The following is a 57,037-nucleotide window of genomic DNA, read 5'->3' as shown; positions in this document are numbered from 1 at the left end:
CGGCTTCGAGGCCGATCCCGTCCGGGCGCAGCGGGCCCGCGCCAATGCCGCTGCGCTGGGGGGCGACCGGCTGGCGGTGGTGGACGGACGGGCGCCCGGGGTGCTTGCCGGTCATCCACTGCCCGATGCCGTCTTCATCGGCGGGGGGCTCTGTGCGGACCTGCTGGAGACGCTGTGGCGGTTGCTGGAGCGGGGCACCCGGATCGTCGCCAATGCGGTGACGCTGGAATCGGAGGCGCTGCTCGCGCAGTGGCACGCCCGGGAGGGCGGCAGCCTGATGCGGGTGGAGCTGGCGGAGGCGGCGCCGCTCGGCTCGAAACGCGGCTGGAAAGCCCATTACCCGATCGTGCAGTGGAGCACCGCGCGATGACCGTCGCCGGCTTCGGGTTCCGTGCCGGGGCGGACCTCGGATCGCTGCGGTCGGCCCTGGACGAAGCCCTCGCCCATGCGCGTACGGAGGTGGGCTTGCCAAACGTTTCGGCGCTCGCCGCCCCGCGCGACAAGGCGGCGCTGCTGGAGGCATTGGCCCGGATGCTGGGCGTGCCCGTACTGTCGATCGAGCCGCCGGCGCTCGAGGCGGCGGCGACCGTCACAATATCCGCTGCCAGCCTCGCCGCCCGCCGCACCGGCAGCGTCGCCGAAGCCGCCGCGCTGGCCGGGGCCGGGCCGGACGCGAGACTGCTCACCACCCGCCACGTCTCGCCCGATCGCATGGCGACGTGCGCCCTGGCCCGAGGAAACCACCCATGACCGTTCATTTCATCGGCGCCGGTCCCGGCGCGCCCGACCTGCTGACCTTGCGCGGCCGCGACCTGATCGCGGCGAGCCCGGTGTGCCTCTACGCCGGATCGCTCGTCCCGACGGCGATCCTCGAACATTGCCCGCCGGGCGCGCGGATCGTCAACACCGCCTCGATGGCGCTCGACGATATCGTGGCCGCCATCGCGCAGGCCCACGCCGCCGGGCAGGACGTCGCGCGGCTGCATTCGGGCGACCTGTCGATCTGGTCGGCGATGGGCGAGCAGGTGCGCCGGTTGCGCGCGCTCGGCATCCCGTTCACGGTGACCCCGGGCGTCCCCGCCTTCGCCGCCGCCGCCGCCGCGCTCGAAGCCGAGCTGACGGTGCCCGCGCTGGCCCAGTCGCTGGTCCTCACCCGCACCCCCGGCCGCGCCAGCGCCATGCCCGAGAAGGAGAGCCTGACCCGCTTCGCCACCACCGGCGCGACCCTGGCCATCCACCTGTCGATCCACAACCTGGCACAAGTGGTGGCCGACCTCGTGCCCGCCTATGGCTGCGATTGCCCGGTCGCCGTCGTGTGGCGGGCGAGCTGGCCCGACGAGCGGGTTGTGCGCGCGACGCTGGCCTCGGTCGAGGCCGCCGTGGATGGCAGCATGGAGCGGACCGCGCTTATCCTCGTCGGCTCCGCGCTGAACGATGGCGTGTCGGGCGAGAGCAGCCTCTACGCCGCCGGATACGACCGCCGCTTCCGCCCGCAATCGGCGCAGTCGCGGTTCGCAGGCGGCAGGGAATGATCGACCTCCACCTGATCGGCATCGGCACCGGCAACCCCGACCACCTGACCCTCGCGGCGATCCGGGCGATGAACGGTGCCGACCTGATCCTCCTGCCGCGCAAGGGCGACCGCAAGTCCGACCTCCTCGACTTGCGCCGGAAGATCTGCGAGACAGTGCTGGCGGGCGCGACGCGAGTGGTTGAATTCGACTTGCCCGAACGCTCCCTGGTGCCGCCCTACATCGAGGCGGTAAACGACTGGCACGCGTCGATAGCATCGGCCTGGGCGGCGCAGATCGCGGCGCACCTGCCCCGCGGCGGCGTGCTTGCCCTGCTGGTATGGGGGGACCCCTCGCTATACGACAGTACGCTGCGAATCGCCCGCCGGCTCTGCGCGGACGGCATGGACCTGAACATCCACGTGGTGCCTGGCATCACCAGCATCCAGGCTCTGACCGCTGCCCATGCCATTGCCCTCAACACACTGGCCGCCCCCGTGACGATCACCACGGGCCGGCGCCTGCGCGAAGAAGGCTGGCCGGGCGGTGCCGAGACGGTGGTGGTCATGCTCGATGGCACATGCGCATTCGAGACCCTGCCACCTGCGGGCGTGACGATCTGGTGGGGCGCTTATCTCGGCATGCCGCACCAGGCGCTCGTGCACGGCCCGTTGGGCGAAGTGGCAGCAACGATCGTCGAACGGCGCGCCGGCTTGCGCCGCCAGCACGGGTGGATCATGGACCTCTACCTGATGCGCCTCGCCGACGCGTTTATCCAAGACGGACCGCAGCCCCCTCGCGCCTGAAGGCATCGGTGCGGATGACTTTCGTGGCGTATTCGCGCGAGAGCACGGTGCTCACCGCGACGAAGCTGGCAGTGCCGGTTTCGCGGCCGAACTCCACCCGCACGTAGCCCTGGTGCATGTTGTCGGTCCAGATGACCTCGGGCATGTGGTCGGCATAGGCCTTGTCGAGCGTGCGCGACATCTCCGGGCCGAAGCCGCTGTCCATGAAGTCGCCCGGCGAGGAGATGCCGGCGGTGCCGAACTCGATGCCGGCCGGACGGCCCTGCGCGTCGGCGAGGTCGTTGGTCCAGAAGCTGTGGCTGTCGCCCGAGAGGAACACGAGGTCGCCGGCCCCGGCCTTGCGCGAGAGGGCGTAGAACTGTTCGCGCGCCCAGGGATAACCGCCCCATGCGTCCGTATAGTCGGGCAGCCCCCAGCGGCCGCGCCATGCCAGCGAGACGTGCGGATCGGCTGCGAGCCTGGCCAGTTCCTCCTTCGACTTGGCCGCGGCGAGCTTGGGGAAGGGGTCGGGCAGCACGCCCAGTTTGGCGAGGTCGGGCACGATGAGGCGGCCGATCACCATCGGACAGCCGATCACTCGCCATGGCTGGCCATCCCTGACCGAGCGGGAGAGCGCGGCCGAGAGGTCGGCTTCCAGTTCGGGGGAGATGAGCGGGCGGTTCGGGGCACCCAGGACGTCGTTGCGGAAGCGTTCGGCCGAAGCATCGTCGACGATTCTGGCGGCATAGTCCATGTAGTCGATCTGCTCGGCGCGCGCGGTGTGGCGCGTTTCGAGCGTGTGCAGCAGGGCAAGGTCGCCGAAGCTGTAGGCGCGCCAGAACTGCATGCGGGTGCGGCCCTTGACGGCGAGCCATTCGGGCTCGCGCACCGGCATCCACTCGTAGTAGGCGCGGATCGAGGCGGCCCGGCGGGTTGCCCAGTCGCCCTCGGTGGCGGGCTGGTGGTTCTGGGCGCCGCCGGTCCAGGGGTTGTTGGCGCTTTCGTGGTCGTCCCAGCAGCCAAGCAGGGTGTGGTGGGCATGCATCGCCTGCGCCCCGGCGTCGGTCTTGTACTGGGCGTGGCGGGTGCGGTAGTCGGCCAGCGTGACGATCTCGTGCGTCGGCGCGTGGGCGCGGCCGATGGTTGCGGCGACGGTTTCGCCCCAGCCGTCCTTGCCGCCGTATTCGTAGATGTAGTCGCCGGTGTGCAGCACGAAGTCGATCGCGGGGTCGCGGGCGATCGCGTCATAGGCGTTGAAGAAGCCGAAGGCATAGTTCGAGCACGAGGCCAGCGCGATGCCGAGCCGGTCGAGGCGTCCTTCCGGCAGAGTGCGTGTGCGGCCCACCGGGGACACTGCCCTGCCCGCACGGAAGCGGTAGTAGAACGTGCCGCCGGCAGGGAGTCCGGTGGCGAGAGCCTTGACCGTGTAGTCGCGGCTCGCGTCGGTGGCGACGGTGCCGGATTTCAGGATCGTGGCGAAGTCGGGGGAAGTGGCCAGTTCCCACTGCACATCGGCGGGCGCGCCGGCGGTGATGCGGGTCCACAGGACGACGCTCGATGCGTCGGGGTCGCCGCTGGCCACGCCGTGGCGGAACACCGGGTTGGCGGCTGCCGCCGCCAGTGCGGAGATCGGCAGTGCCATGACCGCCGCCCCGCCCGCAAGGCCGGCCAGCAGAGCGCGACGGGAAACCTGGGTGGAGCGGATGAGGGGCATGGGCTGGTCCTGTGAATTTGCGGCACGGCTTCGTGCAGCTTCGAGCTTGCGTGAAATGCCTCGTCACCCTGAACGTGTTTCAGGCCCCATCGTGCCGAACACACTGCGATGTGAACTGCAAAGTGGGCCCTGACCACGTTCTGGGTGACGGTTGGGGGAGGTGGGCATTGTCTCCCACCGCTCCCCGTCCGATCAGAAGTCGGCCGTCGCGGTGAAGACCATCGTGCGCGGGGCGCCGATCCAGGCATAGTTGCCCGAAATGCCGCCCAGGTAGTCCTCGTCGGTCAGGTTGGTGACGTTGAGCGAGAACTCCAGCGCCTTGAAACGCTCGCTCAGCGCCTCGCCCCGCACGGCGACGGTGAGGTCGGTCAAGAAGTAGTTCTTCGACACCCACGAGTTGTCGGCGTCGACGAAGCGGTTGCCGGTGTACTTCCCGGTGACGCCCAGCTTGACCGGACCGTAGGTGTATGTGCCCGAGAGCACCCACATGTCCTTGGGGATGCCGGCGACGCGGTTCCCGGCAGTCACGCCCTGCTCGGCGTCGAGTTCGGTATTGCCGGTGCCGCGATAGGTGGCATCGATGTAGGTATAGGCACCGTAGAGGCTGAGGCCCTCGACCGGCCGCACGTTGGCGAGCAGTTCGAAGCCTTCGGAGTCGATGCCGCCGGCGTTGAAGAAGCGGCCGTCGCCTTCGCTGAGATAGTCCGGGCCGGCCGAGGTCGAGGACGGCACGAAGATCACCTGGTTGGAGAACTTGCTCTTGAACCACGTTGCCGAGGCGTTGAAGATCGGCGTGGTGTAGCGCACGCCCGCTTCCCAGTTCTCGGCGGTCTCCGGCTTGATGTCGGCGATGGCGTCGGCGCTGTATTCGAGCAGGGTGTCGCTCAGCGCCTTGAAGTTTTCAGAATAGCCGCCGAACACGTCGAGGCCGTCGAGCGGCTCGACCTTGACGCCGCCCGACCACAGGACCTTCGACTTCGACTTGGTCTTGAGGTTGTCGGTCTCGCCGAACAGGTCCTCGCGGTCGATATGGTTGATGAACTGCTTGCCGCCGATGTTGGCGGTGACGGGGCCGACCTGAAGCTGCTCCTCGACGTACCACTTGAAGGTGGTCTGCGGATACTTGCGGTCGTACTGCGTCCAGTAGGGCTCGGCATCGTAGGCCGGGCCGACGGCGGTGTCGGTGACGTGGTGCCAGTCGCGCCATTCGCGGCGGTTGGTGTCCTCGTACCACAGGCCGCCGCGCAAGGTGCTCTCGACCACGCCGAACTGCTGGTTCCATGCCGCGTCGAACGTGCCGCCGAGACGGTCCTTGCGGTAGTGGGTGTGGCGGTAGGACTGCTGCCAGGTGTAGCTGGCGGCCGTAGTGGGGTCGACCGCCTGGCCGGCGGCGTTGGTGGCGTAGTAGACCGGCGTGCCCGATCCCGCGGGCAGGGTGGCCCACCAGGCGGGCGTGCCCTTGACCGAACCGCCCGCAATCTCGCTCTGGGCGCCGGTGCCGTCCTGGATCACGTCGACGATGTAGGGCGGCGCCCAGTCACCGCGACCGGCCATGTCGTGGTAGTAGACCGAGGCCTTGAGATCGATCGCGTCGGCGATCGTGGTCTCGCCCTTGAGGTAGGCGAAGAAGTTCTTGCGCTTGGTGTTCCAGACCTGGCGATAGTTCTGGTCGGCCGCCGGCACCCCGGTCCACAAGCCGTTGAGGCCGTCCTGATGGGGATGGAGCGCGTACTGTGCGGGCGAGTACATCTGGTCGTAGTTGCTCTCGAACGCTTCGTCGTAGTCGACGTAGCCGGTGAGCTTGACGGGGGTTTCGACGATGAACTTGGCGGCGAAGTTATCGCGGCGGTTGTTCGCCGAGCCTTCCATCCAGTCGGTGGCTTCCTGGTGCGAGTACGAGAACCAGGCCTTGGCGACACCGCCGACGAGGCCGGTATCTACGCGGCCATAGTAGCGTTGTGCCTTGTAGTCACCGACCGAGCCTGACAGGCGCACGTTGAACTCGTCCTTCGGGTCGGAAGTGACGAAGTTGATCGTGCCGCCCAGTGCTTCGTTGGAGCGCGATGCGATGTCGGCGGTGCCCTGGAAGACCTCGACGGTCCCGATGTTCTGGGTATCGATGAAGCGGTTGGCCTTGGAGCCGCCGCCGTAGCCCGAGCCGCCGTTGGGCAGGCCGTCGATGGTGATGCCCACCTGCTGGGTGTCGAGGTTGGTCTGGTAGCCGCGGATCGAATAAGTGGTCGACCAGTCGTCGAAGCCGAAGGCGTCGCCCTCGTTCACCTGCACACCGGGCAGGGTGGCGATCAGATCGAGCACGGAGACGACCGGCGACTTGTCGTCGATCAGCGTCTCGTCGAGCGCGGCATTGTTGTAGGTCGTGCGCTGGCCGGTGACGACGATGGTCTCGGCTTCGGCATCCGCTTCTGCCGCCTCGTCGGCGAAGGCGGGCGTGGCGACGGCGATCGCGGCGAGACTGGCGCCGAGAATGCTGAGATGACGGATCGAATTGATGCGCATGGCTGGATGCCCCTGGCTCGTTCTTGTGCGACGCAGCATCTGGGCGTCTTTCTTGACGCGCTGCAGTCAGTTCGGGGACAATTGAAGGACGGTATGGCGACCATGGCCCGACGGTTACGCGACGAAACCGCTCTCGGAAGCGTCGTCACACTGTCACCGCGGTGGGCCATGGGCGCGCCATGCCAGCCCCCAAGCGCCTCCTTGCCTCGATCCACGACGTTGGCCCCGGTTCGGAGCGGGAAGTCGAAATGCTCGCCGCGACGATCGAGCGGCTGCTGGGCGGGCCGCATTTCGCGATGCTGGTGGTGCCCGACCACTGGGGGCGCCAGCCCTTGCGCGAGGCGCCTGCGTTCCAGGCCAGGCTGCGCGCGTGGTCGGATGCCGGGGTCGAGATGTTCGTCCACGGCTGGTTCCACCGCGACGATGCCGAGCACCGCTGCCTCGCCCGCCTCAAGGCCCGCCACATGACCGCGTCGGAAGGCGAGTTCCTCGGCCTCGGGGAAGCCGAGGCGCTGCGTCGCATGGAGGCGGGCAGGGCACTGGTGGAGGACGTGACCGGGCGCGGGGCGGCAGGCTTCATCGCTCCTGCGTGGCTCTACGGCCCCGGCGCGCGCGCGGCGTTGCGCCGGTCCGGCCTGGCGCTCGCGGAAGACCACTGGCAGGTCTGGAGCGCGGCCTGCGACACGGTGCTGGCGCGCGGGCCGGTCATCACCTGGGCCAGCCGCAGCGCCGCACGCGCAGCCTCGTCGATCGCCTTCGCGGGTATAGCGCGCGCGGTCCTGCCGGTGCTGCCGACGGTGCGGATCGCGGTCCATCCCGCCGATGTTACCAGTCCCGAACTGCTCGCCAGCATCGAGGCCACGCTGGCGCATTTCGCGCGCAGCCATCGCCCCTCGCGTTACGGACACCTGCTCCCCTGACGGCGGCGCACCGTGGCCATTACGGTTCGGAGGCGCTGGCGTGTCGGTGCCGCGACGGTCGGGAGCGCCGTCACAAACCCGAAATCATCCATCCATAGAGCGCCGCCGGTAACGGACACATTCCCGCCCGGCTCCTTGCGACCGGCGGATCGAGACGACTGGCGGTGTCGGACGAACATGAGCGGACCCTTGCGCATTGCCATACCCATCCACAGCCTCGAGCCGGGCGGCGTCGAGCGCGTGGCGCTGGGCCTCGCCGGTTGTTGGCATAATGCCGGCCACGAGGTGACGGTGGTGCTCGGGCGATCCGGCGGCTCGGGCCTGTGTAGCGCGCCGCCGCTCGATTACTGGAGCATCCCGACCCGGCTCTCGACCGCGTCCTGGGAAACGCCCTGGATGGTCCACAGCCTCTACAGCTTTCTCGTCGAGCGCCGCATCGACGTGCTGTTCTGCCCAGGGAACACGTACGCGGTGGTGGCTGCGGCGATGAAGCTGCTGCTGGGCAGCCATGCCCCGCCGATGGTGCTCAAGGTCAGCAATGCGCTGCATCGCCCCGACATGCCGCCGGCGCTCCGGCGCGGCTATGCCACCTGGCTGCGCGCACAAGGGACGGTGTTCGATTCGCTGGTCGCCCTGTCCGAACCGATGCGCCGCGAGATCCGCGAATGCATGCTGGCCGAGGCGCGGCAGGTGCGGGTGATCGCCAATCCGATCCTCACCCGCCAGCGGCTGCGCCGGCTCGCGCGGGTCGAGCGGCGGCCGCCATCGGCTTGGGGCATGGGCTATCTCGCGGCGGGACGGCTGGTGCCGCAGAAGAACTACCCGCTCCTGCTGCGCGCCTTCGCGGCTGCCGCGCGCGCCGAGGATACCCTGACGATCGCCGGCGAGGGTCCAGAACGGGCCCGGTTGGAAGCGCTCGCACAAGCCCTGGGCATCGCCGGCCGGGTGCGGTTCGCCGGCCACGTCGCCAGCATCGACCCGCTGCTGGAAACGGCCGACGCCATGGTCCTGAGTTCCGACTACGAAGGCCTGCCCGGCGTCGTGGTCGAGGCGCTCGCGGCGGGCATGCCCGTGCTTGCCACCGACTGCTGCGTAAGCATGGCCAGCCTCGTAGACCACGAACGCACCGGCCTCGTCGTCCCGACTGGCAGCGTCGAGGCCTTCGCCGACGGGCTGGCCCGCCTGCGCCATTTTCGCGGCCATCCCGATCGCGCCCGCGCGGTCGCCTCGGTCTACGAGGTCGAGGGGGCGGCCGGGCGCTACGTCGACTTGCTGCAGGAAGTCGCCCGGCAGCGCGACCAGGATCGCCGGCATGGCCTGGCGCTCAGCACGCTCGCGCCCTGCCGGTCGCTACGCCGTTCGCTTTAACTGGAGATGTCCTTGACCCGATCCGTTGCCGCAAGCGGCCTCGAGCGGCTGCCGATCCGTCTGACGCCCCAGGACCGGCCGTCGAACCGGGGGCGCAACGCGGTGTTCTCGATCCTCCTGTCGCTTGCGGTGATCGCCGCCATCGTGCACGAGACCAACAGTATCGAGCTGCGCCGCCTGCCGGCGATGATCCCGTCTTCGCCCGCGTTCTGGCCGGTGTTCGTCGCCTCGTACTTCATCACCCCGGCCAGCGAGTGGCTGATCTTCCGCCGCCTCTGGGGCATCCCGGCGACCGGCTTCATCGCGCTGGTCCGCAAGAAGGTCTACAACGAGCTGCTGCTCGGCTACCTAGGCGAGGCTTACTTCTACACCTGGGCCCGCCGTCGCGTGGCCCTCGTCGCAGCGCCGTTCGGGGCGGTCAAGGACGTCGCCATCCTCTCGGCGATGATGGGCAACGCGGTGACCGTCGCGCTGGTGGCGGCGGTGCTGCCGCTGCTGGGGACGACGGCGCTGGGCATCGACGCGCGGATGCTGATGCTGTCGCTCGCGGTGATCCTGGCGATTTCGATCGCCGCCATGGCGCTGCGCCGCCGCGTCTTCAGCCTGTCGCGGCCCGAGCTGTGGATGATCGGGCGCATGCACCTGGCGCGCATCGTGCTCTCGACGCTGCTGTCGGCGGTGCTGTGGCATCTCGTGCTGCCAGACGTCGCGCTGTCGTGGTGGCTATACCTGGCGACGCTGCGCCTGCTGGTCTCGCGGCTGCCGCTGGTGCCCAACAAGGACCTGCTCTTCGCCGGGATCACGGTCGTCGTTCTCGGGCAGGAGCGCGACATCGGCACGCTGATGGCGCTGATGGCGGGCCTGATCCTGGCCACCCACCTGGTGTTGGGGGCGATGGTCGCCCTGAACGATCTGGCCACCAACCTGGAGCGACGCCCGTGATCGCACTCGGTATCGCGCTGCCGATCGCGGCCGCGACGACCCTTGCCTCGACCCCCGACCTCGGCAAGGCGGAAGCGCGCTGCCGCCCGGGAGAAGGCGGACCCGCCTTCACCGTCGACGTGCAGGGCCTCAAAGACAGGACCGGCAACCTCAAGCTCGAAGTCTACCCGGCCGACGACCCGGATTTCCTCGCCGACGACAACGTGCTGGTTTCCCAGGGCAAGACCTTCCGCCGCATCGAGATGCCGGTGCCGCCGGGCGGCCCGGTGCGCCTGTGCGTGCGGCTCCCAGGGCCAGGTACTTACGCGGTGAGCCTGCTCCACGACCGCGACAGGGACCGCAAGTTCAACTGGAAGGTCGACGGTATCGGCTTCGCCGGCAATCCCCGGCTGGGCTGGAGCAAGCCGCGCGCGGCCCGCGCGAGTGCGGTGGCGGGCGCCTCGCCGACGATGTTGGAAATCGTGCTCAACTACCGCAAGGGCCTCGGCGTGGCCCCGCTGGCATCGAAGTGAGGGCATCATGAGGATCGTCGACGTCTGCGCCTTCTATTCCCCGCGCGGTGGCGGCGTGCGCACATACGTCGAGCAGAAGCTGCGGATCGGTCCGCAACTGGGCCACGAGATCGTCATCCTCGCCCCCGGCGACGAGGACGGGGTGGTCGAGCGCGGGCCGAATGCCCGTATCGTCACGCTCAGGAGCCCCCGCTTCCCGCTCGACCGCAAGTACGGCTACTTCGCCTCGGCCGCGCAACTCCACGATGCCCTCGACGAACTGGCGCCCGACTTCGTGGAGGCGACCTCGCCCTGGCGCAGCGCAGGCCTCGTCGCAGACTGGGCGGGGGCGGCGCCGCGCAGCCTGGTGATGCACGCCGATCCGCTCTCCGCCTTCGCCTATCGCTGGTTCGGGCAGGTCTTCTCGCGCCGGACGATCGACTGGCAGTTCTCGGTATACTGGGAGCATCTGCGCCGCCACGGCCGCCGCTTCGACCACGTCGTGTGCGCCAACCGCGACCTCTCGCGACGGCTGGCGGAAGGCGGGGTCCCGCGCACGGTCACGATCCCGATGGGGGTCGAGCCCGGCCGCTTCTCGCCCGACAACCGCGATTCCGCCCTGCGGGCCCGCCTGCTGACAGCTTGCGACCTGCCAGAAAGCGCCGGCCTGCTGCTCGCGGTGGGACGCCTCGCCCCCGAGAAGCGCTGGCCGATGGTGATCGATGCGGTCAACGCCGCCGCCCGCGACCGGCCGCTCGGCCTGGTGATGTTCGGAGAGGGGCGCGAACGCCGTGCGATCCTCAAGCACATCGCCGGCAACCCGCACGTCCGCCTGTTCGAGCCCGAGCGCGATCGGGAGACGTTCGCGCGGCTCCTTGCCAGCGCCGACGCTCTCGTCCACGGCTGCGAGGCAGAGACCTACTGCATGGCCGCCGCAGAAGCGCGGGCGAGCGGGACACCGGTGATCGTCCCCGACGGCGGCGGCGCTGCCGACCACGCGGGCGACGGTGCGGGATCGACGTATGCCGCCTGCGATCCCGCCGCCGCCGCGCGGGCGATCCTGGCGGTGCTGGCTGCAGGCTCGTCCGCTCGCAAGGAAGCAGGGAAGGAGGCGCGGGTCGTCACCGCGCCGCGCACCATCGACGAGCATTTTGCCGCGCTTTTCGCACTCTACGAAGGCGCGCTTGCGGCCGAGCGCACGGCGGCCTGACGACGAAGCGTGATATTCTGGCGCCAAAGGGTTGCCCCTGGCGCGCGCGGTCCCCTAAGCTTGCTCCATCACCAACAACGTGGAGCGAAGTTTTGGAAACAGTCTCGATCGTGCTTTTCCTCCTGCTGGCCGTCGTCGTCAGCGGAGCCGTTGCCAGGATGCTGCCGTTCTCGATACCCACGCCGCTGGTCCAGATCGTGCTGGGCGCCATCATCGGGTTGTCGACATCGCACCGGGTTGAGCTAGATCCCGAACTGTTCCTCTTCCTCTTCCTGCCACCGCTGCTGTTCCTCGACGGCTGGCGCATTCCCAAGGACGAACTGCTCAAGGACGCCTCGACGGTGGTGGAACTGGCCCTCGGGCTGGTGCTCATCACCGTCGTCGGCATGGGCTTCTTCATCCACTGGATGATCCCGGCGATGCCCCTTGCGGTCGCGTTCGCGCTGGCCGCGGTGGTGTCGCCGACGGACCCGATCGCGGTTTCGGCGATCGCCGCGCGCGTGCCGATCCCCAAGCGCATGATGCACATCCTCGAAGGAGAATCGCTGCTCAACGACGCCTCGGGCCTGGTGTGCCTGCGCTTCGCGGTTGCCGCTGCATTGACGGGGACGTTCTCGGCCGGCGAGGCGGCGCTGAACTTCGCCTGGGTGGCGCTGGGCGGGCTGGCGATCGGTGTCGCGGTGACCATCGCCGCCACGCGCGCCAAAGCCTGGGTCACCAAGCGCTGGGGCGAGGATACCGGCTCGCAGATCCTCGTCAGTCTGCTGATCCCCTTCGGCTCCTACCTGCTGGCAGAGCATCTCCACGCCTCGGGCATCCTTGCGGCAGTGAGTGCCGGGGTCACCATGACGTTCGCGGAAATCTCCCGCCAGGCCATGGCGGTGACCCGGATGCGCCGCAATTCGGTGTGGGACATGATCCAGTTCACGCTCAACGGCATCATCTTCGTGCTGCTGGGCGAACAACTGCCGAGCATTCTTTCGGGCGCCCGGCAGACGGTCGCGCTCACCGGGCACAGCGCACCTTGGTGGCTGGCGGTCTACGTCCTGGCGATCGTGGCCGGCCTTGCGGCACTGCGCTTCCTGTGGGTCTGGGCCTCGCTCAAGTTCACCATCCTGCGCAAGACGGCGAAGGGCGTTGGCGTTCAGAGCCCCGACTGGCGGCTGATCGCGGCCACCTCGGTGGCCGGCGTGCGCGGCGCGATCACGCTGGCCGGCGTACTGACGCTGCCGCTGGCGCTGCACGACGGCACCCCGTTCCCCGCCCGCGACCTTGCGATCTTCCTTGCCGCGGGCGTGATCGTGGTTTCGCTGGTGCTGGCCAGCATAGGCCTGCCGGTCCTGCTCAAAGGCCTGACGATGCCGCCCGAGCCGGCCAAGCAGGCGGAGGAGGACTCGGCGCGTGTCACCACCGCGCAAGCCGCGATCCAGGCGATCGAACGTCACCAGCACGCTCTCGCCGAGGACAAGGTGGAAGCCGACATCTATGCCGACGCGGGCGGGCAGGTGATGAACCTCTATCGCGAGCGGGTCGAGGGGCTGAGCGGGCGGCAATCCGATGAATCGCGCGCCAGCGACCGATTGATCCGCGAATTCCGGCTGGTCGGCGTGCGGGCGGAGCGCGCTGCCGTGGCCAAGCTCCTGCGGGCCCGCCGCATCAGCAGCGAAACCGCGCGCAAGCTCACCCGCGAACTCGACTTGTCCGAAGCGCGCTACATCGGCTGAGAGGTGCGGCGCGCGGTTAGCGCGTGCCGACTTCCCCCTTCGTCATTGCGACCCTTTGAGGGGCGCAGGGCAGGCGGCCGGATCGAACCTCAGTAGTCCTCGGTGTCGATCGTGGCCTGCACGAGCGCCGGATAGCGGTGACCGCTGACGGTCTGCTGGTTGATGAGCGCATCCGCGGCCTCGAGGATCGCGGCATCGATCACCAGGCCGGCGGCTGCGTGGTTCTGGTCGAAGTGGGGGATCGTGCGGGTGCCTGGAATGGCGTGGACGTGGTCGGCACGCGACAGTACCCAGGCCAGCGCGAGCTGCGCGGGCGTCGCCTGGGCTTGCGCGGCAAGGGCATTGAAGCCGTCGATCAATTGCAGGTTGTGAGCCCAGTTCTCGCCCTGGAAGCGCGGCATTCCGCGGCGTAGGTCCTTGTCCGTCAGGGTCGCGACATCGCTCAGCTCGCCACCGAGCGCCCCGCGCGCGACGGGGGAAAAGGCGACGAGGGGGATGCCGAGGTCACGGGTGGTCTCCAGCACGCCCAGCTCGACGTTGCGGGTCCACAGCGAATATTCGGTCTGCACCGCCGCCATGGGATGCACCGCATGGGCTTCGCGGATATGTGCGGAGGACCACTCGGACACGCCGTAGGAGCCGATCTTGCCCGCCTCGATGGCGCGGACCATGGCGCCTACCGAGTCTGCGATCGGCACCTTGGGGTCGAAGCGGTGCATGTAGAACAGGTCGACGTGGTCGGTACCCAGGCGCTGGAGGCTGCCGTCGAGCGATGCGGTGATGCTCTCGGGCGAGCAGTCGATGCCCCGGCGTTCGCCGTCGATGAGAATGCCGGTCTTGGTGGCGAGCAGGAACTCGCCGCGCCGATCCATGATCGCCTCGGCCAGGATCTGCTCGCTCGCGCCGCCGCCATAAATGTTGGCGGTGTCGAAGTGGTCGCAGCCGGCGTCGAGCGCGTGGCGGAACAGCGCGACCGCATCCTCGCGGGTGGGCGGATTTCCATAGGCCCAGGCGACGTTCATGCAGCCGAGGCCTACGGAATGGACCTGCCGGCCCGCGAGAATGCGTGTTGTCATCAGCTCCAGCCGTCCTGTTGTTCGAGACTGGCGGCGAGTTCGCCGATCACGCGGTAGCAGTCAAGGACCTTGCCGATGGACGAGTTGGGCTCGCGCCCCTCGCGGATCGCGGCGACGAATTCGCGGTCCTGCAACTCGATGCCGTTGTTCGAGATGGCGACGCCGGCGAGGTCGATCGGCTCTTCCTTGCCGTTCACCAGGTCGTCGTAGCGCGCAATGTAGGTGCCGGTATCGCCGATGTAGCGGAAGAAGGTGCCGAGCGGGCCGTCGTTGTTGAACGAGAGCGACAGAGTGCAAATCGCGCCGGTCTCGGCCTTGAGCTGGATCGACATATCCATGGCGATGCCCAGTTCCGGGTGCTTGGGCCCCTGGATCACGTTGGCGGTGACGATCTTGCCGGTCTGGTAGGCGAATAGGTCGATCGTGTGCGCGGCGTGGTGCCACAGCAGATGGTCGGTCCACGAACGCGGCTGGCCCTTGGCGTTCATGTTCTTGCGGCGGAAGAAGTAGGTTTGCACGTCCATCTGCTGGATCGCGAACTCGCCCGCGACGATCCTGTTGTGCACGTACTGGTGCGAGGGATTGAAGCGGCGGGTATGGCCGACCATGCAGACGAGGCCGGTCTCCCTGGCCTTGGCGACGACGCGCTCGGCGTCTTCCCACGAATCCGAAAGCGGAATCTCGACCTGGACGTGCTTGCCCGCGTCCATGCAGGCGATCGCCTGGTCGGCGTGCATCTGGGTGGGCGTGCACAGGATCACCGCGTCTACGTCGGGCAGTGCCAGCGCTTCGGCAAGATCGGTGCCGGAGTGCGGCGCGCCGTACTTGGCGGCGACCTCGGCGGCCTGCTCGGCCGAGCGGCTGATGACCGAGGCGATCTCGACGCCGTCGACGTTCTTGAGTCCGTCGAGGTGCTTTTCACCGAAAGCACCCGCGCCCACTAGGGCAATACGCATGGGTTTCTCCTTGAAGTTCTTGGACAATATCTGAGGCGTCGCTCAGCGATCGATCAGCGCCTGGGCGGCGGCGCTGTTGCCTTCCAGTGTGGGACTGGGCGGCACGCTGCCGTCGACCGGCTCGAGCACGATGTGGCCGACCGCGGTGTTGCTGGCGGGCACGTGATAGAAGCGGTACAGTTCGCGCGTCGATCTGCCGAGCGCGCCGCGCATGATGAGCCACATGACCATCTCGATGCCTTCCGAGCCGGTCTCGCGCAGGTATTCGATGTGGGGTACGTGGCGCAGTTCCTGCGTTTCACCCGAAAGCCTGTCGAGGAAGCGGTTGTCCCACTCGCGGTTGATGAGGCCGGCACGCGGGCCCTGGAGCTGGTGGCTCATGCCGCCGGTGCCCCATATCTGCACGTCGAGATCCTCGCCGAAGCTGGCCACCGCGCGTGCGATCGCCTCGCCCAGCGCCCAGCAGCGGTTTCCGGACGGCGGCGGGTAGGTGACGACATTGACCGCCAGCGGGATCACCTTGACCGGCCACTTGTCGGGCTTGCCGAACATCATCGAGAGCGGCACGGTGAGACCGTGATCCACGTCCATCTCGTTGATGATGGTCATGTCGAACTCGTCGAGGACAAGGCTCTGGGCGATGTGCCAGGCGAGGTCCGGATGGCCTTCGACCTCGGGCACGGCGCGCGGGCCCCAGCCTTCGTCTGCCGGCTTGTAGCTTTCGCCGCAGCCGATCGCGAAGGTCGGGATGATCTTCATGTCGAACGCCGAGGCATGGTCGTTGTAGACCAGGATCACGACGTCGGGCAGGTTCTCGGCTTCCCACTTGCGGGTGGGGGCGAAGCCGTCCTCGATCGGTTTCCAGTAGGGCTCGTCCCACTTGTCGAAGTCGGAAGCGACGCCCAGTGCCGGAATGTGGCTGCAGGCGATGCCGTGCGTGATGCGGGCCATCTTAGCGAGACTCCTTAGTGGCCGATCCGCCTTCGGCGTCACGGTTGGCCTTGACCGATCGCACGCCTTCGGGCGAACGGCCGCCGGCGATCATCATCGCCTGGTAATCTTCGACCGACATGCCGGTCATCGTCGAAACCGCCTGGAGGAAGCTCAGGCCATCGGTGGAGAAGACCTTGGCGAGGAAGTATATGTTTCCCCCCAGGTCCAGCAGGCGGTTGTAGTCGCGCGCGATCACGGCCAGCTTCTGGTCCTCGGTCATCGGCCATTCGTCGAGATAGGCTCGCTCGTTCGCCTTCCAGCGTTCGCGGTTCTCGGCCTTCATCAGGCTCATCGCGAACTGGTTGAGGTGATAGCCCTGCCGCGCCCGCTTCGCCGTGTAGACGCGTGTGCCCGGGATGTCGTCGAATTCGCCAAGGTATTCGTGGATGTCGCGAGGTCCGCTCACAGCCCGCGCTCCTTCAGTCTGGCATCGAGGCGCGGGAAAACCTTGCGCGTGTTGCCCTCGAAGATCGCGTGGCGTTCCTCGTCCGAGATGTCGAGTGCATCGACGTAGCGCTTGGTGTCGTCGAAGTAGTGGCCGGTCGTGGGGTCGATGCCCCGCACCGCGCCGACCATCTCCGAGCCGAACAGGATGTTCTTGTTGGCGATCACGTCGGCCAGGAGGTTCACGCCCGGCTGGTGGTAGACGCAGGTGTCGAAGAACACGTTGTTCATGATGTAGTCGTCGAGGCTGGGCTTCTTGAGCATGTCGGCCAAGCCCCGATAGCGCCCCCAGTGATAAGGCACCGCGCCGCCGCCGTGGGGGATGATGAAGCGCAGCTTGGGGAATTTGGCGAAGAGGTCGCCCTGCATCAACTGCATGAAGGCCACTGTGTCTGCCGCGATGTAGAAGCCGCCGGTGGCGTGCATCGCCGGGTTGCACGAACCCGAGACGTGGATCATCGCCGGCACGTCCAGCTCGCTCATCGCCTCGTAGATCGGGAACCAGTATTCGTCGGTCAGCGGCGGGTGCTCGAAGTGGCCGCCGCCCGGATCGGGGTTGAGATTGCAGCCGATGAAGCCCAGTTCCTCGACGCAGCGGCGCAGTTCCCTGACGGAAGCCGTGAGGTCCGCCTTGGGCGATTGCGGCAGCATGCATACGCCCACGAAGGTCTCGGGGAACAGCTTGACCACGCGGGCGATCAGGTTGTTGCAGTGGAATGCCCACTCTTCCGAGATCGACTGGTCGCCGACGTGGTGCGCCATCGCCGAGGCGCGCGGGGAAAAGATCGTGAGGTCCGCGCCGCGTTCCTTGATCAGCTTGAGCTGGTTCTGCTCGATCGTCTCGCGGATCTCGTCGTCCGAGATTTCGGGATAGGGCGGGATCGGCTCGCCGGCCTTGTGGGCGGCGATCTGCGCCTCGCGCCAGGCGTCGTGCGCCTTGGGCAGGACGGTGTAGTGGCCGTGGCAATCGATGACGAGGCTCATGGCTCAGGTCTCTCCGGTCGATGGTGTGTTGAATGTGGTGACGGCATCGAGTTTCGCTGCAAATCCTTCAGGCGGCGGCCTGAGGCCGAGTTCGCCCAGCGCCTGCTGCCGCGCGACGGTGGCGTCGGTCATCAGCGGCGTGATATCGAGGTCTCGCAGCATCTGAGACGCCTCGGCCATTTCGGCGGCGCGGCGGCGGCCGTGGACCAGCATGCGGTCGAGGTTGTAGTCGGCCCGCTCGGCCCAGGGGATCGCCTTCTCGCTGGCGTCGAGCGAGGCGAGCACGTCGTCTGCCACGCCTTCGGCATGGGCGGCGAGCATCATTTCGGCGGTCAGCGCCTCGAGCCCCTTGACCATGACCGAGCGCACCAGCTTTATCGCCGAAGCCCTGCCGATCGCTTCGCCGACGATCGTGGTATGGGTGAAGCCGGCGGTGGCCAGCAGCGCCTGCGCCTCGGCCGCGTGGGGCCCGGAGATGTTGAGCGGCACCGCCATGACCTTGGGGTTGACCGGGGCCATCACCGCCACGTCGACATAGCGCCGGCCGGCGGCGGCAAAGGCCTGCGCGGCGGCGCGCTTGGTGCCCGGCGCCACCGAGTTGAGATCGCAAAACAGGGTATCCGCACCGATCAGCCCGGCGCACTGGCGCGCTACCGCCAGCGCCTGGTCGGCGGTGACCAGCGAGAGCACCAGCGATGCGCCCGAAACGGCATCGGCGGCATCGGCGCTCGCAGTCACGCCAAGCTGCGCCATGGCCTCGCGCCGGGCGGGTGCCACGTCGAACGCCGAGGCGCGTTGGCCCCAGGCGGCGCCGCGCGCGAACGTCGACCCGGCCTCTCCGAAACCGATCAGGGCAATGGAACCTCTCATCCTGTCTGACTGCCGAAGCGGGGCAGGGGAGGCAAATCGGAACTGCCTGCAGGCTATAAGCTGTGCCTTATCGTGCTGTCGTGCCGGAGCGGGATGGCCGGGGCAGCCGAGCCCGGAAAAGCGACGGTTCGGGTGACAGGAGCAACCAACAAATGATGCGGTATCCCGCTTTCCCACCTGTGCTCCCTGCGGTCGTCACCCTGAACTTGTTTCAGGGTCCATCGTGCCGCAGACGTCGTGCATGGGACCGCAAACCGGCCGGGCCGATGGTGACTCGACCTCCCGGATTAAACCGAGGGACGGACGCTGAAACAAGTTCAGGGTGACGAGGGTGGGGAGCACAGGTGGGCGAGGAGGCGGCATGGGCCAGCCCCTCATCCGTCCCCGACGTCGCGCGCCGCCGCTTCGAGGTCGGCGAAGAACTCCGCCTGTACTTCCGTCGGGCGCAGTGAGGCGCGGGTGGTCATGCCGATGGTGCGGGCGAATTCGGGGGGCAGGCGTGCCAGTTCGCGCAGCCAGCCGGCCTCGATCTCCACCTGCACCTGGTCGGGCGAAAGCAGGGTGAGGAAGTCGCTGCCCATCATCACCTGGCGGATCATCATCACCGATCCGCATTCGACCGGCACTTGCGGCAGCGGCAGGTCGTGCGCGGCGAAGTAGCGGTCGAAACTGTCGCGCAGCGGCGTGCCGCGGGGGGGCAGGGTGAAGGGATAGCGCGCGACTTCTGCGGGTCCCGGCGTGGTTCCGGCAAGCGGATGGCCACGCCGGGCAAAGACGGCGGGCACGTCGTCGAGCAGGCGGTGCTGGACGAGGTCGGTCTCCACCAGCGGCTCGCGCAGCGCGCCCACCATCACGTCGAGCGCGCCGTTGCGCAGCGGCTCGACCAGTTCGGCGCGCGATCCCTCGACGATGGTAAGGCGCACTTGCGGGCGCCGCGCGAGGAAGCGGGCGACGGCGCCGGGCAGGATGCGCGCGCGTGACAGCGGCATCGCGCCGATGGCGATACGCCGCGTCTCGTAGCCGCGCAGCGCCTCGATTTCCGAAAGGCCCGCTTCCAGCTCGACTTGCGCCAGGCGAAATTCACGCGCGAGCTGGCTGCCGGCCTCGGTGGTGATGACGAACTTGCCCCGGCGGACCACCAGCGGGCGCCGCAGGGCGAGCGCGAGGTCGTTGACTGCCCGGTGGATCGAGGGCAGCGACAGGCCGGTCTCCTGGCTTGCGCCGGCATAGCTGCCGGTCTCGGCCAGCGCGAGCATGGCGCGCAGGCGAGACATCGTGACGTGGGAGCTGCGGACATGCGCGAGGGCGGCAGCGATGCGGGGGGCGATGATCTCGCCCGCGCGGGTCGGGATCATGCCGTCGTGGCGGCGTTCGAACAGCGGCAGTCCAAGCGATGCCTCGAGTCGCCCCAACGCCTGTGTTATCGCGGGCTGGCTGAGGTTCACCGCGATCGCTGCGGCGTTCACCGTACCCAGTTCGGCGATTTTTCCGACCGCGCGCAAATGCCGCAGGTTCAGGCTCCATATCTCCATCCGGCCACTCTTAGCCAAATCCTATCGCACTTGCCAAAGTTCTCTTTCCCCCTTCCGTCCGGCTCCGCCATCTGGAGGGAAAGACAAGGAGTGCATGGCATGAGTGGTATCGTCGTCCAGAACATCGAGCGCGCCGACCCGGCAGTGATCGACGGCCTCGCCCAGTGCGGCGTGGCGACCGTCCATGAAGCGCAGGGCCGCACCGGGCTGCTCGCCAGCTACATGCGGCCGATCTACACCGGCGCGCGCATCGCCGGCTCGGCCGTCACCATCAGCGCGGCGCCGGGCGACAACTGGATGGTGCACGTCGCCATCGAACAGCTCAAGGACGGCGACATCCTCCTGCTCGCCCCCACCAGCCCGTGCGAGGACGGCTACTTCGGCGACCTGCTTGCGACCAGCGCGCAGGCGCGCGGCTGCCGGGGCCTGGTGATCGACGCCGGCGTGCGCGACGTGCGCGACCTGACCGAGATGAACTTCCCCGTGTGGTCCAAGGCGATCTACGCGCAGGGCACCGTCAAGAACACGCTGGGCAGCGTCAACGTGCCGGTCGTGTGCGCCAACGCCGCGGTGCGGCCAGGCGACGTGATCGTCGCGGACGATGACGGCGTGTGCGTCGTGCCGCGCGAAAAGGCCGCCGAAGTGCTCGCCGCTGCGCAGGCCCGCGAGGCCAACGAGGGCGAGAAGCGCGCGAAGCTTGCCGCCGGCGTGCTCGGGCTCGACATGTACAAGATGCGTGAAAGGCTTGAGAAGGAAGGCCTTAAATATGTCTGACGCCCGCTGCATGTGGATGCGCGGCGGCACGTCCAAGGGCGGCTATTTCCTCAAGGACGACCTGCCCGCCGACACCGCCGCCCGCGATGCCTTTCTGCTCGGCGTCATGGGCTCGCCCGATCCGCGCCAGATCGACGGCATGGGCGGCGCCGACCCGCTGACCAGCAAGGTCGGCGTGGTCAGCAAGTCGAGCCGGGAGGGGATCGACGTCGACTATCTGTTCCTGCAGGTCTTCGTCGACAAGGCGGTGGTCACCGACGCGCAGAACTGCGGCAACATCCTCGCCGGCATCGGTCCCTTCGCGATCGAGCGTGGGCTGGTGGCGGCGACGGGCGAGGAAACCCGCGTCGCGATCTACATGGAGAACACCGGCCAGGTCGCCGTCGCCACCGTGCAGACGCCGGGTGGAGTGGTGACGTACAGGGGCGATGCCGCGATCGACGGCGTGCCCGGCACCCATGCGCCGATCCCGCTGGAATTCCGAGATACCGCGGGCTCGTCCTGCGGGGCGCTGCTGCCCAGCGGCAATGCCGTAGACGTCGTGAACGGGGTGCCGGTGACGCTCATCGACAACGGCATGCCCTGCGTGGTGATGAAGGCCGAGGACGTGGGCGCCACCGGCTACGAGGACCGCGACACGCTCGACGCCGATACCGAACTCAAGGCTCGGATCGAAGCGATCCGCCTTGCCGTCGGCGAGCGGATGAACCTGGGCGACGTGACCGACAAGTCGGTGCCCAAGATGATGCTCGTCGCCGCCCCCCGCAACGGCGGCGCGGTGACGGTGCGCAGCTTCATCCCGCACCGCGCCCATGCCACGATCGGCGTGCTCGGCGCGGTCTCGGTCGCCACAGCCTGCCTGATCGAGGGCTCGCCTGCGGCCGAGGTGGCGCAAATTCCGGACGGTTCGCGCAAGACCCTCTCGGTCGAGCACCCGACCGGCGAGATGAGCTGCGTGCTCGAAACCGACAAGAGCGGCGCGGTCGTCAGCGCCGCCCTGCTGCGCACCGCGCGCAAGCTGATGGATGGGATTGTCTATGTCTGATCGTATCGTTTCCTGGCACGACGCTCCGTCGAAGCCGCTCTACACCCCGCTCGCCGGTGCGGTGGACGCGCATTGCCACGTCTTCGGGCCGATGGCGCAGTTCCCGTTCAGCGCCAAGGCGAAGTATCTCCCCGGGGATGCCGGCCCGGACGCGCTGTTCGCTCTTCGCGACCACCTTGGATTCTCCCGCAACGTGATCGTCCAGGCGAGCTGCCACGGCACCGACAATGCCGCCACGCTCGACGCTATCGCGAAGTCGGACGGCAAGGCGCGGGGCGTCGCGGTGGTCGACCCGGCGATCTCCGAGGCCGAGCTGGCGACGCTGCATGCAGGCGGCATCCGCGGCATCCGTTTCAACTTCCTCAAGCGCCTCGTCGACGACGCGCCAAAGGACAAGTTCCTCGATGTCGCCTCGCGCCTGCCCGAAGGCTGGCATGTGGTGATCTACTTCGAGGCCGACATCCTCGAGGAACTGCGCCCGTTCATGGACGCAATCCCGGTGCCGCTGGTGATCGACCACATGGGCCGCCCCGACGTCACGCAAGGGCCGGACGGCCCCGACCTGAAGGCCTTCCGTGCGCTCCTCGACAGTCGCGACGACATCTGGTTCAAGGCGACCTGTCCGGACCGCCTCGATGCGGCCGGCGATCCCTGGGATGCCTTCGCCTTGGCGGTGGCGCCGCTCGTCGCCGACTACCGGAACCGGGTGATCTGGGGCACCGACTGGCCGCATCCCAACATGCAGGACGCGATCCCCGACGACGGCCACCTCGTCGACATGATCCCGCGCATCGCCCCGACCATCGAACTGCAGACCAAGCTGCTCGTGACCAACCCGATGCGCCTCTACTGGCCAGAGGAACTTTGAGAACCTGCTTCAAAAACTCCTGTTCCGGCCCACGCCTCCGCCCGATCTCCCACGAAAGTGTATCCTGATGGGACTTGGGATGGGCGCGCGGACGGACAGAGGAACCGAAAGTCGCCAAATGGTGCCTTTCGGAGCAGGCTCTGCGACGCGGACGCCCGATCCATAACACTATGGCATGGACAACGACGACAAACCCGCTTTAACCGGCGGCCCGCGAGGACGATATTGGGAGCCGTCACAGGTTCCCAAGAAGGTCCGCGCCCATGTCCAACGCCATCGCCACCGTCTCGCTTCGCGGCACGCTCGAGGAGAAGCTCAAGGCGGCCGCCGACGCCGGGTTCGACAGTGTCGAGATCTTCGAGAACGACCTGATCGGCTCGGCCCTGAGGCCCGCGCAAGTGCGAGCGATGATGGCCGACATGGGCCTGCACTGCTCGCTCTACCAGCCGTTCCGCGACTTCGAGGGCATGCCCGGGGCCTTGCGCGCCCGCGCCATGGACCGTGCCGAGCGCAAGTTCGACCTGATGGGCGAGCTGGGCACCGATCGCATCCTCGTCTGTTCCAATTGCTCGCCCGCATCGCTGGGCGAGCGCGCGCGCATCGTCGACGACTTCCGCGAACTGGGCGAGCGCGCTGCCGCCCACGGCATCCACATAGGCTACGAAGCGCTGGCGTGGGGTCGCCACGTCAACGACCATCGCGACGTCTGGTCGATCGTAGCCCAAGTCGACCATCCCGCGGTCGGCATCATCCTCGACAGTTTCCACTCGTTGTCGCGGCGCATCCCCAGCGAGAGCATCCGCGAGATCCCGGGCGACAAGATCGTCTACGTCCAGCTTGCCGACGCTCCGCTGCTCGACATGGACCTGCTTTACTGGAGCCGCCACTTCCGCAACCTGCCGGGGCAGGGTGGCTTCGACCTGCCCGGCTACGTCGCAGAGATCCTGCGCACCGGCTACGATGGCCCGCTGTCGCTGGAGATCTTCAACGACCGTTTCCGCTCGATCTCCTCGCGCCTGGTCGCGCAGGACGGGCATCGCTCGCTCGAATATGTGCGCGATGCGGCCCTGCGCCTGCTCGGCGAGCCGACCCGGATGCCGGCGCCGCAGGCCCCGCTGGGGGCCGAGTTCGTCGAGTTCACTGCCGCCGGTGACGACGTCGCGCGGCTTGGCGACACGTTCGGCACGCTGGGCTTCGCCCAGGTCGGCGCACACCGCACCAAGAAGGTGACTCGCTGGCGGCAGGGCAACGTGAACCTCGTGGTCAATGCCGAGGCCAAGGGCTTCGCGCGGTCCTACCGCATCGTCCACGGCACCTCGATCTGCGCGATCGGCGTGCGGGTGAAGGACGCGCAGGCGGTGATGGATCGCGCCGCCGCGCTCGGCATCCGCGCCTACAGTCCCGAGGGCCGCCCCGGCCGCATGGCAATGCCGGCGCTGCGCGGGGTCGGCGGCAGCCTCGTCTACCTCGTCGAGGACGACGGCGCCGAGGCGCTCTGGGCGCGCGAGTTCGAGGCGGTCCCGGTGGCGGACCTCGCCGACGACGCCCATGCCCGTAGCATCGACCACCTCGCGGCGGTCGTCCATAACGACGAGTTCCTGTCGTGGCAGCTCTACTGGCGGGCGCTTTTCGGGCTGGAGGGGCGCGACGCCAACGACGTGATCGACCCTTCTGGCCTCGTCCACAGCCAGGCGCTGCAATCGCCCGACGGCGGCTTCCGCCTCACGCTCAATGCCTCGGACGCGCGCGAGACGCTGTCGTCGAGGTTCCTGGCGCAAGGCATGGGCGGGGGATTCCAGCACGTCGCCCTCGCCAGCGACGACCTGTTCGCGACGGCTGCCGTCACCCGCGAACGCGGGGCGGCGATGCTGGAGATTGCCGGTAACTACTACGACGACCTCGCCGCTCGCTTCGGCTTCGACGGGGACGCGGCGGCGCGCATGGAAGAGGCCGGGATGCTCTACGACGAGGACGGGCAGGGCAACGCCTATCGCCAGCTCTACAGCCGGGCCTTCGACAAGCTGTTCTTCTTCGAGTTCGTCGAGCGCGGCGGTGCCTATGCCGGATATGGGGCGCCCAATGCCGGGGTCAGGCTGGCAGCGCAGAACAGGTTCCGCGAAGGGCCGGAGGGCGCGGAATAGCGGCGCGGCCGTCCCGGCAAGCGTCGACAATCCGGCGCGGGGTGGTGCCGCGCCGACCATGCCGTTCGGGTAATTCCAGGCGCTCCGCTCAGGCGGGCGTTTCGCTGGCGGTAGCGAAGCGGGCGAGCATGCGACCGGTATCGGGCTCGCGTCCGGTAAACAGCGCGAAGGCATGCGCGGCCTGCATCACCGCCATGCCGCCACCGTCGAGCGTGGCGCAGCCGATCGCCCTGGCGGCCTGCAGCAGCCGGGTCTCGAGAGGAAAGTAGATGATGTCCGAAACCCACATCGCACGTTCGAGCAGGGCGGGGTCGAAAGGCAGTCCGGGGTGGCTCAGCATGCCGATCGGCGAGGCTTGGACGACGCCGTCGGCCCCGGCGATGGCGTCCGCGGCGGACCGGGCGGCCAGCACTTGCGCGGCGGGAAATAGGGCGGACAGCCGCGCTGCCAGCGCTTGGGCACGCTCGGCGGCGGGATCGAAGATCGCCAGCCGTCCGGCGCCAAGGTCGAGGTGGGCGTAGCCGACGGCAGCCGCCGCGCCGCCGGCGCCGATCATCGCGACGTGGCCGCGCGGCCGCGTGCCGAGACCTGCGAGGAAGTGCGCGCGGTAGCCCGACCAGTCGGTATTGTCGCCGATCGTGCGCCCCTCGCGGAACAGTACGGTGTTGACCGCGCCGAGCCGGCGGGCGCTTTCGGAGAGCGCGTCCATCAGCGGCACCACCGCCTGCTTGAAGGGGTGGGTGACGTTGATGCCGTCGAAACCGAGGGCGGCGAGGGCCTTGAGGAATGGCGCGAGGTCGGCAGCGTCGAAGCCGACGACGTCGCTGTCGAGGATGCGGTAGACCAGCGGCAGGTCCATCGCCGCCGCCTCGCCCTCGTGCATCGCGGGGCTCCGCGATCCGCCGATGCCGGTGCCGATCAGGCCGCACAGGATGGACGCGCGGGCGGTGCGCGTGGCGATCACGCGAGACTGGAACATGGCTTTGTGGGTCCTTGGACGAATTGGGGGGCGTCAGCCCTCTGAAGGAATGCGGATCATCGTGACGCACAGCCCGGCGAGCACGGCCGGCACTGCGAAGATCGCGAAGATCACCGGCAGCGAAACTTTCTCGGCGAGCAGCAGCCCGCCCAGCATCGGGCCGATCACGGCGCCGATGCGGCCCACGCCCATCGCCCAGCCCAGCCCGGTGCTGCGCACTTCGGAAGGGTAGAAGCTGGTCGCCAGCGGGTAGCAGCCGTTGAAGCCGCCCTGGATGAAGGCGCCGATCAGGAAGGCGGTCAGCAGCGTTGCCGCGATCGGCATGGCGACCGCCCCGAACACGACGAGAGCGCCGGCGGCGAGCACCATGTAGACCAGGATCAGGCGGCGCAGGTCGATGTGGGTAGCGATCAGGCCGATCGAGGTAATGCCCACGAAGGCGCCGATGTTGTAGATCGCACCGGCGTAGATCGCCTGGGTGGCGGGCAGCCCGGCCTCGACCGCGAGCTTGGGAATCCAGCTTATGACGAAGTAGAGCGTCATGAAGCCGAAGATCGTCGCCAGCCACAGCAGGATCGTGCCCTTGGTGCGCCCGGCACCCAGGACGCCGCGCAGGCCGACCTGGCTCTTTTCGGCGATCCGGCGCTCGGGCAGGGCGTCCAGCGGCGCGCGGCCGATCGAGGCGAGCAGCTTGTTGGCGCGGGCCAGGGCGTTGCGAGGTTGGCGGGAAACGAGGAAGTCGACCGATTCGGGTAGCAGGACCCAGACCAGCGGCAGCGCTGCGGCGCACAGTATCGCGGCGCCGAGCAGCATGGCCTGCCAGCCGTGCGTGTCGATCTGCTGGGCGACGATGAAGCCGGTGATCGTCGCGCCGACCGGATAGCCGGCCTGGAGGAAGCCGACCGCGAACGTGCGGTGGCGGGCAGGGGCGTATTCGGCGGTTAGCGCGGCCATGCTGGCCAGCACGGTGCCGATGCCGATGCCGACGACGAACCGCGAGACGATGAGTTCGCCGATCGATCCCGCGAAGGCTGATCCGAACATCGCCGTCGCCATCATCACCAGCGAGGCGAGGATCAGCTTGCGGCGGCCGAAGCGATCAGCCAGTGGCGCGATCAGCAGGCCGCCTGCTGCCATTCCGGCCAGGCTGGCACTGAAAACCACGCCCAGGTTCTCCGGCGCGATCTTCCAGTCGGCCGAAAGTGCCGGGGCAATGTAGGAGAGGATCAGCACGTCCATGCCGTCGAGCATGTTGAGCAGGAAGCAGATGGCGACGATGAGCATCTGGCGCAGGGTCCAGGAATCGCCGCCATGCGTTGTCCCGCCACCCGTGCCTCGCTCGGTCACGGTCACGTAGGGGCGCACGGAAACCGATCCTGCGGCGGAATAACTGGCCATGGTAACGCCTTTCACCATCCTCTGCGGCGCTTGACCGCGCCCTTGCTATTTCGGCGATCCGATGCCGAAACCGACCTGACCATTGCAGGTGCCGTCACACTGTTTGATCTTGCCGGCCTTCGCCAGTGCCCGAAACAATGTGATGCATGCCGTTATGTTATGGCCTGCGGCGCGGCAGGTACACGAGGCAGGTTCATCAGAATATTGCGCGCAATCTCTTCGAAAGTCTCGCCGATAAGTGTGCGCGCGGTCTCCAGGTTGCGGCTGACGTAGACCGGCAGGACGCCCGGCGCCTCGAACTCGAGGAAGCGCACGGTGTCGGCATGGGCCTGCATGGCGGTGAAGCTGTCGACCAGCGCGATGCCCATCCCGTTGGCGACGAAGGCCACCGCGGTCTCGGCGAAGCGTACGTAGGTGGCGACCTCCAGGTCCTCGCCGGCATCGGCGAACATTCCGGCGATGATTCGTCCGTGCGGCGTGTCGGCGCGGAAGGACTGGATGCGCTCGCCACGGATGTCGGCCACGGTGATGCGAGCGCGTTCGGCCAGGCGGTGCCCGGCCGGGACCGCGCAGACCATCCGTCCCGCCCCTATCCGGCTCGACAGCACGTTCGGGTGGTCGATAGGGAACACCGTCATCGCATAGTCGCCGCGCTGGAGTGCCAGCCAGTCCAGCGCCTGCTCGACCGAAAGGATGTCGAACTGGATCGTCAGTCCGGGGTAGTTGCCGGTCAGCCGCGAGAGCATCTGCGGCACCACCGAGTGCCCGAGCGAGGGCGAGGCACCTACCGCGAACGTGCGGTCGTCGCCTTTGGCGAGGCGCTGGACGATGTGTTCGAGGTCGCTGAAGCCCTTGTAGATCTGCTCGATCTCGCCGAACAGGACGACCGCTTCGGGGGTGGGGACCAGCCGTCCGCGGGTGCGGTCGAACAGGCGGAAGCGCAGCTTGTCCTCCATGTGGCCGATCATGCGGCTGAGGCCCGGCTGCGAGGTGCCCAGCATGCGCGCGGCACCGCTCACCGTCTTGGTTATCATAACCCCGCGGAAAATCTCGATCTGCCTGATGGTCAGCATGCGCCTCGCTACCATGGCGCCCATTTGCCGCCAACCGGGGATCGGGGGCGTGCGCCATGGATTTCGCTTCTCACGTGCGCCTGGCGGTACTAGGCTCGCCGCCATGATCGAGATGATTATCGAACAGCGTCGGCGCAGCCTCGGCGGAGGCCTCGACGTCGGCCGCGTGCTGCCCTTCGCCAAGCGGCGCATGGTCGGGCCTTTCGTGTTCTTCGACCACATGGGTCCGCTCGACGTGGCCGCGGGCGCCGATCGCAGCCTCGATGTGCGACCGCATCCGCATATCGGCCTGTCGACGGTGACCTACCTGTTCTCGGGCGAGATCGTGCACCGCGACAGCGTCGGCTCGCACCAGCCGATCCGCGCCGGCGAAGTGAACTGGATGACCGCAGGCAGCGGCATCACCCATTCCGAGCGCTTCGAGAAGGCCCGCGCGGTGGGCGACCATCTCCACGGCATCCAGGCCTGGGTCGCCTTGCCCGAAGCCGACGAGGAAACCGACCCCTCGTTCTCCCACCACGCTGGCACCGACCTGCCGCAATGGGACGAGGGCGGCGTGCATGGCCAGTTGATCGCCGGCAGCGCCTACGGCCTGACCGCCGGCGTGCGCACTCATTCGCCGCTGTTCTACGCGCATCTCGACATGGCTGCCGGGGCGACGGCCGAGATTCCCACCGGGCATGCAGAGCGCGCGGTCTACGTCGCCACCGGCGCGATCGAGCTGGACGGCCGGCGGCACGAAGCAGGCCGGATGCTGGTCCTGGGCAGCGACGCCTCGCGGATGACCGCGGCCGAGCCGTCCACGGTGATGGTGCTGGGCGGCGAGCCGCTGGGCGAACGATTTCTCTACTGGAACTTCGTCTCGTCCTCGAAGGACCGCCTCGCGCAGGCGGCGGCCGACTGGAAGGCCGGACGCATGAAGCTTCCCGACGCGGACGACGAGGAATTCATCCCGCTGCCCGACGATCCGTTCCTGAAACCCCCGGCGATGTCCTGAAGTCGAACGTGTGGTCCCGGGCTCGATGTCCGACCGTCGTGGCGATGGCCCGGAACAGCGCTCCGCAACGACGATCAGATATCGGCCATCTCCGGCAGTTCGCGATCGTGCGCTCCCAGTGCCACGAAGCGATCGATCAGCCACGAGGCCGCCGGGCCCGGCGGGGTGTCGCGGCGCCAGATGCCGGCGAAGCGGTAGGTCCCGCCGACATGGTCGGGCATCGCCAGGCGCACCAGCGTGCCCGAGATCAGGTCGTCCTCGATCATCGGCAGCGGCATGTTGCCCCAGCCGATCCCCTGGCGCAGCAGCGCGTGCTTGGCGCCGAGGTCGGCGAGGCGCCAGGTCTTGGGGCTCATCACCGAATAGTCCTGCCCCTCGGTGAAGCGCGAGCGGTCGGTGAGGACGAGCTGGATGTGCTCGCGCCCGGCGCCCGGCGGGATCGTGGCCATGCGCCCCAGCGGATGGTCGGGGGCGGCGACCGGGATCATCGGCACCGACCCGGCCAACCGGCTCTCGATCCCGACTACGCCGGCCGACAGCGGCCCCGACAGCCCGATCACGCTCTGGCGGTCGAGCACCATCGCGGTCACCGCGCCCAGGGCCTCGACGTGGAGCTTGAGCTGGACGGTGGGGAACTCGGCGACGAACTCGCGCAGTACCAGCCCGAGACGCTCCGCCGGGAGCATGACGTCGACGGCGAGGTCGACTTCCGCTTCCAGCCCGTCGAGCAGGCCCTTCACCGTGGCGCGCAGCCCGTCGATCCCCTGCGCGACGCTACGCGCCTCGGCCAGTACGGCGCGGCCCGCGACGGTCAGCTTCGGCTTGCGCGTTCCCTCGCGCTCGAACAGCAGGAGGCCAAGCTGCGCCTCGAGGTTGGCGATGCCGTAGCTGATGACCGAGACGGCGCGGTTGAGCTTGCGCCCGGCGGCGGCGAAACTGCCGGTGTCGACGATGGCCAGCAGGATGCGCAGCTGGTCCAGGGTGGGCGTACCGGGATTGCTCACTTATCAACTTCCTCGAACGATCGGGTCTATTTTATCCCTCTGATCGAGAAAGCCGGTGAAGTCTAGAGAGGTCTCAACAGGGCGGCACGTCGCCACCCCCCACCGGAGACCTGACATGATCGAACTTCGTCCTTTCGACAGCCTCGGCGGCGCCAACCACGGCTGGCTGGACGCCAAGCACCACTTCTCCTTCGCGGAGTACCAGGACCCGGCACGCGTCCACTGGGGCAACCTGCGCGTCTGGAACGACGACACCATCGCCCCCAAGACCGGTTTCCCGCCACACCCGCACCGCGACATGGAGATCATCACCTACGTTCGCGAAGGCGCGATCACCCACGAGGACAGCCTGGGCAACAAGGGGCGCACGGAGGCCGGCGACGTCCAGGTGATGAGCGCGGGCACCGGCGTGCGCCACTCGGAATACAACCTGGAGGACGTAACCACGCGCATCTTCCAGATCTGGATCATCCCGACCCGCAGTGGCGACGCGCCGTCCTGGGGTGCCAAGCCTTTCCCCAAGGGCGATCGCTCGGGCAAGTTCGTCACCCTCGCCTCGGGCTATGGCAACGACAACGAAGCGCTGCCCATCCGCACCGACGCCCGCGTCGTGGCCGCGACGCTCAAGGCTGGCGAGACTGCGGAATACGCCATCGGCAAGGACCGCAAGGGCTACCTCGTCCCGGCGACCGGCGCCGTCACGCTTGAGAACCGGGGCGACGACGTGCGCGTCAACGCTCGCGACGGGGCGGCGATCAGCGACCTCGAAGTCCTTCGGGTGACCGCGATCGAGGACAGCGAGATCGTCCTCGTCGACGCTGCCTGAACTGAACTGAACTGTCCTGACCTGATCTGCCGGGCCATGCCGTCCCTTGCGAGAGGGGCGGCATGGCTTTTTCGCGGTCATGCCGAGGCGCCGGAGACGCGGGGGCCATGAGGCGACGAGGAATCGAGGCCGAGGGTTCCAAAATTCCGTTCGATGCCTATATGTCGATCCTGCGGTGCGCCTGCGTAGATGGACGGCCCGGTTTGGGAGAGGCCTGAGACCTCGAACCAGAAAGCAGAGCATGTATCTTCCAGCCAGACCCGACGAGGTCCGCCCGTGAGGCCCCGGCGGCGGGGCCTGGCCTCGGTCAATGCCGAGGTGCGTGACGGCATCGTTCCCGCGGCCGGCTCGCTGGCGCGCGCGCAGGACCTCGGGCCTCCGGTGTCAGGTTCGAACTACCGGCTGATCGCACTCATCATCGCGTCCGCGCTGTTCATGGAATTCGTCGACGCCACCGTCCTGGCCACCGCGCTGCCGACGATGGCGCTTGATTTCGGCGTCCGTCCGCAGGAAATGAGCGTCGCGCTCACGTCGTACCTGCTGGCGCTGGCGATTTTCATCCCGGCCTCGGGGGTGCTCGCGGACCGCTTCGGATCGCGCACCGTGTTCCGCACCGCTATCGCCCTCTTCGTGGCCGGCAGCCTCGCGTGCGGCGTGGCGCCGACGCTCGAGTTGATCGTCGCCGCGCGCTTCGTCCAGGGGATCGGCGGGGCCATGATGATCCCGGTCGGCCGCCTCGTGCTGCTGCGCTCGGTCGCCAAGCGGGACATGGTCAACGCCATGTCGTGGCTGCTCGTGCCGGCGCTGATCGGCCCGATCATCGGCCCGCCGCTCGGCGGGTTCATCGTCACCTATCTCGACTGGCGCTGGATCTTCTACATCAACCTGCCGATGGGCACGCTCGGCTTCTGGCTGGTCGGCCGTTACATCGCCAATATCCGCGAGGACGAGCCGGCCCCCTTCGACGCGCTGGGCTTCGTGCTCAGCGGGGTGTCGCTCGGCTGCCTGCTGTTCGGCTTCGAGATGGTCAGCCGCCCCGGCGAGGGCATCATCGCTGCGGCCCTGGTGGCGCTGGGCGCGACGGCCGGCGTCTTCTACGTCCGTCACGCGCGCGGGCGCGAGGGGGCGATCCTGAACCTCGAACTGCTCAAGGACGAGACGTTCCGCCTGTCGGTGATCGCCGGCTCCATCACCCGCATCACCCAGGGCGCGCAGCCGTTCCTGCTGCCGCTGATGATGCAGGTGGGCCTGGGCTTCTCGGCGGCGCGCAGTGGCACCATCACGGTCGCGGTGGCCATCGGCTCGCTGGCGATGAAGAGCATGGCGCAGCGCGTCCTGCGCCGCTTCGGCTTCCGCCGGGCGCTGATCTGGAACGGCATGATCGCCACCGCCGGCTACGCCGTCTGCGGGTTCTTCGGCCCCGGCTGGCCAGTCTGGGCGATGTTCTGCGTGCTGGCTTTCTCGGGCTTCTTCATGTCGTTCCAGTTCACCGCCTACAACACCATCGCCTATGCCGGGGTGGACAAGAAGGACATGAGCAGCGCGACCGCGTTCTACTCGACCTTCCAGCAGCTCATGCTTTCGCTGGGCATCTGCGTGGCGGCGGTGGCGCTGCACCTGGCGATGCTGGCGAACGGCAGCGCGACGCCGACCCTTGGCGATTTCTCCGCGGCGTTCTGGGTGGTGACGGCGGTATCGCTGACTGCCACGTTCTGGAACCTGCGCTTCGCTCCCGATGCCGGCGCCGAGATCAGCGGCCACGCCGAGGTCGCGGCCGAGGAGGATGAACGGGAACGCTCGGCGGCGTAGAGGGGGCGCCAGAAACGGGGACACGCTCACCCGACCGTCGTCAGCAGCCACAACAACAGCGCGAGCGGCAGCGTCGCGACGGCGAGACCGAGCCATGCGCGTCCGGCGCTGCGGGCGGGGAGCACCCGCGACCGACCACGGTGACGGGCGCCTTCGTGCGAATGGTTTGCAACAACCAATCTAGTCGCCCCGAACCGGCGGAATCGCGATGATGGCGCGGCATGCGCGATTACGCTTTCCACCGCGCATCGGACAGCCTAGACGACCCCATCCCCGGGGGGCCGCTGACGCGCGGCTGAGAGGTGGCCTGCAGGCCACGACCCGCTGAACCTGATCCGGTTGATGCCGGCGTAGGGAGGGCCGGCGGCAGTTTCCGTTGTCCCTTCGAATGGAGTGGACACGAAAAGATGGCTGGTAGTGTTGGTCTTATCGGTGGAGCCGCGCTGGCGCTCCCCGCCCTGCTGTTCGCGTCGGAGGCCATGGCTGCCGCCCCGGACGACGACGGCGATCGCGCGGACATCCAGGTCATCGGCCATCCCGATCCCGAAGGCCTGCTGCCCGACCAGACCGCGCCCAAGGCGATCAGCGCGATATCGGCCGCCTTCATCACCAAACAGGCGCCGACGCTGAACGCGTTCCAACTCGTCAACCTCCTGCCTGGCGCCAACGTCTCGTCGAGCGACCCCTACGGCCTGTCGGCCAGTTCGGGCCTGACCCTGCGCGGGTTGGGCCAGGACCAGATCGGTGTCCTGATGGAAGGCGCGCCGCAGAACGACATCGGCTATTTCTACGCCTACCCTTCGCAGTTCGCCGATGCCGAGAACGTGCGCCAGGTGGTCCTCGCGCAAGGCTCGGTTGACATCGATTCGCCGGTCGTCGCAGCCGCCGGCGGCCTTTTGTCGCTGTCGCTCGACGAACCTGCGGCGGAGCCGGGGGCGCTGGTCAACCTCTCGGCCGGTTCCTACGACGAGCGGCGCCTGTTCGTGCGGCTCGACAGCGGCGCGATCGGGTCGAGCGGGCTCAAGGCCTTCGTGTCCTATTCGAACAACCGCGCCGACAACTGGCGCGGCGCCGGCTTCGACAAGCGCCAGCACGTCGATGCCAAGCTGCTGCGCGAGTGGGGCGACGGCAACCGTGCCAGCATCGCGGTCTCCTACAACGACGCCAGCACCTCGGCCTATCCCAGCCCCAGCCTGGCCGACTGGCATGCGCAGGGGCGCGGCTTCAATTTCGACGAGCGCTATACCGAGGGCAATACCAACTACTGGCGGCTCTATCGCGGCCCGTTCCGCAACCTCTATTTCGCCGCCCCGGTCCACCTCAAGCTGAGCGACGCGGTGGTGTTCGACAGCACCGGCTATCTCCAGTTCGGCCACGGCAACTCGCCCTACGGCACCCAGCTTGCGACGACCGGCAACTACCTCGGCAACGAGGAACTGGCGCAACCGATCGCGCTGCCCGGCGCGGTGAACGGGGTGGCCACGGTGCTCGGTAACTACACCGGCAAGCAGGTGCGCGCCGGCAACGTCTCCAAGTTCACCGTGCAGGCGGGTGCACACCGGATCACCGCCGGGGCCTGGTTCGACTACGGGACCGACCGCGTCACCCAGTCCTACACCTCGATCGGTGCCGATGGCCGGCCGGTCGACGAATGGGGCTACCAGGACGAGGCCATCCACACCGCCGACGGCCGGCTGCTCGCGTACGAGAACCAGCGCACGGTCACCGTGACCAAGGCCTTCTTCCTGGCCGACAGCATCGCGATCACCGAACGCCTGGGTGTCGAGATCGGCTTCAAGGGCGTGGACGTGCGGCGCAACGGACGCAACTACTTGCCTGGGCCGCAGTCGAAAGTGCACTTCGACCGCTTCGCCGCGCTGCCTCGCGCCGCGGTGCACTACCAATTGGACGAAAGGCAGCAGGTCTTCGCCAACGTGACCACCAACTTCCGCACGCCCAACGAGTTCGCACTCTACGACAGCTACTACGGCGGAGAACTGGTGGGGCAGGGCACCAATGCGCTCAAGAACGAATATTCGGTCTCCGAGGAGATGGGCTATCGCTACATCGGCCCCAGCCTTTCGTTCTCGCTGACCGCCTTCCACTACCATTTCCGCAACCGGCAGGTGGCGACGGTGATCGACAGCGGCGGGGCGCTGGTCAATTCGACGGTCAATGCCGGCAGCCAGACCTCCTACGGCCTCGACGGCGAGATCGACTATCGCCCCGCGAAGGGGGTGAGCGTCTACGTTTCGGGCGAATACCTGCACGCGAGGCTGGACGACGACCTGGCCGTCAATGGCGATTATCTGCCGACCAAGGGCAGGCACGCGGTATCGAGCCCGACGTTCCAGTTCGGCGTAGGCAGTACGTACGACGACGGGCGCCTGTTCGGCAGCACCGCGCTCAAATACGTCGGCCGCCAGTACGCGACCTTCACGAACGACGAGAGCATCAAGGGCTACGCTACGCTCGACCTGTCGATCGGCGTGCACCTTGCCGGGCTGATCGACGCGCAGCGCACCGACCTGCGGCTCAACGCGATCAACGTGACCAACCCGCGCGTGCTTTCGGGCGTCCAGGCCGTGGGCACCAATGCGCAGGACACCTTCGGGCGAAACGGCACTCTGATCGCGGGCTCGGCGCCGACCTACTACATCGGGAGCGGGCGTGCCTTCGTGGCGACGCTTTCGCGCGCGTTCTGACGGTGGCGGGGGCGGACGGGCTTCGCGCCGGGGCGGTCGACCGGGCATGAGCGGCGCAGGTCATCTCGTGCACGGGATGGGCACCGCCATGGAGGCGCCGACCTGGCCCGCGATCACGTCTGCGGAGGCCGAGGCGATCCTTTCCGCGTTTCCCGCCGCCGGGCGCCTCGTCGCGCTGCGCTGGCATTCGCCGCGCCCGTTCTCGGCGGCGACGCTGGTGGAGACGGGCGAGGGTGAGTTCTTCCTCAAGCGCCATCACCGGCGGCTGCGCTCGCCGGCGGCGCTGGCGCAGGAGCATGCCTTCATGGCGCACTTGCGGTTCGCAGGGCTGGCGGTGCCCGATGTCATGGCGGCGGCCGGCGGCGCCGGTGCCATCGCGCAAGGCGAATGGACCTGCGAGGTGCACCGCAAGGCCCCCGGTATCGACCTCTATCGCGACCGGCCTTCGTGGACGCCGTTCCTGGACCACCGCCATGCCTTCGCGGCTGGCGCGGCGCTGGCGCGGCTGCATCTGGCGGCACGCGGTTTCGCCGAGCACCCGCGCGACGACCAGCCGCTCGTAGCCAGCTTCACGATCGTCCCGGCGCAAGACCCTCTGGCGGCGGCCGGGGCCTATGTCGCCGCCCGTCCGGCGCTCGCCGCGTTCCTCGCGGACAAGCCGTGGCAGGCGCAACTGGCCCGCCTGTTCGCCTCGCTCGGCGCCGGACTGCCCGCAAGGCTGGCGCGCCAGCCGATGCTATGGACGCACAACGACTGGCATCCCTCCAACTTGCTCTGGTCGCCCGAGGGCACCGTGCGCACGGTCTTCGACTTCGGGCTGGCGACGCGGACCTGTGCGTTGCACGATCTCGCGACCGCGATCGAGCGCACTGCCATCCCTTGGCTGGAACTGGAGGACGGGCGCGCCGATGCGCAGGCCGCGCTGGCGCTCCTCGCCGGCTATCGGACCGTGCTGCCGCTGGCCGGGTCCGAGATCGAGACGCTCGTGCGCCTCCTGCCGCTGGTGCACGTAGAATTCGCGCTGTCGGAGGTCGATTATTTCGCCGGTATCCTGGGCGATCGCGACCAGGCGGCGCTGGCCTGGGACGGCTACCTTCTCGGTCATGCCGAGTGGTTCCTGTCCATCCCGGGACGCGATTTCCTGCAACAGGTGGAACAGGGAGCGATGGCGTGATGTCGGCACTCGAGATCGTCGCCGTCGCCGTCAGCTTCCTGGGGATCTGGTTGACCGCCCGGCGACGCATGCTGTGCTGGCCGGTCAATCTCCTGGCCTGCGGGCTCTACTTCAAGCTGTTTCTCGACGTGCGGCTCTATGCCGACATGGTGCTGCAGGCCCTGTTCGGTATCGCCATCGTCTACGGCTGGATCGCCTGGGCGCGCGGGAAGGAGGAATCGGGCGATATCGTGGTGCGCCCGCTGCCGCCGCTGCAGGCGTCGGCGGGGCTGGCGGCGGGCGCCGTCGGGGCGCTCGCCATCGGCTGGTTCACCAGCCGCTACACCGATGCGGCGCTGCCCTGGATGGATGCCGGGCTGAGCAGCTTCAGCCTCGTCGCCCAGTACTGGACGGCGCGGCGGCAGGCGGCGAGCTGGCTCCTGTGGATCGCGGTCGACGTCCTCTACGTCGGGATGTTCGTCGTCAAGGAACTGTGGCTGACCGCCGGGCTCTATGCGGCGATGGTCGGCCTTGCGGTGCTGGGCTACAGGCGATGGCGGCAGGCGGCCGCCGATGGGGCCAGGATTTCATAGTCACAGCGTGCAGGGTCCGCTTTTGAGGAACGAGATACCGGGATCGGGGCGACGCGTTTGCCCTTATCCTGTCCAATCGACGCTTCGGGGTTTCCCGGGGACGGAAATTCTGGTTCGATCTGGGCGATCAAGAGGAGTACCAGGCATGATCCGTGAGATCCTGAAGATGGGCGATCCCCGGCTCCTGCAAGTGGCTGCGCCCGTGGCTGACATCACCGACCCGGCGTTGGCCGGCATCATCGCGGACATGTACGAGACCATGCATGCCGCCAACGGGGTCGGCCTTGCGGCGCCGCAGGTCGGCGTCGGTCTGCGCCTGATGATCTTCGGCTTCGACGAGAGCCCGCGGTATCCCGGCGAGCCTGCGGTACCCGTCACCACGCTCATCAATCCGTGGTTGGAAATTTTGACCGAGGAAACCGAGGACGGTTGGGAAGGATGCCTTTCGGTCCCCGGAATGCGCGGCCTAGTACCCCGGGCCACGCACGTCCGGTACGGAGGAGTGCTGGAGGACGGGACGACGCTCGTTCGCGAGGCACGCGGATTCCATGCCCGCGTGTTCCAGCACGAGTTCGACCACCTCGACGGCGTGCTCTATCCTCAGCGGATCGTGGACATGACGCAGTTCGGCTTCATCGAGGCGCTCTTCCCGGACAGTCCGCTCGCCGCGCTCGAGGCGGACTGAAACGCGCGCAGGCGCCGACGAACGGGCGCCTTTCGGCCGCCGCCGCCATGCGCGCACAGGGCAGGAAGACACCGCATTTCAAGCAGGGCTACGATTTTTTGGGGCCCTGTCGGTGTACAAATACGCTTCTTCGACGGAATGCGCAGCAAGCACGCGCTCAAACTGCCTTTCCCGCGCGAAAAGGGAGTTTTTCCAGCACTATCAAGCAAGTGTTCTGCAATGACCCAAACGTACCGTGTCCCGATGGCCACATATCCCGCGAGAACCCGCAAGCGTTTAAGATGCTGCGGAAAATTTTTGTGTACAATATTTGGGATATGAGTCAGGTTTGCATCGTCCAGGACCGAAGACGGCCGGGCGGGAGGGGCCATCACCAATCGTAGTGCTCAACAGGGGAAGCAATTCGATGGCTAACGCACGCGCATACCTGTCCTGCGGGATCGCATTCTCGACACTCGCCGTGACACTCATTTCCGTTCCGGCCTCCGCGCAAGTCGGCGGCGACGTGCTTGCCGAACCGGCTTCCGAGATCACCGTCACCGCGCGCCGGCAGAACGAGAAGCTGGCCGACGTTCCCGCTTCGATCACCGTGCTGACCAGCCAGGATCTCGCCGCCAGGGGCATCGTTACTACCGAGCAGGCGATCGCCTCGACGCCGGGCGTCACGATCGTGTCGAACTCGGCGCAAGTGGGGGATGCACAGATCAACATCCGAGGCGTCAACGGCGCGCGCGACGCCGAGAACAACGTGGCGCTGGTCGTCGACGGCATCCTCAAGACCAATATCTCCGCGGTCAACCAGTACCAGGGCGCGATGGAGCAGTTCGAGGTGCTCAAGGGGCCCCAGGGTGCCTACTACGGGCGCGGCGCCACCGCCGGGGTGATCGTGATGGGCACTCGCAAGCCCGGTGATAGCTGGGCGGCGAGCGGGCGCACATCCTGGGCCACGCAGGACAGCCAGCTTGCCGAAGGCTCGATTTCGGGCCCCTTGTCGGAGAACACCGGCATCGTCGTGTTCGGGCAGTACCGCCATACCGACGGGTTCTACAGCAACACCGGCACCGACGCGCGCACGCAAGGGAAGACCATCGACAACTATCGGGGCTGGGGCGCGGGCGCGCGCCTGTATTCCGAGCCCACCGACCAGTTGAGCCTCGACGCCAAGTTCCGCTACAACAAGGTGAAGGCAGCCGCGCTCAACTTCACGACCATATTCGCCCTGCCTGATTTCGCTTCGGCACTCGGCAATCCGGATTTCTTCCAGAACGTCAACGACCACAAGGACTTCGTCTACCAGCGCAACGTCCCGTCGATCGACGAACAACGCACGATCGAGGGCTCGCTCAAGGCCGAATACGCCTTCGACGGCGTCAAGCTCACCGCCTGGGGCCTGTTCTCCGACATTGACGAGATATTCTACGCCGATACCACCGCGGCGGGTCTCGGCCGGTTCAGTGGCCAGGCTTCGTGCATCGCCTCGGTTGCGGACCTCTACGGGCAAGGGGTTACGCTGCAGTCGCCGCTTTTCCTGGGGCCGACGCCGGGGACATCGACGCTGGGCGCCTACAGCCCGACCACGTGCGACGGCATCCAGATCACCCAGCGCGACCAGCGTGACCTCAGCGGCGAAATCCGGCTAGCCTCCGACACGGACGGGCCGCTGCAATGGTCGCTGGGCGCCTACTACCTGCACATCAACCGCCATTACGGAACCGCAGTGAACGAGGACGACGGGGGCGACGTCGTGGTCAGCCTCTACAACGCGCCGGGCACGCGCCAGCAGACCTCGCAACTCTTCGACGACCGCTTCAAGACCGACGTCTATGCGGGGTTCGGCTCGCTTCAGTACGAGCCGACCGACAAGCTGACGTTGTCCGCAGCGCTGCGTTTCGACCGGGAAGAGCGGCACGTCACCCCGCTGGTGCCCAATGTGCCCGATCCCGTAACCGGCGCCCCGATCAACCCGGGCTACCAGGTCGGCACTCTCGTGCCCAAGTCGCGGACCTACCAGCAGGCGCAACCCAAGCTGACGCTTCGCTACGAGTTCACGCCCGAGGTCAACGTCTACCTGGACTACGGCGTCGGCTTCAAGGCGGGTGGCTTCAACAGCCAAGGCAGTGCGGCGCTGATCCAGACCTACTTCAACGACCTGCTGGGCTCCAACATCGGCGTCAATGACGATTACGGCAAGGAGGTTTCCCACGCGCTTGAGGCGGGCTTCAAGGCCAGCCTGTTCGGAGGCGACGTGCAACTCAGCGGCGCCGTGTACCGCAACATCGTCGACGACATGCAGTTCTTCGAGTTCTACACCGGCACCTTCGGCATCCTGCGCGTCGTCTCCAACATCGACAAGGTGCGGCTGATCGGCGGGGAACTGGGCGTGACATGGCGGGTCGCGCCGGGCTTCACGCTCGATGCCGGCGGCAACGTGCTCGACAGCAAGATCCAGGCGAACTCGGTGCGACCGGACACGGTGGGCAACAAGTCGCCCTATTCCGCGGACTATACCTTGAACGTCGGCGCGTCGGTCGAACAGCCGATCAACGACCACCTCGATTTTACCTTTCGTGCCGACTACCGCCTGACGGGCCCCACTTGGTTCCACGTCGTTCAGGACCAGACCCGCCGCACCGTCTTCGACCTGTTCTATCCCGGTATCGGCACTGCCGACTATTCGGGCACCCGACGCGATGCCTATGGCATCCTCAACTTGCGTGCCGGGCTCAAGGGCGAAACGTGGCGCCTGACCGGCTTCGTGAACAACTTCTTCAAGAAGCAGTACCTGGAGGAGATCATCCCAGCGCCGGAATTCGGTGGCTCCTTCGTCACGCCGGGGGCGCGGCGCACCATCGGGCTTGAAGCGGGCTTCGACTTCTGAGACCGTTTGAAAAGGCGCGAAAGCGCGCTTTTTGGAGTGGTTCGGTGCGGCATAATGGGCAAGGCCCATTCTCAATCGGTCTTCGAGCGCGCGGACGCAGGGAATGCCTCCCTGCGTCCATGGATAAAGTGCCGGAACCAGACTATCGTTGACAACGGCAGTGTTTTGCTAGCTCCATACTTCCAGATTTGAATCGATTCCGAATATGAAAATCAAATTCACTTGATTTACTTGGGAGGCGATCAATGGCGGGCAAGTTGGCTATCGTCCTGAGCGGTGGCGGCGCGAAGGGTGCGTTTCAGGTGGGCGCTCTCGACGCGCTCGTGAACCTTCACGGCGTCAAGCCCGCGATCGTCGTGGGAACTTCTACCGGCGCGATCCAGGCGCTGGGCGTTGCGCAGAACGACGTGGCAGGGCTTGTGAAGGTCTGGGAAGGCCTCAAGGGCGACAAGGATATCTACAAGGAGCGGGCCGGCGTCATCGGCGCGGCATTCGGCGATAAAGCGCTGTACAACGCCAACCCCTTGCGCAAGCTGCTGAAGGACTTTGCAAATCCGGCAAAGCTGGCGGCCTCCGGCATCGATTTGCGGCTCGGCGTCGTCAGCCTGCAGTCCGGGGAGTTCCGCACGATCGACCAGAGCGTGCCCGATATCCATAACTGGGTATATGCCAGTTGCGCGATGCCCGTCTTCTTCGACCCGTTGCAGACGAGCGACGGGCAGCAATGGGTGGATGGCGGGGTACGCGACGTGACCCCGCTGGGTGCCGCGCTCGAACTCAATCCAACCGGAGTGCTCGCGATCCGCGCATCGCCGGGCAGCAATCCTTCCTCCACGCGCAAGTACGGCGGGATGATTTCCATTGGACTGCGCGCCGTGGGCCTCCTGCAGTCGGAGGTTTCGCGCAACGACGTCGCCAATGCCGCTCTCGTCAACGACATGCTGGCGGCGCGCAGCCAACTCTTCGCCCGGCTGGAGGCGAGCGGCATGACCGGTGTGGAAGCGAACAGCATGCTTCTGCCTCTCGACAAGCAGATTTCCAAGTACCGCTTCGCACAGATCCGCATCATCGAGCCCGAGGAGGAATATTCCGACACGCTCGAATTCGATCCGGCGAAGATTCGAAAGGCCATCGACGCCGGACGGCAAGCGATCGAGCAGCAATGGCCGATCATCCAGACGCTGGTTTCCTGACCGCCGCCAGCGTCAGGGATCAGGCCAGCACAGCTTCAGACTCGGTCTCGATGGCATGCCGGTTGCCGATAGGGGCCAGCCCGAGGTGTCCACGCAGCGTCCTGGCAGCGTAATCTTCCCGGAACAACCCGCGTTCGACGAGGATGGGCACGACCTCGGCGCGGAAGCGCTCCCAGTCGGCGGGGTGCTGCACGAACAGGTTGAAGCCGTCCGCGGCACCGCTTGCGTACCAGTGTTCCAGCGTGTTCGCGATCGTTTGCGGGGAGCCCGCGATGCGCAGCCATGTCGAGACCTGCCCTTCCAGGATGTCCCGCAAGGTCGCTCCGGCCTGTCGCTTGCGTTCGATGTCGTCGTGGAAGCGGCTGATGCCCGCAGCTTCCGGCGAGGCGATTTCAGGAAACGCCGCGTCGAGGTCGTAGACGCTGAAATCATGCCCCGCGAACTGGCGCGAGAGGCCGGCCAGGCCGTGCGCGATGTCGCCCGCGGAAGTGCGCAACCGCTCGATGCGTTGCGCGTCTTCGTCGGTATCGGCAATGGTAACGCCGAGTGCGGGAATGAACAGAAGGTCCGCGGGGTCACGGCTGGCCGCCTTTGCACGCGCGCGAACGTCGTCGGCCAGTTCCAGAGCCTCCCGGGGAGTGCGGGCGAAGCTGAACACGACGTCCGCGTACCTTGCGCTGAGTTCCCGCCCTTGCGCGGAGGTTCCTGCCTGGATCAGAGGCGGCTGCCCCTGGGGCGAGCGCTGGATGTTGAGAGGCCCCGTCACCGAGAAGAACTCGCCGCGGTGGTCGAGCCGGTGCTGCTTGGCCGGATCGAGGAAGCGCGGCGCGGTACGGTCGATGGAAAAGGCGTCCTCTTCGTAGGAGTGCCATAGGCCCTGGACTACCTTGACCGATTCCGTCGCGCGGCGGTAGCGGGTCTCGTAGTCGCCGTGTCCGGTGCGGCTGAAGTTCCCGGCGGTGCCGGGGTCCTGGCTGGTGACGATGTTCCAACCCGCGCGGCCGCCGCTGATGAGGTCGAGCGAGGCGAGGCGGCGGGCGATGTCGAAGGGCTCGCTGTAGGTCGTGCTGATCGTCGCCACGAGGCCGATGCTGTCGGTTGCCATCGCCACCGCGGACAGCAGGGTGAGCGGTTCGAGCCGGTTGAGATGGTGGTTGGGGAAATCGGGCGTGATGTACTGACTGTCGACGATGAAGACGAAATCGAACTTCGCCGCTTCGGCCTCGCGCGCTTGCTTGACGTACCATTCGATGTTGACGCTGGCATCGAGCGGCACAGCCGGATCGCGCCACAGTCCCTTGCCCGAAGCGTCTCCCACGCCGATCAGGACGGCGCCCAGCTTCAATGTATCGCGGGTCATTTCGAGCGTTCCTTCAATGGGCCGTGAACAGGGTGCGGGTCGCCGGCGTGGCGGCCTCGCGGGAAATGCGGGGTGCCGCTTCGAGCAGCCTGCGCGTGTAGGGGTGCATGGGGCTGGACAGGATGGCGTCCGCCGGCCCCGTCTCGACCACCTGCCCGCGATAGAGCACGGCGACGCGATCGGCGATGCCGGCGACCGAGCCGAGGTCATGCGAGATGAAGATCTGCGCGATCCCGCGCTCGTCGGCGAGCTGGCGCAGCAGTTTGAGCACATGCAGCCGGTTCACCGCGTCGAGGGCACTCACCGGCTCGTCGAGCAGGAGGACCTTGGGCTCCAGTGCCAGGGCGCGGGCGATCACCGCACGCTGGCGCTGCCCTCCCGATAGCAGGCGCGGGCGGCGGGTCGAGAGTTCGGGTTCCAGGCCCACGGCGTCGAGGGCGGAGCTTACCGCATCGGCGATCTGCGACAGACCGATGCCGCGCAGTTGCAGGCCTTCCGCGATCGACGCGCCGATGGTGAGGTCGGGATCGAGGCTGCGCAGCGGGTCCTGGAATACGTACTGCACCGCGCCAGAGCGGCGGAAGGCGCGCAGTGCCTTGCCGGCGAGGTCGTCGATGCGGCGTCCTTCCAGCTCGATCGCGCCGGTCGCCGCCGGGATGAGGCCCAGGATCGTGCGCAGCAGGGTCGTCTTGCCCGAGCCGGTCTCGCCGATCAGGCCGAGGATTTCGCCCGGCGCCACTTCGAGGTCGATATCGTGCACTACCGTGCGGATGCCGTAGCCGGCGTGAAGGCCCTGTATCCTCAGCAGCGCTGGGCGCTGCGGGGCGCGTTGCGCTTCCGGTGCACGAGCCCTGTCGGTTTCGATGGCGTGCACGGCGTGGTCATCGATCAGGCTGCGGGTATAGGCGCTCCTGGGATTGCGCAGGATTTCGCGGGTCGGACCGGCCTCGACGATCTCGCCCGAGCGCATGACGATGACGTGGTCGCAGACTTGCGAGACGACCGCCAGGTCGTGCGAGACCATGATGAGCGTCAGGTCTTCCTCGCGACACAGCTTGTCGATGAGGGCGAGGACTTCGGCCTGCACCGTCACGTCGAGCGCGGTTGTCGCTTCGTCGGCGATCAGCAGGCTGGGGCCGCCGCAGACGGCGAGCGCGATGAGCACGCGCTGGGCCATGCCGCCGGACAGCTCGTAAGGGTATTGGCGGTAAACCGCCGTCGCGTCCGTAAACCCGACCCGGCCGAGCAGGTCGAGCGCGCGGGCACGGGCGGCCTTGCGGGGCAGTTTCAACGTGGCGCGGATCGCTTCGGCGAGCTGGCGGCCGACCGGGATCGAGGGATTGAGATAGGAGCCGGGGTCCTGGAACACGGCGGAAAGCTCGACCCCGCGCAGGGCGCGCCACGATTTTGCGTCGAGGCGCGAGAGGTCGACGTCGCGGTAGCGTATCGACCCGGAGGCGACGGCGAGGCCCGGCGGCAGCACGTCGAGGATGGCGCGGCAGGTGAGCGACTTGCCGCTGCCCGACTCTCCGACGATGCCCAGGGTCCCGCCGCGCGGCAGGTCGAAGTGCATGTCGTGCACCAGCTCTCGCCCGTCGGCCGCGACGATGCGCAGGCCGCTGATCGAAAGGATCGGCTCGGCGGGCGGGGTTTCGGGCTCGGGACGGCGGGGGTGGCGGCCGAGGCTGATGACGTTGTCTGAAGGGGTCATGCGCGCTGCTCCTGTCTGCCGGTGCCGGCGTCCCGCATCGCGTCGGCCAGCGCGTTGAGCGCCCAGACCGTCGCGACGATCAGCAGGGCGGGCGCGATGGGTCCGAAGGGACGGTCGTAGAGGGTGGAAAGATCGGTCGCGAGCAACCCGCCCCAGGTCGGATCGGGCGGGACGACGCCGATGCCCAGGAACGTCAGCGAGGCGACGATGGAGAGGCAGGCGCCGGTCATCGAGGCGGCGGCCACGGCCACAGCGGGCAGCACCTTGGCAACGACGTGGCGGCGGATGATCGAGGCGGTAGAGGCGCCCATCAGCCGGGCGGCCTCGATATACTCGGCATTGGCGACCGACAGCGCGGCGGCGCGGGCGACGCGGAAGAAGGCCGGGGTGATGAGGATGCCCACCGCGAACATCGCCTGGGTGAGGCCGTTTCCAAGCATCGCGGTCATGGCAATGGCGAAGACGAGGAACGGCAGCATCATCAGCGCGTCGATGAGGCGCAGGCCGAACCACGCGAAACGCTTGCCCAGGAATACCGAGAGCAGGCCCGGAACCACGCCGAGCAGCAATCCGATCGAAACGGAGAGTAGGCTGGCGAGCACCGAGACGGTCGATCCGGCGAGCAGGCGGCTGAACACATCGCGGCCCAGCGCGTCGGTGCCCAGCCAGTAGGTCGCACTCGGTCCCTGGAGCAGCGCCGAGGAATCCTGCGCCAAGGGATCGTGGGGAGCGAGCCAAGGCCCGAAGGCGGCGAGCGTTGCCACCACCGCCAGGATGACGATGGAGGCACGGGCGCTCGGGTAGCGCAAGAGGGATCGGGTCATCGGTTCAGCTCCTGCGCCGGGCGGCGGGTTGCAGCACGCCGAGCAGCACGTTGACGAACATGTTGCAGGCCAGGATCAGCACGATCGAGACGACCAGCGTGCCCTGCACCACCGGGACGTCGCCGCGCAGGGCGCTGTCGGCCGCCAGCTTGCCCATGCCGGGCATGTTGAAGATCGCCTCGGTGACGACCGCGCCGCCGATCAGCATCGGCACGCGCAGCGCCACCACCGTCAGCGCCGGGCCCGCAGCGTTGCGCAGGACGTGGACGAACAGGATGCGCCGGCGCGACAGGCCGCGCACCACTGCGCCGGTCACGTAGTTTTCGGATAGTGCGCTGACGAGGCCGGTGCGCAGTTGCCGCGCTAGGTCGGCGACCACGTCGACGCTCAACGCCACCGCCGGGATGCCGATCGCGGCAAGCCAGCCGGCTGGGTCCTCGGAAAACGGCACGTAGCCCGAAGAGGGCAGCCAACCCAGCCATAGGCTGAACACCAGGATCAGCACGAAGGCGACGACGAACGGCGGCAGCGAGGACACGATCGCCGCGAAAAGGGTGATCGCGCGATCGAGCCTCCCGCGATTGCGCACGCCGGCGACGAGGCCGAGCCCGGTCCCCAACACGAGGCCCACCAGCAGCGCCATGCCTGCGATCGAGAGGCTGATCGGCAAGCGCTGGACGATCAGCTCGGTCGCGGGGACGCCGTTGAACCAGGACGTGCCCAGGTTTCCGCGCAGCACCTGGCCCATCCACTGCAGGTACTGCACCACCACCGGCTGGTCGAGGCCGAGGTCGGCGCGGATGCGGGCGACCGTCTCGGGCGATGCGGCGTCGCCCGCGATTCCCGCCGCCGGGTCGAGCCCGGAAACCACGCCCAGCAGGAAGGTGATGAGCGTGGCGACGAGGAACACCGGCACCGCGATCCCCAGCGTCGATCCGACGAAGCGCGCGGCGGTGCGTCCATGGCGCAACCGCACGGCCAGTGCACCTTGTTGAAGGGCGGCCTGTGGGAGGGGCGGGGTCATTCCACGGTCACTCCTTCCCAGCGAATCTGCGAGGGCACGATGTTGAGGTTCTTCACCCGCGAGCGCGAGGCGACCACGAACGGAGTGCTGTAGAGCCAGACGCTCGGTCCCTGTTCGACACCGAGGCGGGTCGCGCGGTGCAGGCGTTCGCGGTATTGCGGGTCGTCGAGCGGGGTGGCCCGCACTTCGTCGACCGCCTTGAGGAAGGCAGGCGACGAATAAGGGCCGCTCAGGTTCATGATCCCCTGCGGGCCATAGACCGCGAGCAGGTTCTGGATCGGCGATTCCCGGCCAACCGTGCCATCCACGGCGATGACGGGGCGCTTGGCGATGTAGACCTCGCTCTGCCAGCTCGACGAGCCGGGCGGGATGATGCGCAGCTTCGACTTGATCCCCACCCGGGCAAGCTGCGCCTGCAGGAGTTCGGGCAGTCCCTCGTTCGAGATCGGATTGATGACGATTTCCACCGTCAGGCTGCCGGGCGCATGGCCGGCCTGAGCGAGCAGGGCCTTTGCGCGTGCCGGATCGTAGGCCCACTTGTCCTTCGTCTCGGGATCGAAGGCGAAGTAGTGCGCCGGGAAGGGCTGGTTGGAGGGCGTGCCGAGGCTCGCCGTCAGCGTCTTGACCAGTTCGCCGCGGTCGATGGCATAGCGCACCGCTTGGGTGACACGGGGATCGTCGAACGGCGCCTTGTTGCGGTTTATCATGAGGTCGGCGGAGATGAGCGAAGGCGCCGTCGTGACCTGCAACCCGCGTGCCCGCGCTTCCTCCACTCGCTTGGGCGCGATCTGCGCGACGTCGATGGCACCGGACATCAGCGAGGCGATGACCGTGGTGGGCTCCGACAGGGTAGTCAGTTCGAGGCGCTGGATATGGACGTTCGCCGCGTCCCAGTAATCCGGGTTCTTGACGAAGTAGGCGTGCGATTCCGGCACGAACTCGACCATCTTGAATGGTCCGGCGCCGACCGGCCAGAGTGCCAGCTTGGCCGTCCCCTTGGCGGCGGCGGTCGGGCTGGCGATGGCGCCGACACGTCCTGCCATGACGTAGGGCAACTGGTAGTCGAGCTGGGCGAGGTGGAAGACCACGCGGCGCGGGCCGTCCGTGCCGAAGCTGGCAATGCTTTCGATCTCGGGGCGCAGGAACGAATCCTTCTGCGTCTTGCCGCGTTCGAAGAAGGCCTTGACGGCGCCCGCGTCCAGCGCGGTTCCGTCGGTGAATTTCAACCCGTCGCGCAGTTCGAAAGTCAGGGTCTTGCCATCCGGAGAATATTCCCAGCTTTTCGCCAGGGCCGGCTGGACGTTGCCCTGCTTGTCGAGCCGGGTCAGCGAGGCATAGGCGATGCTTACGGTGTTGATGTCGGCACCGGTGCGGCTCGTCACCGGGTCCCACGAGGTCGGCAGGATGAACGCCCAGCGCACGCGGGCCTCGCCCTTGCCCTTGTCGGAGCCGCCGCACCCGGCCACCGCGAGCGTAGCGGCCAGGACGAGGGTCAATTGCTTCAGCCGGTTGCGGATCACGATGCCACCAGTGTCCGTTCCTCGCTGACCGCCGGTTCGGACGATACGGCGGGAGTACGGATGTTGGTCGGCTTGGGGAGGCCCAGATGGCCACGCAAGGTGGTGTCGTCGTAGTCGCTGCGATAGACGCCGCGGGCCTGCAGGATCGGCACCACTTCGTTTACGAAACGGTCGAACTGATCGGGATGGCCGAGCATGACGTTGAGCCCGTCGAGCGCCCGGGCCTCGAACCAGCGGATGATCTCCTCGGCGACCGTCTGTGCGCTGCCGACGAAGGGGCTCCTGCGCGAGGCGCTGATCTTCTCGACCGTCTGGCGCAGGCTCAATCCGCCTTCGGTGGCGACCTGGACGATGCGCTGGGCCTGGGTGAAGAAGCTGCGGCGCGCATGGTCCAGCGCCTCGACCGGGAACGGCGCGTCGAGATCGTACTGGCGGAAATCGTGCCACCCGAACGAACGGCCGAACTCGGCGAGCGCGAGGTCGAAGCTGGTGTCGGCGCGGTTGTATTCCTCTTCGATCCGGCGGGCGTCCTCGTCGGTGTCGCCGACGTATATGCTGACACCCGGCAGGATCAGCACGTCGTCCCGGCCGCGACCGAGCTTGACTGCGCGGTCGGAAATGTCGCGCTTGAACGCAGCGCCCTCTTCCAGCGTGGCGGCGTGGGTGAAGATCGCGTCGGCGGTCTTGGCGCCGAGGTTGCGGCCATGGTCGGAATCGCCGGCCTGGAAGATCACGGGCTGCCCTTGCGGCGAGCGCTGCAGGTTGAGCGGTCCGGTGACGGAAAAGTACTCACCCTTGTGGTTGAGCGCGTGCAGCTTGGTATGGTCGAGGAAGACGCCGGTTTCCCGGTCGCGCACGAAGGCGTCGTCTTCGTAGGAGCGCCATAGGCCTTGCACGACTTCGAGATATTCGAAGGCGCGGCCATAGCGCGTGTCGTAGTCGTAATGCTCGTCGAGGCCGAAGTTGCCGGCCGCGCCCGGGTCGCCGCTGGTCACGACGTTCCACCCGGCACGTCCCTTGCTGATGAGGTCGAGCGAGGCGAGGCGGCGCGCCAGGTTGAACGGCGAGTTGAACGACGTGGTCAGCGTACCCACCAGGCCGATGTGGCTGGTCGCCACCGCGAGCGCCGAAAGCAGCGTCAGCGGTTCGAGGCGGTTCAGGTAGTGTGGGGGCGAATCCTTGGTGATGTACTGGCTGTCGACGATGAACACGAAGTCGAACTTGGCGGCCTCCGCCTTGAGGACTTGCGCGACGTACCAGTCGATGTCGACGCTGGCGTCGCCGGGAATGTTCGGGTCGAGCCAGCGGTTGTGCTGGCCGGGGCCGCCGACCCCGGTGGTGACGAGACCGAGCTTCAGGGTGCGCTTCGTCATGATCGTAACTCCTTTGCCAAATGGGGTGGTGGAGAATTCTAGAGACGCCCCTTGAGCGTCAGGCCGTACATCCGCGGTTCGCCCAGGGCGCCCTGGACGATGCCGTTCGAGGCGCTGACCGACAGCGTGTTGAAGTAGTCCTTGTTGAACAGGTTGCGGACCCAGACCGAGGCTTCCCAGCGGTCGTCGGGTGCGCGCACGCCGGCATGCAGGCCGACCAGCGCGTAGGCGCGAACGTAGCTGAACGGGTCGAGGTTGACTGCCGCGTAGAAGCCCGAGCGATAGCTGATGTCGCCGCCGGCATAGGTGTCGACGGCGCCGAGGGAGCGCGTATATTCGAAGTTGCCGGTCGCCGCATAGCGCGAGGCACCCGAGGCGCGGCGGCCCGAAAGGTCCATCGACGACAGGTTGGAATAGAGGAACTGCGAAGGCGCGTTCTTGTAGGAGCGGTACTCGGCATCGTTGTAGGTGCCGGCGATGCCTACGGTCAGGCCGTCGAAGGGCTGGGCGCGGGCATCCACCTCGACACCGCGCGAGCGCACTTTGCCGACGTTGCTGATGTAGCCGACCGCAGGGGTCACCGCGTAGTTGACGAAGTTGGCCTGGTAGTTGCTGACGTCGGCCCAGAACAGCGCGAGGTTGAACTCCGCCTTGCCGCCCAGCAGGCGGGTCTTGATCCCCAGCTCGTAATTGTCGACCTTCTCGGGCTTCACGAAGATGTCGACACCCAGCGACTGGCGCACCAGGTTGATGCCCGGCGACTTGTAGCCGCGCGAATAGGATGCATACGTGTGCACGTCGTCCGAAAGGTCGTAGGCGGCGATGGCCGTGCCCGAGATGTTGTTGGTATTCTTGGACGCGGTGTAGGACCCCGCTGGCGCGTAAGCCGCTCGCAGCGCCGCGACGCGGGCCTGGATCTCCGGCGCGAAGCTGGAAAGCGGCGCATAGTCGCCGGTTGCGTAGGCGTCGTAGAGGCCGGTCTTGTGTTCGTAGGTATAGCGCAGGCCGCCGGTGAGCCGCAGCGAGGGCGAGATGTTCCACGTCGCTTGGCCATAGGCGGCATAGCTGTAGGTCGCGGGGACGACATGGGCGTAGGACACCAGCCCGTCGAACACCGAAGCGGGCAGGGTGGAAACGGCGGCGGTCGGCGTATTCGCGGTGGTCAGCCAGGTCGTCGCGTCGCTGCCGTATAGGTTGATCGTGTCGTCATCGGCTTCCTGCCAGAAGAAGTAGAGACCGGCCGTGTAGTCGATCGCCTGCTCGCCCTTCGACGCGGCGCGAAGTTCCTGGCTGAACTGCTGCTGCTTGGTCGCGACGACGGAGTTGGTGATGATGTTGGCGCCGAACTGGTCGCCGTCGTAGTTGGGCACCCACTTCCAGTTGCGGTAGGCGGTGATCGAGGTGAGGTTCACCGGGCCGACATCCCAGTCGGCCCGAGCCTGCAGCCCCCAGCTCGGCATCTCGTCGTATTGCGAGCTGTCGATGTCGGTCTTGCGGTCGAAGGCGTTGACGGTGCCGGGCACGTAGCCGACGTCGGCGGCGCGGCGATAGAAGCCGCGGACCTGGGTGCCGTTGGCCAGGGTCGTGGGGAGCACGCCGGCGATGCTGGTGAAGCCGACGTCGCCCTTCTGGATGGAGTAGTCGGCAATCACGCGCAGCTTGAAGGCATCGGTCGGCTTGTAGAGCAGGTCGAACCGGGCGGCGTGGTTGTTCAGGTTGTCCCAGTCCTTGTGCTGGGTGGTGTTGTAGATCAGGCCGTCGCGCTGCGTGCGCAAGTACGAGACGCGGAACGCGAGGTCGTCGCTGACGACGCCGTTGTACGAGAAATAGCCGCGCAACTGGTTGTAGTTGCCATAGCTCAGCTCGGCGCGGGCCTGGGTTTCGAATTCCGGTTCGCGGGTCTTGATGTCGATCGCGCCGGCAACGGTGTTCTTGCCGAACAGGGTGCCCTGGGGACCGCGCAGGAGCTGGATGCTCTCGATGTCGATCAGGTCGGTGATGACCGACCCGGTGCGCGGTCGGTAGACGCCGTCGACGTAGAGGCCGACGCCCTGTTCAAGGCCATCGTTGGTGCCGCCGGCATTGGTGCCCAGCCCCCGGATGGTGATCGTCTGGTTGCGGCCGCTGAAGCCCTGGATGTTGAGGCTGGGAAGCTGCTGGACGATCTGCTTGAGCGAAGTGGCACCCTGGGCCTCCAACTGCCGGCTCGAAATGCTGGAGATGGCAATCGGCACTTCCTGTGCGCTTTCGGTGCGATAACGCGCGGTGACGGTGATTTCCGAGATATCCCCGGAAGCTTCGGCGGTATCGGCTGCGGCATCGTCTGCCGTCGCGGCAAGCGCAGGAAGGGCGATAGTAAACGCCATCGTCATCGCGCTTCCAAGAAGGACGCGACGCTGCTGGACCCTGGCAACCGGACTATGAAACCGCCTCAAAGAAACCCCCTGCTGATCGGAAAGATCGTCAGCAAGGCTAAGGCCCGGTATTGTCTACTAGTTCAATAGAGTTTTCCAGAATCGCATATGACTTCGGCTAATCGGTTGGTGCGGGACGTGGTGCCACGTCTTGAAAAACGCTGGTATTTCGGGTCCGGCGGCACGCTGTTGAGGCTCGTCCGCAGGACGTACGAGTTGCTGAGGCCTGACTGGAAGGCCGGCTTCAGCGCAAACAGGAGGTCGCTGGTGGCTGCGCTATTGGCTCAGGCGCGTCATCAGCACGGCCGCGCGCTTGACCTGGCGCGGGAAGCTGGTGAGGTCCACCCGCTCCTCTGGCGTATGGTCACCGCTGCTGGCGGGCCCCAGCCCGGCAAGACCATCGACGTATTGCGCCACGAAGCTGATGTCCCCGGCACCGCGCTTGAGCGGATCGAGCGCCGGCATCCTGGCCAGGCCGAGATCGGCGTTGATCGCGTTGAGCTTGTCCAGGAGCAACTGGTTTCCCGGCGTGGGCGCCATCGGCGGATACCCGTCCTTGAAGACGATACGCGCATCGGTCCGCGGCAGGTGCCGGGCGACGATCGCTTCCATCTTCGCTTTCACGCGGTCGACCTGCTCTTGCGTGAGCGCGCGAAAGTCGCCCTTGGCTATCGCGATCGGGGGGATGACGTTGGTCTTGCCGCTGGCGGTGACTTGCGCCTCGTCCGCACTGAGCCCAGCGGTCGCGCCACCGGCGACGAGCCCGATGTTGAAGGTGAGATTGGGCTCGGGCAGTTCCTCTCGGAAGCTGTCGATGATCCGTGCCAGTTCATAGACCGCGCCGTCGCCCACTTCGGGCGAGAAGATCCCGCTCGAATGGGCGGTCTGTCCAGTGGACGTGATCGTGTATTCCCGGGCGGAGCGGCGGGCGATCGAGCCATAGTCCTGCCCATCGATGACGACCAGCCCCTCGAAGTCCAGCGCCACGTCGGCCCGTTTGCCCGCAGCGACGAGGTCCGCGCGGGCAATGTCGACCGGCGTGCCCGCCGCTTCCTCGTCGCCGGTCAGCACCACTTCGATATTGGCGCGGGCGAGGGTGCCGGCCGCTTTCATCGCCCGCAGGGCCGCCAGCATCACGACCACGCCGCCCTTGTCGTCCCCCGCCCCGGGGCCGTGCAGCTTATCGCCTTCACGCGTTGTCGTCTGGAACGGCGAACTCGGCTCGAATACCGTGTCGAGGTGGCCGATGAGCAGCATGCGCGTGGTGCCCGCCTTGCCCTTGTGCGTCGCGATCAGGTGCCCGGCGCGGCCGACCTGATCCATCGGCACCCATTTCGTCGAAAAGCCCAGCGCCGCGAATTCGGGCACCAGCATGTCGCGAACCTTCCTGACGCCTTCGACATTGCGCGTCCCGCTGTTCTGCGCGACGAGCTTCTCGAGCAGCGCCAGATTGCGGTCCGCCCCTTCGTCGGCGGCCGCGACGATCTTGCGTTCCGGAACGGATATCGTTGCAAGCGCCGGGGCGGAAACCAGCAGCAAGGGCAGGGCGGCAAGGCGGGTGCGGATCATGGGTGGACGATACCCGGCGGGCGCGATGGCGCAAGGCCCCCCGTCGTGAGGAGGCGTTCAGTCCTGCGAAGTGGCGTTCGAAGCCTCGCTGGGCTGTGTTTCGATCACCTGGACGCCGTGCCGTTCGCAGGCGCTCTTTAGCCCCGCATCCAGGATCGCGTCGCACACGTAGAAGTCGATCGCCTCCATCCCGCATACCCGCACCGGCGCCGAGCGACCGACCTTGGACGAATCCGCCACGAGGATGACCTTGCGGGCATTGCGGATGATGGTCTGCGAGACTTCGACTTCGTCGATCGCAAAGTCCAGCAGGGTGCCGTCGCTGTCGAGCGCGGAAATTCCGATGAGCGCGTAGTCGACCCGAAAGTTCTCGATGAAGCGCATCGCCAGCGCGCCGACCACCGCCCGGTCGACCGTCCGGACTTTGCCGCCGACGCTGACGAGATCCATCGACTGATGCGCGCTGAGCGTGTCCACCACGTTGAGATTGTTGGAGATCACCATCAAGTTGCGATGATGGCTGAAGTTCGCAGCCACCGCTTCGGTGGTGGTGCCGATGTTGATGAAGAGGGAGGCGCCGTCGGGAATGAGCGCCGCCGCCGCCGCGCCGATCCGGGCCTTCGCACCCGAGGCCACGGCCCGGCGGGTGTCGTAGGCAATGTTGTCGACCCCTGACGTCACCAGCGCGCCGCCATGGACGCGCGAGAGCAGGGATTGCCCGGCCAGGACGTTGAGGTCCTTGCGGATGGTCTGCGGGGTCACCCCGAGCCGGTCGGCGAGGTCCTCGACAGCCACGCTGCCGGCGCTGCGGGCGATCTGGAGAATGCGGTCGCGCCGCTGGGTCACGATGTCGTTCTGGTTGTCCGTCGGGCTTTCGATCATTCCCTCCCCCCGCTGTCTCGCCGACGCGAGCCTAGGGCGACCTCCTTGCAGATCAATCGCCCGAAAGATAGGCATCCAGCGCTGGCGCGGCATCGGCAGGAACGTGCAGCCCCAGCTTGCTGCGGCGATAGAGGATGTCCTGCGCGGTCCGGGCCCATTCGGCGGCGACGAGGTAGTCGACTTCCCGGGCATGGAGCCCGGCGCCGAAATCCCGGCCTAGGTCGGCCACCGTTCGGGCGTTGCCCAGGACATCCAGCGCCCTGGTTCCATAGGCACGGGCCAGGCGGCGCAGCAGTTTGCGGGGCAACTGCGAGTAACGCCTGGCGAGGGTTTCCAGGAAGGCCTCGAAATCCTCGCCGGGCAAGTCTCCGCCCGGCAGGATCGCGCCCGCCGTCCAAGGCGCCGTCGCCTCGGGAAAGATCTGCGCGATCTGTTCCATGGCATGCTCGGCAAGCTTGCGGTAGGTAGTGATCTTGCCGCCGAAGATGCTGAGCAGCGGGGCCGCGCCTTCGCCGCGGTCGAAATCGAGCACGTAGTCCCGGGTCACGGCCGAGGCGTTGTCGGCCTGGTCGTCGTAGAGCGGGCGGATGCCGGCATAACTCCACACGATGTCGGACGGGGCGATGGCGCGTTCGAAATACCTGTTCGCGGTTTCGCACAGGTAGTCGATCTCGCCCTGGCTGATCTCCGCCTTGCCGGGTGCCTCGTTCCAGGGTTCGTCGGTCGTGCCGACCAGCGTGAATTCGCCTTCGTAGGGAATCGCGAAGACGATGCGACGGTCCGGGTTCTGCAGCATGAAGGCGTGGTCGCCTTCGTAGAGACGGGGCACGACGATGTGGCTGCCCTTGACCAGTCGCACGCCGCGATCGTCCTTTGCTCGCCCGAGCCGGCGGAGCACCGCGTCGACCCACGGTCCCGCGGCATTGACCATGGCCTTCGCGCGCACCTGGCTTTCACCGTTCGCGTCCGCGATGGTGGCGAGCCACTGGCCACCTTCCGAAACGGCACCGGTCAACCGCGTGCGTGTCTGCACGACTGCACCCCGCGCCGCTGCATCCATGGCATTGAGCACGACCAGCCGGCTGTCCTCGACCCAGCAGTCCGAGTAGACGAAGGCCTTCCCCTTGCCGCCGTGCTTGAGGCCGTTCCCCTGCGGCACCCTGTCGAGATCCAGCGTCTGCGTGCCGGGCAGCTTCTTGCGGCCGCCAAGGTGGTCGTAGAGGAACAGGCCGAGGCGCACCATCCAGGCGGGGCGCGGGGATTGCGACTGCGGCAGGACGAAACGCAGCGGCCAGATGATGTGCGGCGCCATGCCGAGCAGCCGCTCGCGCTCGATCAGCGCCTCCCGCACCAGCCGGAACTCGTAGTACTCGAGGTAGCGCAGGCCACCATGGATGAGCTTGGTCGAGGACGAGGAGGTGTAGCTCGCCAGATCGTCCTGTTCGACCAGTAGCACGGAGAGGCCACGCCCGGCAGCGTCACGGGCGATGCCTGCCCCGTTCACGCCGCCACCGACGATCAGCAGATCGTAAGCGGGTTCTGTCGTGGGGCTTTGCATGGCGCGGTTCTTTCAAGGCTACCCGGGTCGACAACTCGTCCCGACTTTCGAGATCGAAAATAGATATTCGATAACGAAAATGCAAACGAAACTATTGACGCTCGTATGAAAGCGAGTGCAAATGCCTTGCACCTGGATGCTGGTACGGCTGGGAAGGTAAGGTGGGATCGAATGGCGGTTTCCATCGCGCACGCATGATAACAGAAGACTTTCCGGAGAGTTTCGTGATGACCCAGGCCCGCTACATCCTCGCCATCGACCAGGGCACCACCTCCACGCGCGCGATCGTGTTCGACGAAGCGGCGCGGCCGGTCGCGAGTTCGCAATGCGAGTTCGCGCAGCACTATCCCGAGCCGGGCTGGGTCGAGCACGATCCCGAGGATATCTGGCGCGATGCGTTGAAGACGGCGCGAGACGCCATCGCGAAGGCGGGCGGCGAGACCGGGGCGGCAGCCATCGCCGGCATCGGCATTACCAACCAGCGCGAAACCGTCGTCGTCTGGGACCGCGCCACCGGCGAGACCGTCCATCGCGCCATCGTCTGGCAGGACCGCCGCACCGCGAAGCTGTGCAGCGAGATGAAGGCCGATGGTGTCGAGGCGGACCTGCGGGCGCGCACCGGCCTGCTCGTCGATCCCTATTTT

General features: G+C 67.4%; 48 protein-coding genes and 1 riboswitch (2 of these 49 only partly in view). Of the genes, 24 read left to right on the top strand and 24 right to left on the bottom strand.

Translation table 11 applies throughout. The annotated features are described in order from the left end of the window. The 4 genes in view from cbiE to cobF are tightly spaced (each overlapping or abutting the next) and all read left to right on the top strand, a layout consistent with a single transcriptional unit that may run on beyond the window. Positions 1-370 carry the end of a precorrin-6y C5,15-methyltransferase (decarboxylating) subunit CbiE gene (gene cbiE / locus ACFFDA_RS01770; protein ID WP_404477879.1) on the top strand. It extends 839 nt beyond the left edge of the window, so the window shows 370 of its 1,209 coding nt (coding positions 840-1,209); its start codon lies off the left edge, out of view; its stop codon occupies positions 368-370. Continuing rightward, a complete protein-coding gene (locus ACFFDA_RS01765) occupies positions 367-750 on the top strand; it encodes a cobalamin biosynthesis protein (RefSeq protein ID WP_404477878.1) in 384 nt (127 codons plus the stop codon). The genes cbiE and ACFFDA_RS01765 overlap by 4 nt, the downstream gene beginning before the upstream one ends. Further along, positions 747-1,532 carry a precorrin-4 C(11)-methyltransferase gene (gene cobM / locus ACFFDA_RS01760; protein WP_404477877.1) on the top strand — a complete coding sequence of 262 codons (786 nt, stop codon included), beginning with the start codon at positions 747-749 and terminating at the stop codon, positions 1,530-1,532. The genes ACFFDA_RS01765 and cobM overlap by 4 nt, the downstream gene beginning before the upstream one ends. Continuing rightward, a complete protein-coding gene (gene cobF / locus ACFFDA_RS01755; RefSeq protein WP_404477876.1) occupies positions 1,529-2,317 on the top strand; it encodes a precorrin-6A synthase (deacetylating) in 789 nt (262 codons plus the stop codon). Before cobM ends, cobF begins: the two co-directional genes overlap by 4 nt. Here cobF and ACFFDA_RS01750 read toward each other — a convergent pair. After that, positions 2,283-4,010, bottom strand: coding sequence for an alkaline phosphatase D family protein (locus ACFFDA_RS01750; protein ID WP_404477875.1), 1,728 nt, complete (start codon positions 4,008-4,010; stop codon positions 2,283-2,285). The genes cobF and ACFFDA_RS01750 overlap by 35 nt on opposite strands. 192 nt (positions 4,011-4,202) lie before the next feature. Further along, positions 4,203-6,527 (bottom strand): TonB-dependent receptor, encoded by a 2,325-nt coding sequence (locus ACFFDA_RS01745; protein WP_404477874.1) that lies wholly within the window; start codon positions 6,525-6,527, stop codon positions 4,203-4,205. A gap of 179 nt (positions 6,528-6,706) precedes the next feature. Between ACFFDA_RS01745 and ACFFDA_RS01740 the strand changes: the two genes are divergently transcribed. The 6 genes from ACFFDA_RS01740 (at position 6,707) to ACFFDA_RS01715 (ending at position 13,182) form a co-directional block, all read left to right on the top strand. Continuing rightward, a complete protein-coding gene (locus tag ACFFDA_RS01740; protein ID WP_404477873.1) occupies positions 6,707-7,447 on the top strand; it encodes a DUF2334 domain-containing protein in 741 nt (246 codons plus the stop codon). A 189-nt stretch (positions 7,448-7,636) separates the two neighbouring features. After that, positions 7,637-8,815, top strand: a complete 1,179-nt coding sequence (locus ACFFDA_RS01735; RefSeq protein WP_404477872.1) for a glycosyltransferase — start codon at positions 7,637-7,639, stop codon at positions 8,813-8,815. 6 nt (positions 8,816-8,821) lie between these two features. Beyond that, positions 8,822-9,757, top strand: coding sequence for a hypothetical protein (locus ACFFDA_RS01730; RefSeq protein ID WP_404477871.1), 936 nt, complete (start codon positions 8,822-8,824; stop codon positions 9,755-9,757). After that, entirely contained in the window at positions 9,757-10,269 is a 513-nt protein-coding gene (locus tag ACFFDA_RS01725; RefSeq protein WP_404478282.1) for a DUF2141 domain-containing protein, read from the top strand. Before ACFFDA_RS01730 ends, ACFFDA_RS01725 begins: the two co-directional genes overlap by 1 nt. A gap of 7 nt (positions 10,270-10,276) precedes the next feature. Beyond that, positions 10,277-11,458 (top strand): glycosyltransferase, encoded by a 1,182-nt coding sequence (locus tag ACFFDA_RS01720; RefSeq protein WP_404477870.1) that lies wholly within the window; start codon positions 10,277-10,279, stop codon positions 11,456-11,458. A gap of 92 nt (positions 11,459-11,550) precedes the next feature. Beyond that, positions 11,551-13,182 (top strand): Na+/H+ antiporter, encoded by a 1,632-nt coding sequence (locus ACFFDA_RS01715; RefSeq protein ID WP_404477869.1) that lies wholly within the window; start codon positions 11,551-11,553, stop codon positions 13,180-13,182. Positions 13,183-13,271: 89 nt separating this feature from the next. Here the strand turns inward: ACFFDA_RS01715 and ACFFDA_RS01710 are convergent, their stop codons facing one another. The 7 genes from ACFFDA_RS01710 to ACFFDA_RS01680 all read right to left on the bottom strand — a co-directional run bounded on the left by ACFFDA_RS01710 (position 13,272) and on the right by ACFFDA_RS01680 (position 20,037). Next, positions 13,272-14,258 carry an aldo/keto reductase gene (locus ACFFDA_RS01710; protein ID WP_404477868.1) on the bottom strand — a complete coding sequence of 329 codons (987 nt, stop codon included), beginning with the start codon at positions 14,256-14,258 and terminating at the stop codon, positions 13,272-13,274. Then, positions 14,258-15,214, bottom strand: coding sequence for a Gfo/Idh/MocA family oxidoreductase (locus ACFFDA_RS01705; protein WP_404477867.1), 957 nt, complete (start codon positions 15,212-15,214; stop codon positions 14,258-14,260). The genes ACFFDA_RS01710 and ACFFDA_RS01705 overlap by 1 nt, the downstream gene beginning before the upstream one ends. A gap of 42 nt (positions 15,215-15,256) precedes the next feature. After that, positions 15,257-16,165 (bottom strand): class III extradiol dioxygenase subunit beta, encoded by a 909-nt coding sequence (locus ACFFDA_RS01700; RefSeq protein WP_404477866.1) that lies wholly within the window; start codon positions 16,163-16,165, stop codon positions 15,257-15,259. A gap of 1 nt (position 16,166) precedes the next feature. Continuing rightward, positions 16,167-16,613 carry a protocatechuate 4,5-dioxygenase subunit alpha gene (ligA, locus tag ACFFDA_RS01695; protein WP_404477865.1) on the bottom strand — a complete coding sequence of 149 codons (447 nt, stop codon included), beginning with the start codon at positions 16,611-16,613 and terminating at the stop codon, positions 16,167-16,169. Next, a complete protein-coding gene (locus tag ACFFDA_RS01690; RefSeq protein ID WP_404477864.1) occupies positions 16,610-17,635 on the bottom strand; it encodes an amidohydrolase family protein in 1,026 nt (341 codons plus the stop codon). The genes ligA and ACFFDA_RS01690 overlap by 4 nt, the downstream gene beginning before the upstream one ends. Before the next feature lie 3 nt (positions 17,636-17,638). Beyond that, the gene (locus ACFFDA_RS01685; protein WP_404477863.1) at positions 17,639-18,505 is read right to left on the bottom strand and encodes a DUF1932 domain-containing protein; all 867 of its coding nucleotides are present in this window, start codon (positions 18,503-18,505) and stop codon (positions 17,639-17,641) included. A 374-nt stretch (positions 18,506-18,879) separates the two neighbouring features. Continuing rightward, positions 18,880-20,037: a LysR family transcriptional regulator gene (locus tag ACFFDA_RS01680; RefSeq protein WP_404477862.1), complete on the bottom strand. Its 1,158-nt coding sequence runs from the start codon at positions 20,035-20,037 to the stop codon at positions 18,880-18,882. 99 nt (positions 20,038-20,136) lie between these two features. Here ACFFDA_RS01680 and ligK point away from each other — a divergent pair, with 99 nt between their 5' ends. The 4 genes from ligK (at position 20,137) to ACFFDA_RS01660 (ending at position 24,865) form a co-directional block, all read left to right on the top strand. Then, on the top strand, positions 20,137-20,811 hold the full coding sequence (ligK, locus tag ACFFDA_RS01675; protein ID WP_404477861.1) for a 4-carboxy-4-hydroxy-2-oxoadipate aldolase/oxaloacetate decarboxylase: 675 nt from the start codon (positions 20,137-20,139) through the stop codon (positions 20,809-20,811). Further along, entirely contained in the window at positions 20,804-21,856 is a 1,053-nt protein-coding gene (locus tag ACFFDA_RS01670) for a 4-oxalomesaconate tautomerase (protein ID WP_404477860.1), read from the top strand. Before ligK ends, ACFFDA_RS01670 begins: the two co-directional genes overlap by 8 nt. Continuing rightward, positions 21,849-22,724 carry an amidohydrolase family protein gene (locus tag ACFFDA_RS01665; RefSeq protein ID WP_404477859.1) on the top strand — a complete coding sequence of 292 codons (876 nt, stop codon included), beginning with the start codon at positions 21,849-21,851 and terminating at the stop codon, positions 22,722-22,724. The genes ACFFDA_RS01670 and ACFFDA_RS01665 overlap by 8 nt, the downstream gene beginning before the upstream one ends. A 263-nt stretch (positions 22,725-22,987) precedes the next feature. After that, a complete protein-coding gene (locus tag ACFFDA_RS01660) occupies positions 22,988-24,865 on the top strand; it encodes a bifunctional sugar phosphate isomerase/epimerase/4-hydroxyphenylpyruvate dioxygenase family protein (protein WP_404477858.1) in 1,878 nt (625 codons plus the stop codon). 88 nt (positions 24,866-24,953) lie between these two features. Here the strand turns inward: ACFFDA_RS01660 and ACFFDA_RS01655 are convergent, their stop codons facing one another. The 3 genes from ACFFDA_RS01655 to ACFFDA_RS01645 all read right to left on the bottom strand — a co-directional run bounded on the left by ACFFDA_RS01655 (position 24,954) and on the right by ACFFDA_RS01645 (position 28,315). After that, positions 24,954-25,844 (bottom strand): shikimate dehydrogenase, encoded by an 891-nt coding sequence (locus tag ACFFDA_RS01655; protein ID WP_404477857.1) that lies wholly within the window; start codon positions 25,842-25,844, stop codon positions 24,954-24,956. 33 nt (positions 25,845-25,877) lie between these two features. Further along, the gene (locus ACFFDA_RS01650; protein WP_404477856.1) at positions 25,878-27,242 is read right to left on the bottom strand and encodes an MFS transporter; all 1,365 of its coding nucleotides are present in this window, start codon (positions 27,240-27,242) and stop codon (positions 25,878-25,880) included. A gap of 152 nt (positions 27,243-27,394) precedes the next feature. Next, positions 27,395-28,315 carry a LysR family transcriptional regulator gene (locus ACFFDA_RS01645; protein WP_404477854.1) on the bottom strand — a complete coding sequence of 307 codons (921 nt, stop codon included), beginning with the start codon at positions 28,313-28,315 and terminating at the stop codon, positions 27,395-27,397. Between the two features lie 103 nt (positions 28,316-28,418). Between ACFFDA_RS01645 and ACFFDA_RS01640 the strand changes: the two genes are divergently transcribed. Next, positions 28,419-29,312 (top strand): pirin family protein, encoded by an 894-nt coding sequence (locus ACFFDA_RS01640; protein WP_404477853.1) that lies wholly within the window; start codon positions 28,419-28,421, stop codon positions 29,310-29,312. Positions 29,313-29,386: 74 nt separating this feature from the next. On the opposite strand, the gene ACFFDA_RS01635 is transcribed toward ACFFDA_RS01640, so the two are convergent. Continuing rightward, a complete protein-coding gene (locus tag ACFFDA_RS01635; RefSeq protein WP_404477852.1) occupies positions 29,387-30,316 on the bottom strand; it encodes a LysR family transcriptional regulator in 930 nt (309 codons plus the stop codon). A 115-nt stretch (positions 30,317-30,431) separates the two neighbouring features. Between ACFFDA_RS01635 and ACFFDA_RS01630 the strand changes: the two genes are divergently transcribed. Continuing rightward, the gene (locus ACFFDA_RS01630; protein ID WP_404477851.1) at positions 30,432-31,142 is read left to right on the top strand and encodes a pirin family protein; all 711 of its coding nucleotides are present in this window, start codon (positions 30,432-30,434) and stop codon (positions 31,140-31,142) included. 276 nt (positions 31,143-31,418) lie between these two features. Further along, on the top strand, positions 31,419-32,951 hold the full coding sequence (locus ACFFDA_RS01625) for an MFS transporter (protein WP_404477850.1): 1,533 nt from the start codon (positions 31,419-31,421) through the stop codon (positions 32,949-32,951). 26 nt (positions 32,952-32,977) lie between these two features. On the opposite strand, the gene ACFFDA_RS01620 is transcribed toward ACFFDA_RS01625, so the two are convergent. Next, positions 32,978-33,130 (bottom strand): DUF3649 domain-containing protein, encoded by a 153-nt coding sequence (locus ACFFDA_RS01620; RefSeq protein ID WP_404477849.1) that lies wholly within the window; start codon positions 33,128-33,130, stop codon positions 32,978-32,980. Between the two features lie 85 nt (positions 33,131-33,215). Further along, positions 33,216-33,325, top strand: a riboswitch (TPP riboswitch). Positions 33,326-33,358: 33 nt separating this feature from the next. Here ACFFDA_RS01620 and ACFFDA_RS01615 point away from each other — a divergent pair. The 6 genes from ACFFDA_RS01615 (at position 33,359) to ACFFDA_RS01590 (ending at position 42,158) form a co-directional block, all read left to right on the top strand. Continuing rightward, positions 33,359-35,656 (top strand): TonB-dependent receptor, encoded by a 2,298-nt coding sequence (locus ACFFDA_RS01615; RefSeq protein WP_404477847.1) that lies wholly within the window; start codon positions 33,359-33,361, stop codon positions 35,654-35,656. Between the two features lie 46 nt (positions 35,657-35,702). Further along, entirely contained in the window at positions 35,703-36,830 is a 1,128-nt protein-coding gene (locus ACFFDA_RS01610; RefSeq protein ID WP_404477846.1) for a phosphotransferase, read from the top strand. Further along, the gene (gene pnuC, locus ACFFDA_RS01605) at positions 36,830-37,402 is read left to right on the top strand and encodes a nicotinamide riboside transporter PnuC (protein ID WP_404478324.1); all 573 of its coding nucleotides are present in this window, start codon (positions 36,830-36,832) and stop codon (positions 37,400-37,402) included. Before ACFFDA_RS01610 ends, pnuC begins: the two co-directional genes overlap by 1 nt. Positions 37,403-37,547: 145 nt before the next feature. Next, entirely contained in the window at positions 37,548-38,087 is a 540-nt protein-coding gene (gene def, locus ACFFDA_RS01600) for a peptide deformylase (RefSeq protein ID WP_404477845.1), read from the top strand. Between the two features lie 406 nt (positions 38,088-38,493). Beyond that, positions 38,494-40,965 (top strand): TonB-dependent receptor, encoded by a 2,472-nt coding sequence (locus tag ACFFDA_RS01595; protein ID WP_404477844.1) that lies wholly within the window; start codon positions 38,494-38,496, stop codon positions 40,963-40,965. A 245-nt stretch (positions 40,966-41,210) separates the two neighbouring features. Beyond that, positions 41,211-42,158 carry a patatin-like phospholipase family protein gene (locus tag ACFFDA_RS01590; protein ID WP_404477843.1) on the top strand — a complete coding sequence of 316 codons (948 nt, stop codon included), beginning with the start codon at positions 41,211-41,213 and terminating at the stop codon, positions 42,156-42,158. A gap of 19 nt (positions 42,159-42,177) precedes the next feature. On the opposite strand, the gene ACFFDA_RS01585 is transcribed toward ACFFDA_RS01590, so the two are convergent. From ACFFDA_RS01585 to ACFFDA_RS01540, 10 genes are all read right to left on the bottom strand, one after another. After that, positions 42,178-43,518 (bottom strand): NtaA/DmoA family FMN-dependent monooxygenase, encoded by a 1,341-nt coding sequence (locus ACFFDA_RS01585; RefSeq protein WP_404477842.1) that lies wholly within the window; start codon positions 43,516-43,518, stop codon positions 42,178-42,180. A gap of 13 nt (positions 43,519-43,531) precedes the next feature. Beyond that, entirely contained in the window at positions 43,532-45,229 is a 1,698-nt protein-coding gene (locus ACFFDA_RS01580; RefSeq protein ID WP_404477841.1) for an ATP-binding cassette domain-containing protein, read from the bottom strand. Then, on the bottom strand, positions 45,226-46,053 hold the full coding sequence (locus tag ACFFDA_RS01575) for an ABC transporter permease (RefSeq protein WP_404477840.1): 828 nt from the start codon (positions 46,051-46,053) through the stop codon (positions 45,226-45,228). The genes ACFFDA_RS01580 and ACFFDA_RS01575 overlap by 4 nt, the downstream gene beginning before the upstream one ends. A 4-nt stretch (positions 46,054-46,057) precedes the next feature. Next, positions 46,058-47,077, bottom strand: a complete 1,020-nt coding sequence (locus ACFFDA_RS01570; protein ID WP_404477839.1) for an ABC transporter permease — start codon at positions 47,075-47,077, stop codon at positions 46,058-46,060. Further along, a complete protein-coding gene (locus tag ACFFDA_RS01565; protein WP_404477838.1) occupies positions 47,074-48,597 on the bottom strand; it encodes an ABC transporter substrate-binding protein in 1,524 nt (507 codons plus the stop codon). Before ACFFDA_RS01565 ends, ACFFDA_RS01570 begins: the two co-directional genes overlap by 4 nt. After that, a complete protein-coding gene (locus tag ACFFDA_RS01560; RefSeq protein WP_404477837.1) occupies positions 48,594-49,970 on the bottom strand; it encodes an LLM class flavin-dependent oxidoreductase in 1,377 nt (458 codons plus the stop codon). The genes ACFFDA_RS01565 and ACFFDA_RS01560 overlap by 4 nt, the downstream gene beginning before the upstream one ends. 38 nt (positions 49,971-50,008) lie before the next feature. Beyond that, a complete protein-coding gene (locus tag ACFFDA_RS01555) occupies positions 50,009-52,336 on the bottom strand; it encodes a TonB-dependent receptor (RefSeq protein ID WP_404477836.1) in 2,328 nt (775 codons plus the stop codon). A gap of 324 nt (positions 52,337-52,660) precedes the next feature. Next, on the bottom strand, positions 52,661-53,953 hold the full coding sequence (locus ACFFDA_RS01550) for a M20/M25/M40 family metallo-hydrolase (protein ID WP_404477835.1): 1,293 nt from the start codon (positions 53,951-53,953) through the stop codon (positions 52,661-52,663). A 57-nt stretch (positions 53,954-54,010) separates the two neighbouring features. After that, positions 54,011-54,835 (bottom strand): DeoR/GlpR family DNA-binding transcription regulator, encoded by an 825-nt coding sequence (locus ACFFDA_RS01545; RefSeq protein ID WP_404477834.1) that lies wholly within the window; start codon positions 54,833-54,835, stop codon positions 54,011-54,013. A gap of 52 nt (positions 54,836-54,887) precedes the next feature. Beyond that, positions 54,888-56,393, bottom strand: a complete 1,506-nt coding sequence (locus ACFFDA_RS01540) for a glycerol-3-phosphate dehydrogenase (RefSeq protein WP_404477833.1) — start codon at positions 56,391-56,393, stop codon at positions 54,888-54,890. Positions 56,394-56,620: 227 nt separating this feature from the next. Here ACFFDA_RS01540 and glpK point away from each other — a divergent pair, with 227 nt between their 5' ends. Further along, on the top strand, positions 56,621-57,037 hold the start of the coding sequence (glpK, locus tag ACFFDA_RS01535; protein ID WP_404477832.1) for a glycerol kinase GlpK. It continues 1,074 nt past the right edge of the window; only the first 417 of its 1,491 coding nucleotides appear in the window; the start codon lies at positions 56,621-56,623; the stop codon falls past the right edge of the window.

The organism is Novosphingobium sp. BL-52-GroH (assembly GCF_044813085.1).
Classification (GTDB): domain Bacteria; phylum Pseudomonadota; class Alphaproteobacteria; order Sphingomonadales; family Sphingomonadaceae; genus Novosphingobium.
This window is presented reverse-complemented; position numbering and strand designations above follow the sequence as displayed.

Bases quoted from the DNA above. Each gene is read 5' to 3' on its own strand.
- ACFFDA_RS01570 (WP_404477839.1), bottom strand. From the start codon at position 47,077: ATGACCCCGCCCCTCCCACAGGCCGCCCTTCAACAAGGTGCACTGGCC.
- ACFFDA_RS01685 (WP_404477863.1), bottom strand. From the start codon at position 18,505: ATGAGAGGTTCCATTGCCCTGATCGGTTTCGGAGAGGCCGGGTCGACG.
- ACFFDA_RS01640 (WP_404477853.1), top strand. From the start codon at position 28,419: ATGATCGAGATGATTATCGAACAGCGTCGGCGCAGCCTCGGCGGAGGC.
- ACFFDA_RS01690 (WP_404477864.1), bottom strand. From the start codon at position 17,635: ATGAGCCTCGTCATCGATTGCCACGGCCACTACACCGTCCTGCCCAAG.
- ACFFDA_RS01660 (WP_404477858.1), top strand. From the start codon at position 22,988: ATGTCCAACGCCATCGCCACCGTCTCGCTTCGCGGCACGCTCGAGGAG.
- ACFFDA_RS01550 (WP_404477835.1), bottom strand. From the start codon at position 53,953: ATGATCCGCACCCGCCTTGCCGCCCTGCCCTTGCTGCTGGTTTCCGCC.
- ACFFDA_RS01575 (WP_404477840.1), bottom strand. From the start codon at position 46,053: ATGACCCGATCCCTCTTGCGCTACCCGAGCGCCCGTGCCTCCATCGTC.
- ACFFDA_RS01700 (WP_404477866.1), bottom strand. From the start codon at position 16,165: ATGGCCCGCATCACGCACGGCATCGCCTGCAGCCACATTCCGGCACTG.
- cobM (WP_404477877.1), top strand. From the start codon at position 747: ATGACCGTTCATTTCATCGGCGCCGGTCCCGGCGCGCCCGACCTGCTG.
- ACFFDA_RS01610 (WP_404477846.1), top strand. From the start codon at position 35,703: ATGAGCGGCGCAGGTCATCTCGTGCACGGGATGGGCACCGCCATGGAG.
- ACFFDA_RS01745 (WP_404477874.1), bottom strand. From the start codon at position 6,527: ATGCGCATCAATTCGATCCGTCATCTCAGCATTCTCGGCGCCAGTCTC.
- ACFFDA_RS01560 (WP_404477837.1), bottom strand. From the start codon at position 49,970: ATGACGAAGCGCACCCTGAAGCTCGGTCTCGTCACCACCGGGGTCGGC.
- ACFFDA_RS01665 (WP_404477859.1), top strand. From the start codon at position 21,849: ATGTCTGATCGTATCGTTTCCTGGCACGACGCTCCGTCGAAGCCGCTC.
- ligK (WP_404477861.1), top strand. From the start codon at position 20,137: ATGAGTGGTATCGTCGTCCAGAACATCGAGCGCGCCGACCCGGCAGTG.
- ACFFDA_RS01545 (WP_404477834.1), bottom strand. From the start codon at position 54,835: ATGATCGAAAGCCCGACGGACAACCAGAACGACATCGTGACCCAGCGG.
- ACFFDA_RS01595 (WP_404477844.1), top strand. From the start codon at position 38,494: ATGGCTAACGCACGCGCATACCTGTCCTGCGGGATCGCATTCTCGACA.
- ACFFDA_RS01540 (WP_404477833.1), bottom strand. From the start codon at position 56,393: ATGCAAAGCCCCACGACAGAACCCGCTTACGATCTGCTGATCGTCGGT.
- ACFFDA_RS01750 (WP_404477875.1), bottom strand. From the start codon at position 4,010: ATGCCCCTCATCCGCTCCACCCAGGTTTCCCGTCGCGCTCTGCTGGCC.
- ACFFDA_RS01740 (WP_404477873.1), top strand. From the start codon at position 6,707: ATGCCAGCCCCCAAGCGCCTCCTTGCCTCGATCCACGACGTTGGCCCC.
- ACFFDA_RS01720 (WP_404477870.1), top strand. From the start codon at position 10,277: ATGAGGATCGTCGACGTCTGCGCCTTCTATTCCCCGCGCGGTGGCGGC.
- ACFFDA_RS01645 (WP_404477854.1), bottom strand. From the start codon at position 28,315: ATGCTGACCATCAGGCAGATCGAGATTTTCCGCGGGGTTATGATAACC.
- ACFFDA_RS01585 (WP_404477842.1), bottom strand. From the start codon at position 43,518: ATGACCCGCGATACATTGAAGCTGGGCGCCGTCCTGATCGGCGTGGGA.
- ACFFDA_RS01710 (WP_404477868.1), bottom strand. From the start codon at position 14,258: ATGACAACACGCATTCTCGCGGGCCGGCAGGTCCATTCCGTAGGCCTC.
- ACFFDA_RS01730 (WP_404477871.1), top strand. From the start codon at position 8,822: ATGTCCTTGACCCGATCCGTTGCCGCAAGCGGCCTCGAGCGGCTGCCG.
- ACFFDA_RS01590 (WP_404477843.1), top strand. From the start codon at position 41,211: ATGGCGGGCAAGTTGGCTATCGTCCTGAGCGGTGGCGGCGCGAAGGGT.
- ACFFDA_RS01615 (WP_404477847.1), top strand. From the start codon at position 33,359: ATGGCTGGTAGTGTTGGTCTTATCGGTGGAGCCGCGCTGGCGCTCCCC.
- ACFFDA_RS01630 (WP_404477851.1), top strand. From the start codon at position 30,432: ATGATCGAACTTCGTCCTTTCGACAGCCTCGGCGGCGCCAACCACGGC.
- def (WP_404477845.1), top strand. From the start codon at position 37,548: ATGATCCGTGAGATCCTGAAGATGGGCGATCCCCGGCTCCTGCAAGTG.
- ACFFDA_RS01555 (WP_404477836.1), bottom strand. From the start codon at position 52,336: ATGGCGTTTACTATCGCCCTTCCTGCGCTTGCCGCGACGGCAGACGAT.
- pnuC (WP_404478324.1), top strand. From the start codon at position 36,830: ATGTCGGCACTCGAGATCGTCGCCGTCGCCGTCAGCTTCCTGGGGATC.
- ACFFDA_RS01580 (WP_404477841.1), bottom strand. From the start codon at position 45,229: ATGACCCCTTCAGACAACGTCATCAGCCTCGGCCGCCACCCCCGCCGT.
- ACFFDA_RS01705 (WP_404477867.1), bottom strand. From the start codon at position 15,214: ATGCGTATTGCCCTAGTGGGCGCGGGTGCTTTCGGTGAAAAGCACCTC.
- ACFFDA_RS01670 (WP_404477860.1), top strand. From the start codon at position 20,804: ATGTCTGACGCCCGCTGCATGTGGATGCGCGGCGGCACGTCCAAGGGC.
- ACFFDA_RS01680 (WP_404477862.1), bottom strand. From the start codon at position 20,037: ATGGAGATATGGAGCCTGAACCTGCGGCATTTGCGCGCGGTCGGAAAA.
- cobF (WP_404477876.1), top strand. From the start codon at position 1,529: ATGATCGACCTCCACCTGATCGGCATCGGCACCGGCAACCCCGACCAC.
- ACFFDA_RS01765 (WP_404477878.1), top strand. From the start codon at position 367: ATGACCGTCGCCGGCTTCGGGTTCCGTGCCGGGGCGGACCTCGGATCG.
- ACFFDA_RS01655 (WP_404477857.1), bottom strand. From the start codon at position 25,844: ATGTTCCAGTCTCGCGTGATCGCCACGCGCACCGCCCGCGCGTCCATC.
- ACFFDA_RS01650 (WP_404477856.1), bottom strand. From the start codon at position 27,242: ATGGCCAGTTATTCCGCCGCAGGATCGGTTTCCGTGCGCCCCTACGTG.